53 protein-coding genes (2 of these 53 only partly in view) are annotated in these 57,395 nt (G+C 71.0%); 34 read left to right on the forward strand and 19 right to left on the reverse strand.

Annotated features, from left to right (window positions below; genetic code table 11):
* On the forward strand, positions 1-14 hold the 3' portion of the coding sequence (locus OG753_RS24795) for a demethylmenaquinone methyltransferase (RefSeq protein ID WP_327263885.1). 679 nt of this gene lie to the left of the window's left edge; only the last 14 of its 693 coding nucleotides appear in the window; the start codon falls outside the window, past its left edge; the stop codon is at positions 12-14.
* 5 nt (positions 15-19) lie between these two features.
* On the forward strand, positions 20-949 hold the full coding sequence (locus tag OG753_RS24800) for a glutaminase (RefSeq protein ID WP_327263886.1): 930 nt from the start codon (positions 20-22) through the stop codon (positions 947-949).
* A gap of 24 nt (positions 950-973) precedes the next feature.
* On the opposite strand, the gene OG753_RS24805 is transcribed toward OG753_RS24800, so the two are convergent.
* On the reverse strand, positions 974-1,501 hold the full coding sequence (locus OG753_RS24805) for a GNAT family N-acetyltransferase (protein WP_383202888.1): 528 nt from the start codon (positions 1,499-1,501) through the stop codon (positions 974-976).
* A 97-nt stretch (positions 1,502-1,598) separates the two neighbouring features.
* Between OG753_RS24805 and OG753_RS24810 the strand changes: the two genes are divergently transcribed.
* Positions 1,599-2,882, forward strand: a complete 1,284-nt coding sequence (locus tag OG753_RS24810) for a geranylgeranyl reductase family protein (protein WP_327263888.1) — start codon at positions 1,599-1,601, stop codon at positions 2,880-2,882.
* 78 nt (positions 2,883-2,960) lie between these two features.
* Here the strand turns inward: OG753_RS24810 and OG753_RS24815 are convergent, their stop codons facing one another.
* From OG753_RS24815 to OG753_RS24840, 6 genes are all read right to left on the reverse strand, one after another.
* Positions 2,961-3,452, reverse strand: coding sequence for a DUF4265 domain-containing protein (locus tag OG753_RS24815; RefSeq protein ID WP_327263889.1), 492 nt, complete (start codon positions 3,450-3,452; stop codon positions 2,961-2,963).
* Between the two features lie 15 nt (positions 3,453-3,467).
* The gene (locus tag OG753_RS24820) at positions 3,468-3,743 is read right to left on the reverse strand and encodes a hypothetical protein (RefSeq protein ID WP_327263890.1); all 276 of its coding nucleotides are present in this window, start codon (positions 3,741-3,743) and stop codon (positions 3,468-3,470) included.
* Between the two features lie 59 nt (positions 3,744-3,802).
* Complete coding sequence (locus OG753_RS24825; RefSeq protein WP_327263891.1) at positions 3,803-5,056, reverse strand: ABC transporter permease; 1,254 nt, start codon at positions 5,054-5,056, stop codon at positions 3,803-3,805.
* Complete coding sequence (locus OG753_RS24830) at positions 5,053-5,712, reverse strand: ABC transporter ATP-binding protein (protein ID WP_405790187.1); 660 nt, start codon at positions 5,710-5,712, stop codon at positions 5,053-5,055. Before OG753_RS24830 ends, OG753_RS24825 begins: the two co-directional genes overlap by 4 nt.
* Before the next feature lie 101 nt (positions 5,713-5,813).
* The gene (locus OG753_RS24835; protein WP_405790189.1) at positions 5,814-7,382 is read right to left on the reverse strand and encodes a peptidoglycan-binding protein; all 1,569 of its coding nucleotides are present in this window, start codon (positions 7,380-7,382) and stop codon (positions 5,814-5,816) included.
* Positions 7,379-7,753: a hypothetical protein gene (locus OG753_RS24840; protein ID WP_327263894.1), complete on the reverse strand. Its 375-nt coding sequence runs from the start codon at positions 7,751-7,753 to the stop codon at positions 7,379-7,381. The genes OG753_RS24835 and OG753_RS24840 overlap by 4 nt, the downstream gene beginning before the upstream one ends.
* A 334-nt stretch (positions 7,754-8,087) precedes the next feature.
* Between OG753_RS24840 and OG753_RS24845 the strand changes: the two genes are divergently transcribed.
* Both OG753_RS24845 and OG753_RS24850 read left to right on the forward strand, forming a co-directional pair.
* Positions 8,088-8,498 carry a hypothetical protein gene (locus tag OG753_RS24845; RefSeq protein WP_327263895.1) on the forward strand — a complete coding sequence of 137 codons (411 nt, stop codon included), beginning with the start codon at positions 8,088-8,090 and terminating at the stop codon, positions 8,496-8,498.
* A 29-nt stretch (positions 8,499-8,527) separates the two neighbouring features.
* A complete protein-coding gene (locus OG753_RS24850; protein ID WP_327263896.1) occupies positions 8,528-9,490 on the forward strand; it encodes a hypothetical protein in 963 nt (320 codons plus the stop codon).
* 117 nt (positions 9,491-9,607) lie between these two features.
* On the opposite strand, the gene OG753_RS24855 is transcribed toward OG753_RS24850, so the two are convergent.
* Positions 9,608-10,444, reverse strand: coding sequence for an NlpC/P60 family protein (locus OG753_RS24855; RefSeq protein ID WP_327263897.1), 837 nt, complete (start codon positions 10,442-10,444; stop codon positions 9,608-9,610).
* 848 nt (positions 10,445-11,292) lie between these two features.
* Between OG753_RS24855 and OG753_RS24860 the strand changes: the two genes are divergently transcribed.
* Genes OG753_RS24860 through nuoN form a run of 14 tightly spaced genes read left to right on the forward strand, consistent with a single transcriptional unit; the run spans position 11,293 to position 27,133 of the window.
* Positions 11,293-11,652 (forward strand): NADH-quinone oxidoreductase subunit A, encoded by a 360-nt coding sequence (locus OG753_RS24860; RefSeq protein ID WP_030653431.1) that lies wholly within the window; start codon positions 11,293-11,295, stop codon positions 11,650-11,652.
* 15 nt (positions 11,653-11,667) lie between these two features.
* Positions 11,668-12,222: an NADH-quinone oxidoreductase subunit B family protein gene (locus tag OG753_RS24865; RefSeq protein WP_030162005.1), complete on the forward strand. Its 555-nt coding sequence runs from the start codon at positions 11,668-11,670 to the stop codon at positions 12,220-12,222.
* Positions 12,219-12,938, forward strand: coding sequence for an NADH-quinone oxidoreductase subunit C (locus tag OG753_RS24870; RefSeq protein WP_327263898.1), 720 nt, complete (start codon positions 12,219-12,221; stop codon positions 12,936-12,938). Before OG753_RS24865 ends, OG753_RS24870 begins: the two co-directional genes overlap by 4 nt.
* Positions 12,938-14,278: an NADH-quinone oxidoreductase subunit D gene (locus tag OG753_RS24875; protein ID WP_327263899.1), complete on the forward strand. Its 1,341-nt coding sequence runs from the start codon at positions 12,938-12,940 to the stop codon at positions 14,276-14,278. The genes OG753_RS24870 and OG753_RS24875 overlap by 1 nt, the downstream gene beginning before the upstream one ends.
* Positions 14,275-15,030, forward strand: coding sequence for an NADH-quinone oxidoreductase subunit NuoE (nuoE, locus tag OG753_RS24880; RefSeq protein ID WP_327263900.1), 756 nt, complete (start codon positions 14,275-14,277; stop codon positions 15,028-15,030). Before OG753_RS24875 ends, nuoE begins: the two co-directional genes overlap by 4 nt.
* A complete protein-coding gene (gene nuoF, locus OG753_RS24885; RefSeq protein ID WP_405790193.1) occupies positions 15,030-16,406 on the forward strand; it encodes an NADH-quinone oxidoreductase subunit NuoF in 1,377 nt (458 codons plus the stop codon). The genes nuoE and nuoF overlap by 1 nt, the downstream gene beginning before the upstream one ends.
* Entirely contained in the window at positions 16,403-18,907 is a 2,505-nt protein-coding gene (locus tag OG753_RS24890) for an NADH-quinone oxidoreductase subunit G (protein WP_327263902.1), read from the forward strand. The genes nuoF and OG753_RS24890 overlap by 4 nt, the downstream gene beginning before the upstream one ends.
* Positions 18,904-20,256 carry an NADH-quinone oxidoreductase subunit NuoH gene (gene nuoH / locus OG753_RS24895; protein ID WP_327263903.1) on the forward strand — a complete coding sequence of 451 codons (1,353 nt, stop codon included), beginning with the start codon at positions 18,904-18,906 and terminating at the stop codon, positions 20,254-20,256. The genes OG753_RS24890 and nuoH overlap by 4 nt, the downstream gene beginning before the upstream one ends.
* A 3-nt stretch (positions 20,257-20,259) precedes the next feature.
* Entirely contained in the window at positions 20,260-20,883 is a 624-nt protein-coding gene (nuoI, locus tag OG753_RS24900) for an NADH-quinone oxidoreductase subunit NuoI (protein WP_327263904.1), read from the forward strand.
* Positions 20,880-21,686 carry an NADH-quinone oxidoreductase subunit J gene (locus OG753_RS24905; RefSeq protein WP_327263905.1) on the forward strand — a complete coding sequence of 269 codons (807 nt, stop codon included), beginning with the start codon at positions 20,880-20,882 and terminating at the stop codon, positions 21,684-21,686. The genes nuoI and OG753_RS24905 overlap by 4 nt, the downstream gene beginning before the upstream one ends.
* The gene (gene nuoK / locus OG753_RS24910) at positions 21,683-21,982 is read left to right on the forward strand and encodes an NADH-quinone oxidoreductase subunit NuoK (protein WP_030653455.1); all 300 of its coding nucleotides are present in this window, start codon (positions 21,683-21,685) and stop codon (positions 21,980-21,982) included. Before OG753_RS24905 ends, nuoK (OG753_RS24910) begins: the two co-directional genes overlap by 4 nt.
* 9 nt (positions 21,983-21,991) lie before the next feature.
* Positions 21,992-23,887 carry an NADH-quinone oxidoreductase subunit L gene (nuoL, locus tag OG753_RS24915; protein WP_383197874.1) on the forward strand — a complete coding sequence of 632 codons (1,896 nt, stop codon included), beginning with the start codon at positions 21,992-21,994 and terminating at the stop codon, positions 23,885-23,887.
* A gap of 1 nt (position 23,888) precedes the next feature.
* On the forward strand, positions 23,889-25,481 hold the full coding sequence (locus OG753_RS24920; protein WP_327263907.1) for an NADH-quinone oxidoreductase subunit M: 1,593 nt from the start codon (positions 23,889-23,891) through the stop codon (positions 25,479-25,481).
* Complete coding sequence (gene nuoN / locus OG753_RS24925) at positions 25,478-27,133, forward strand: NADH-quinone oxidoreductase subunit NuoN (protein WP_327263908.1); 1,656 nt, start codon at positions 25,478-25,480, stop codon at positions 27,131-27,133. Before OG753_RS24920 ends, nuoN begins: the two co-directional genes overlap by 4 nt.
* Before the next feature lie 159 nt (positions 27,134-27,292).
* Here the strand turns inward: nuoN and OG753_RS24930 are convergent, their stop codons facing one another.
* The gene (locus OG753_RS24930; RefSeq protein WP_405790198.1) at positions 27,293-27,910 is read right to left on the reverse strand and encodes a hypothetical protein; all 618 of its coding nucleotides are present in this window, start codon (positions 27,908-27,910) and stop codon (positions 27,293-27,295) included.
* Between the two features lie 181 nt (positions 27,911-28,091).
* Positions 28,092-29,315, reverse strand: coding sequence for a fumarylacetoacetase (fahA, locus tag OG753_RS24935; RefSeq protein ID WP_405790200.1), 1,224 nt, complete (start codon positions 29,313-29,315; stop codon positions 28,092-28,094).
* A 338-nt stretch (positions 29,316-29,653) separates the two neighbouring features.
* On the opposite strand from fahA, the gene OG753_RS24940 reads away from it, so the two are divergent.
* Positions 29,654-30,472: an HAD family hydrolase gene (locus tag OG753_RS24940; protein WP_327263911.1), complete on the forward strand. Its 819-nt coding sequence runs from the start codon at positions 29,654-29,656 to the stop codon at positions 30,470-30,472.
* Positions 30,473-30,548: 76 nt separating this feature from the next.
* Here OG753_RS24940 and OG753_RS24945 read toward each other — a convergent pair whose 3' ends face one another.
* Complete coding sequence (locus OG753_RS24945; protein ID WP_405790202.1) at positions 30,549-32,552, reverse strand: CocE/NonD family hydrolase; 2,004 nt, start codon at positions 32,550-32,552, stop codon at positions 30,549-30,551.
* A gap of 58 nt (positions 32,553-32,610) precedes the next feature.
* Positions 32,611-34,107 carry a peptide MFS transporter gene (locus OG753_RS24950; protein WP_327263913.1) on the reverse strand — a complete coding sequence of 499 codons (1,497 nt, stop codon included), beginning with the start codon at positions 34,105-34,107 and terminating at the stop codon, positions 32,611-32,613.
* Positions 34,108-34,318: 211 nt separating this feature from the next.
* On the opposite strand from OG753_RS24950, the gene OG753_RS24955 reads away from it, so the two are divergent.
* The 4 genes from OG753_RS24955 to OG753_RS24970 all read left to right on the forward strand — a co-directional run bounded on the left by OG753_RS24955 (position 34,319) and on the right by OG753_RS24970 (position 37,511).
* Positions 34,319-35,329 carry a polyprenyl synthetase family protein gene (locus OG753_RS24955; protein ID WP_327263914.1) on the forward strand — a complete coding sequence of 337 codons (1,011 nt, stop codon included), beginning with the start codon at positions 34,319-34,321 and terminating at the stop codon, positions 35,327-35,329.
* Between the two features lie 222 nt (positions 35,330-35,551).
* Entirely contained in the window at positions 35,552-36,766 is a 1,215-nt protein-coding gene (locus OG753_RS24960; protein ID WP_405790205.1) for a LolA family protein, read from the forward strand.
* 128 nt (positions 36,767-36,894) lie between these two features.
* Complete coding sequence (locus tag OG753_RS24965) at positions 36,895-37,098, forward strand: ribbon-helix-helix domain-containing protein (RefSeq protein ID WP_229337077.1); 204 nt, start codon at positions 36,895-36,897, stop codon at positions 37,096-37,098.
* A complete protein-coding gene (locus tag OG753_RS24970; protein ID WP_327263916.1) occupies positions 37,095-37,511 on the forward strand; it encodes a hypothetical protein in 417 nt (138 codons plus the stop codon). The genes OG753_RS24965 and OG753_RS24970 overlap by 4 nt, the downstream gene beginning before the upstream one ends.
* A 66-nt stretch (positions 37,512-37,577) precedes the next feature.
* Here the strand turns inward: OG753_RS24970 and OG753_RS24975 are convergent, their stop codons facing one another.
* The 7 genes from OG753_RS24975 to OG753_RS25005 all read right to left on the reverse strand — a co-directional run bounded on the left by OG753_RS24975 (position 37,578) and on the right by OG753_RS25005 (position 47,320).
* Positions 37,578-38,894 (reverse strand): M28 family metallopeptidase, encoded by a 1,317-nt coding sequence (locus OG753_RS24975; protein ID WP_327263917.1) that lies wholly within the window; start codon positions 38,892-38,894, stop codon positions 37,578-37,580.
* A gap of 228 nt (positions 38,895-39,122) precedes the next feature.
* Entirely contained in the window at positions 39,123-40,067 is a 945-nt protein-coding gene (gene rarD, locus OG753_RS24980; protein WP_327263918.1) for an EamA family transporter RarD, read from the reverse strand.
* Positions 40,068-40,324: 257 nt separating this feature from the next.
* A complete protein-coding gene (locus OG753_RS24985; protein WP_327263919.1) occupies positions 40,325-41,395 on the reverse strand; it encodes a 2-oxoacid:ferredoxin oxidoreductase subunit beta in 1,071 nt (356 codons plus the stop codon).
* Entirely contained in the window at positions 41,388-43,331 is a 1,944-nt protein-coding gene (locus OG753_RS24990) for a 2-oxoacid:acceptor oxidoreductase subunit alpha (protein ID WP_327263920.1), read from the reverse strand. The genes OG753_RS24985 and OG753_RS24990 overlap by 8 nt, the downstream gene beginning before the upstream one ends.
* A 151-nt stretch (positions 43,332-43,482) precedes the next feature.
* Positions 43,483-44,142 carry a response regulator transcription factor gene (locus tag OG753_RS24995; RefSeq protein ID WP_030026962.1) on the reverse strand — a complete coding sequence of 220 codons (660 nt, stop codon included), beginning with the start codon at positions 44,140-44,142 and terminating at the stop codon, positions 43,483-43,485.
* Between the two features lie 329 nt (positions 44,143-44,471).
* On the reverse strand, positions 44,472-45,764 hold the full coding sequence (locus OG753_RS25000) for a sensor histidine kinase (protein WP_405790208.1): 1,293 nt from the start codon (positions 45,762-45,764) through the stop codon (positions 44,472-44,474).
* Positions 45,765-46,141: 377 nt separating this feature from the next.
* Positions 46,142-47,320 carry a sensor domain-containing protein gene (locus OG753_RS25005; RefSeq protein WP_327263922.1) on the reverse strand — a complete coding sequence of 393 codons (1,179 nt, stop codon included), beginning with the start codon at positions 47,318-47,320 and terminating at the stop codon, positions 46,142-46,144.
* Between the two features lie 147 nt (positions 47,321-47,467).
* On the opposite strand from OG753_RS25005, the gene OG753_RS25010 reads away from it, so the two are divergent.
* The 10 genes in view from OG753_RS25010 to OG753_RS25055 are tightly spaced (at most 38 nt apart) and all read left to right on the forward strand, a layout consistent with a single transcriptional unit that may run on beyond the window.
* Complete coding sequence (locus OG753_RS25010) at positions 47,468-47,875, forward strand: NADH-quinone oxidoreductase subunit A (RefSeq protein ID WP_327263923.1); 408 nt, start codon at positions 47,468-47,470, stop codon at positions 47,873-47,875.
* Positions 47,866-48,474 carry an NADH-quinone oxidoreductase subunit B family protein gene (locus OG753_RS25015; protein ID WP_327263924.1) on the forward strand — a complete coding sequence of 203 codons (609 nt, stop codon included), beginning with the start codon at positions 47,866-47,868 and terminating at the stop codon, positions 48,472-48,474. The genes OG753_RS25010 and OG753_RS25015 overlap by 10 nt, the downstream gene beginning before the upstream one ends.
* Complete coding sequence (locus OG753_RS25020; RefSeq protein WP_405790210.1) at positions 48,471-49,775, forward strand: NADH-quinone oxidoreductase subunit C; 1,305 nt, start codon at positions 48,471-48,473, stop codon at positions 49,773-49,775. Before OG753_RS25015 ends, OG753_RS25020 begins: the two co-directional genes overlap by 4 nt.
* Positions 49,772-50,740 carry an NADH-quinone oxidoreductase subunit H gene (locus OG753_RS25025; protein WP_405790212.1) on the forward strand — a complete coding sequence of 323 codons (969 nt, stop codon included), beginning with the start codon at positions 49,772-49,774 and terminating at the stop codon, positions 50,738-50,740. The genes OG753_RS25020 and OG753_RS25025 overlap by 4 nt, the downstream gene beginning before the upstream one ends.
* Complete coding sequence (locus OG753_RS25030; RefSeq protein WP_327263927.1) at positions 50,740-51,351, forward strand: NADH-quinone oxidoreductase subunit I; 612 nt, start codon at positions 50,740-50,742, stop codon at positions 51,349-51,351. The genes OG753_RS25025 and OG753_RS25030 overlap by 1 nt, the downstream gene beginning before the upstream one ends.
* A complete protein-coding gene (locus OG753_RS25035) occupies positions 51,348-51,968 on the forward strand; it encodes an NADH-quinone oxidoreductase subunit J (RefSeq protein ID WP_405790213.1) in 621 nt (206 codons plus the stop codon). Before OG753_RS25030 ends, OG753_RS25035 begins: the two co-directional genes overlap by 4 nt.
* Positions 51,968-52,315 (forward strand): NADH-quinone oxidoreductase subunit NuoK, encoded by a 348-nt coding sequence (nuoK, locus tag OG753_RS25040; RefSeq protein ID WP_383198806.1) that lies wholly within the window; start codon positions 51,968-51,970, stop codon positions 52,313-52,315. The genes OG753_RS25035 and nuoK (OG753_RS25040) overlap by 1 nt, the downstream gene beginning before the upstream one ends.
* The gene (locus OG753_RS25045) at positions 52,312-54,357 is read left to right on the forward strand and encodes an NADH-quinone oxidoreductase subunit L (RefSeq protein WP_405790214.1); all 2,046 of its coding nucleotides are present in this window, start codon (positions 52,312-52,314) and stop codon (positions 54,355-54,357) included. Before nuoK (OG753_RS25040) ends, OG753_RS25045 begins: the two co-directional genes overlap by 4 nt.
* Positions 54,358-54,395: 38 nt before the next feature.
* Positions 54,396-55,949: an NADH-quinone oxidoreductase subunit M gene (locus OG753_RS25050; RefSeq protein WP_327263931.1), complete on the forward strand. Its 1,554-nt coding sequence runs from the start codon at positions 54,396-54,398 to the stop codon at positions 55,947-55,949.
* On the forward strand, positions 55,946-57,395 hold the 5' portion of the coding sequence (locus OG753_RS25055; protein WP_405790216.1) for an NADH-quinone oxidoreductase subunit N. Its footprint extends 83 nt past the window's final position; only the first 1,450 of its 1,533 coding nucleotides appear in the window; its start codon is at positions 55,946-55,948; its stop codon lies beyond the right edge, outside the window. The genes OG753_RS25050 and OG753_RS25055 overlap by 4 nt, the downstream gene beginning before the upstream one ends.

Consider the following 57,395-nt stretch of genomic DNA (forward strand, 5'->3'; position numbering starts at 1 on the left):
GCATCAAGGACTGACCGCGGTGCCTGACGTCGCGCGCACGGACTACGGGCCGCTGCTGGAGCGGATCGCGGCCGACATCGCCCCGCTGGTCGGCAGCGGCACTCCCGCCGAATACATCCCGGCACTGGCCTCCGTGGACCGGCGGCAGTTCGGGATGGCCATCGCCGACCTCGACGGCAACGTCTTCGGGGTGGGCGACTGGCGGGTGCCCTTCTCCGCCCAGTCCATCACCAAGGTGTTCGCGCTCGCCCTGGCCCTGGCCGAGGGCGGCGACAGCCTGTGGGAGCGGGTCGGCCGGGAACCCTCCGGCAACCCGTTCAACTCGCTCGTACAGCTGGAGTACGAGAACGGCATCCCGCGCAATCCGTTCATCAATGCGGGTGCCCTCGTGGTCACCGACCGGCTCCAGACCCTGACGGGTGACGCGAGCAGCGAACTGCTGGAGTTCCTGCGGCAGGAGAGCCGGAACCCGGACATCGGCTTCGACGCCGAGGTCGCGGCCTCCGAGCAGGAGCACGGCGACCGCAACGCGGCCGTGGCCCACTTCATGGCCTCGTACGGGAACATCGACAACCCGGTGCCCGCACTGCTGGAGCACTACTTCTGGCAGTGCTCCATCGAGATGAGCTGCGCCGACCTGGCCCGTGCCGGGCGCTTCCTGGCCCGGCACGGGCTCCGCGCGGACGGCACGCGGCTGCTGACGCGCAGCGAGGCCAAGCAGATCAACGCGGTGATGATGACCTGCGGGACCTATGACGCGGCGGGCGAGTTCGCCTACCGGGTCGGGCTGCCCGGCAAGAGCGGGGTGGGCGGCGGAATCGTCGCCGTCGTCCCGGGCCAGTGCACGCTGGCGGTGTGGAGCCCCGGCCTGGACGCCCGGGGCAACTCGGTGGCGGGCGTGGCGGCGCTGGACCGCTTCACGACGCTGACGGGCCTGTCCGTCTTCTGAGGCGCGGTCCGGGCCGGAGCCCGCTCACTCGCCCCGAAGGGAAAGGGCGTAGCGCCGCCTGGGGTTGCCGCCCGGTGTGGTGAATTTCCCGGCCAGGTCCATCCCGAGCCGTTCCGCCACCGCGATCGAACGGGCATTGGCGCCGTCGATCACGGCCACGACGTGCGGTACCCCGGCCTCACGGACCCGCTCCAGCGTGGCCAGCGCCGCGGCGAACGCATAGCCGCGGCCCCACGCCGTGCGCGCCAGCCGCCAGCCGATCTCGATCTCGCCGACCGGGCCCCACTCCTTCTCACGGGGCCACGGCTGGGCCCCGGTGAAGCCGATCACCTCGCCCTCCGCGTCCAGCAGGGTCCACAGGCAGTAGCCCAGCTGGGCATCGTGCATCCGCTGGCGCGCGGACAGCTCCTCGTACGCGGACAGCTCCGCGGGACCTCCCAGGAACTCCATGACGTCGGGGTCGGCGAAGAGCGAGTGCCAGGCGTGCGCGTCCTCGTCCGTGGGAACGCGGAGCTGTACGGCGGGAAGCGGCCGGGTCGGCGAGGTGGTCATCGGAGGCACCCTTCGGATCGCGATCTCTCTCGCTGCATAGACTGCACATGTCCGGTGCCGTCTGGCACCCTTTATCGAGCCTTCGGGAGACCCCGCAGTGACCGAGCTCCTCTCCGAACACTCCGCGGACGTGATCGTCGTCGGGGCCGGGCCCGCCGGCTCGACCACCGCCTACTACCTCGCCAAGGCCGGATTGGACGTCCTGCTGCTGGAGAAGACGGCGTTCCCGCGGGAGAAGGTCTGCGGCGACGGCCTGACCCCGCGCGCCACCAAGCAGCTGGTGGCCATGGGCATCGACATCTCCGAAGAGGCCGGCTGGCTGCGGAACAAGGGTCTGCGGATCATCGGCGGCGGGCAGCGGCTCCAGCTGGACTGGCCGGAACTCGCCTCCTACCCGGACTACGGACTCGTCCGCAAGCGTGACGACTTCGACGAGACCCTGGCCCGCCAGGCGCAGAAGGCCGGCGCCCGGCTGTACGAGCGCTGCACCGTCGGCGAGCCCGTGCGCGACGCGCGCACCGGCCACATCACCGGCGTGCAGGCGAAGCTGGGCGAGGAGAAGACCCCGGTCACCTTCCACGCCCCGCTGGTCGTCGCGGCCGACGGCAACTCCTCCCGGCTGTCCCTGGCGATGGGCCTGCACCGGCGCGAGGACCGCCCGATGGGCGTGGCCGTGCGGACGTACTTCACCTCGCCGCGGCACGACGACGACTACCTGGAGTCCTGGCTGGAGCTGTGGGACCGGCGCGGCGCGCAGGACCGGCTGCTGCCCGGCTACGGCTGGATCTTCGGCATGGGCGACGGCACCTCCAACGTCGGCCTCGGCATCCTCAACTCCTCCTCCGCCTTCAAGGAGCTGGACTGGCGAGAGGTCCTCAAGGCCTGGTGCGCCTCCATGCCGGAGGACTGGGGCTACACGCCCGAGAACATGACGCAGCCGATCCGCGGCGCGGCCCTGCCGATGGCCTTCAACCGGCAGCCGCACTACACCAAGGGCCTGCTGCTGGTCGGCGACGCGGGCGGGCTCGTCAACCCGTTTAACGGCGAGGGCATCGCGTACGCCATGGAGTCGGGCCAGATCGCGGCCGACGTCATCGTCCAGGCCCAGGCCCGCGCCACCCCGGCGCAGCGCGAACTGGCCCTGCACAACTACCCGAAGGTGCTCAAGGAGACCTACGGCGGCTACTACACGCTGGGCCGCGCCTTCGTGAAGCTGATCGGCAACCCGAAGGTCATGAAGATCGCGGCGCAGCGCGGCCTGACCCACCCGGTGCTGATGAGGTTCACCCTGAAGATGCTGGCCAACCTGACCGACCCGACGGGCGGCGACGCGATGGACCGCATCATCAACGGCCTCTCGAAGGTGGCCCCGAAGGCCTGACGGTCCACCCCGTGCAATGGATGCAGCCGGCCCGCCCGACGCAGACCCGCGGCGGGCGGGCCGGCTACGTCCACGACGTCAGGCGTTCCACCAGGCGTCGGTGCCGCAGCCGACCTCGAAGTGCCACCAGTCCTCCGCCTCGCCGCGCGCCAGGAGGGCCTTGATCCCCACGTGGTCGGCGTCGGCCGGCACGTTGAAGGCCACCATCGGGAAGTCCTCGCTGAACACCTCGCCGCCGAGCCCGAAGGGCGAGAGGCGCTCGTGCACCGCCCGGGCACTGCGGCCCAGCGGCCCGGAAGGGACGGGCAGGACCCGGATCGTGCAGTTGCCGGACGCGCTGACCCGGCCCACGGCCCAGTGCACGCCCTCGGCATCGGTCCGGAACCGCACCACGTCGTCCTCGGCGACGCCGTCCTGCAGAAAGGCGACGTTGCGGATCCGGGCCGTGTCGACGCCGAGCCGGTCGGCCCACAGACCCTCGGTGTCCTGGGGGAGCCAGCCCTCCCGGGGCACGAATCTGAACCAGACCTTGACCTGTTGCCCGGCCGTGCCTTCCTCGACCGACATCATGCGCGGCCCATCCGTTCAGTCGTCCGTCGCGGCCGTCGGGCCCGGCGGTGTGGAGGCGTCCGGGTCGCCGTGGACGGTACGGACGCACCTTGCCAGCAGGTACAGCCCGCACACCAGCAGCGCGCCCGAAGCGGTCCAGCCGAGGCCCAGCGTCAGGGGGTGGCCGGGCTTCTGCCAGGGGCGGGTGGTCGTCAGCAGCCAGCCGCCGACGGCGAGCAGGCCGAGGCCGAGCGCGGCCCGGACCGCGGTGGGGTCGCCGGCGCCGTGGTGTTCGTACGACTTCGGACTCACGCGGACCACCACCTCCAGGGCGGGTCGGGGCGGCTCTGACGGTCAGACGCGCCCTGTCGCTATCTTCGCAGGGCCTCGGCCGGTTCCACACGGGCCGCCCGCCAGGCGGGATGGAGCCCGGCCAGCAGACCGGTGACCAGGCCGGTGAGCGGTGCCGCGACGACGGTGAGCGGATGGATCACCGGGGTCCAGTCCCGGGCCAGGGAGACGACGACCACCGTCAGCTCGCCCAGCGAGGTACCGACCAGGCCGCCCAGGGCACCGAGGGCGGCGGACTCGGTGAGGAACTGGGCCGCTACGTGCCGGCCGCGGGCGCCGAGCGCGCGGCGCAGCCCGATCTCCCCGGTCCGTTCCAGGACGGCGACCAGGGTGGTGTTGGCGATCCCGACCGCGCCGATGACCAGGCAGATCCCGGCGAGCAGCAGGAACAGCGCGCTCAGGTCGGCGGTGACCCCGGAGCGCAGCATCCGCGGGTCGGGCGGCGGGACGGCCTTCAAGTACTCGGGGTGATCGGGGCGCAGCGCGAGCGGGGCGAGGCCCGCGACCTGCCGGGCGGCGCCGAGCTCGGTGGCGATCAGCATGCTCGCGGCCCCGGGCGCGGGCGGCCCCCAGAGCTGTTCGGCGGTGGCGCGCGGGACGAGGACGGACATCAGGTGCTCGGGGCGGCGTTGCAGGTCGGCGACGATGCCTGCGACGGTGAAGGGCTCCTGGCCGATGTAGAGGGCGGGCCGGGTGGCGAGCGTGGTGATGCCGAGGCGGGCGGCGAGCCCGCTGCCGATGACGACGACGCGCTCGCGGCCACGCTCGGCGAAGTCGTCGTAGAGCCGTCCCTGCTGGAGGGTCGGTACGAGGGCGGCGACGGCCCCGGGGGAGGCCGCGACGACGGCCGCGCCGGTGGTGGGGTCGCCGCCCCCGGAGGGCAGCGGGCCGACCGTGGTGCGCGGGTCGAGCCGGACGGTCCACAGCACCCCGGCGTGCTCGATGCCGGCGACGGCGCGCAGCCGCTGCTCGGCGTCGGCGGGGAAGCCGGGCCCGGCGAACTCGTTCTGCCGGGCGGCGACGTCCTCGACGGCGACCTCGGTGGCCGTCAGGACGTTGAACCTGCCGTCGATCTGCGAGGAGATGGTGGCGGTGAGGCCCAGTACGGCCACGAAGCTGCCGACACCGAGGACGGTGCCGAGGGCGGTGAGCACGGCCCGGCCGGGGCGGCGGAGCATGCCGGCGACGGCCTCGGCGAGGGCGTCGCGCACGGACAGCCGGGTCGGTGCGACGGCGCCGCGCTCGGGGGAGACCGGGTTGCCCGGGGCGCTCACGGGTGGAGCCGCCCGTCGCGGATGGTGAGCGTCCGGTGTCCGCGCCGGGCCACCTGCGGATCGTGCGTGATGACGAGGACGGTCATCCCGGCCCCGTGCAGTTCGTCCAGCAGCGTGAGGACGGACGCGGCGTTGACCGAGTCGAGATTGCCGGTCGGCTCGTCGCACAGCAGCAGCGAGGGCCGCCCGACCAGAGCGCGGGCGATGGCGACGCGCTGGCGCTCGCCGCCCGACAGCCGCCCCGGCACGGCGCCGGCCCGGTGCCCGAGACCGACCTGGTCCAGGGCCTCGCGGGCGCGTACGAGGCGCTGGGCGCGCGGGGTTCCGGTGTAGAGCATGGCGAGGGTGACGTTCTCCAGGGCGGACCGGTGCGGCAGCAGATGGAAGGACTGGAAGACGAAGCCGATCCGGCGGCCGCGCAGGGCGGTGCGCTCCCGGTCGGGGAGCGCACCGGTGTCGATCCCGTCGAGGAGGTACCGGCCGCTGGTGGGGGAGTCGAGCAGCCCGGCGACGTTGAGGAAGGTGGACTTCCCGGAGCCGGAGGGGCCGACGACGGTGATGAACTCCCCGCGCCGCACGGTCAGGTCGCAGGGGCGCAGGGCCTCGACGGGCGGCGGTCCGGGGTAGGTGAGGCCGGCCCCGCGGAGCTCGATCACAGGGCTGTCGCCGTCACCGCCGTCACCGCCGTCAGGGCCGGCACGGCCGTCAGGGCCGGAGGCGGACTGCGGGCGTCGCCGGAACCGTTGTGCCAGGAGCCTCATCCGGTCTTCCCCCGGGCCTCCCGCGGCGCGGTTCCGATCACCACTCTGGTCCCGGCGGCGAGGGCACCGGCCCGGGCCGGGGTGACGGCCACGTAGCCGTCGCCGCTGGTGCCGGTGCGTACCTCGATGCGCCGCTGGGTGCCTTCGGCGGAGACGGCGGTGACGACCGTACGCCCGTCCGCGCCGGCCGAAACGGCGGTGACGGGGACGACGAGGGCCTCGCCGTCGGTGGCGGCGGACTCGACGGTCAGCCGGACGTCCTGCCCGGCGAAGCCGACGGGCAGCGGCTGGTCGGGGCGGACCACCATCCGGTATCCGAGGTCGGCGCCTGTGCCGCCTCCGCCCGAGACGCCGCCCTTGGAGTCCTGTCCGCCCTGGTTCTGCTGCGGGAGCGGTCCGGCGGGCTGCGCCGTGGAGCGTTCGGTGGCGACCAGCGCCACCTTGCCGCGGACATCGGTGCCGGAGACCTCGGAGGAGACCACCACGGTCATCCCCGCGCGCAGCAGCTGCCTCTTGTCGTCCTTGAGGTAGGCCTCGACGACGAGTTCCCCGGCGGAGAGCGTGAGCACCGGCCCGGACACGGGTGATCCCGCCCGGGCGCCGAGGGAGCTGACGCGGGCCGGGAAGGCGCCCAGGAACACGGTCTCGGAGGCGGGCAGCATCGGGCCGTCGGCGGCCTCGGCGGCCAGCAGCGCGGCCCGCGCCTCACCGAGCACCTGCCGCGCCCGCGCAAGCTCGCGGCCGGAGCCCGAGCCCGCGGTGGGGCCCGGGCCCGAGCCCGCGGCGGGGCCCGGCGGGGCCGCCGCCCCGCCCTTGCCGGATCCGGTCTCCGCGGGCGCGCCCGTGGGCGCCGCAGCCGCCGGGCGGGCGGAGTCGCTCGCGTCCTCCACGGCCCAGGTCGCGGACCGTACGGCCTCCCGCGCCGACTTGAGCGCCGCGCCCCCGTCGGCGACCGCGGGCAGCGGCTCGTACCCGATGGCCCGGTAGCGGGCGGTGAGCGCGGCCTTCGTACCCGCCCCGAAGACGCCCCTCGCGTCGGCGCCGGTGCCGTGCCCGAGTTCGCGCAGCGCCTGCTGCAGCTGCGCGACGTCGTCGCCGGTGGCCCCGGGCCCCAGGTCGCGGTACATCGGCAGCGCGCCGTGCAGGGTGAAGACGGGCCGCCCGGACACCTCGGCGATCAGCTGGCCCGCCGTGACCGGGTCACCGGCCTGCAGCGGCAGCCTGGTCACGAGGGCGGCCCCCGCTCCCGCCCCGGAGCGCACGCCCTGCGGGGACACGGCGACGCTCTGGTCGGCGACGACGGTCCCCCGCATCACCACGGTCTGCGCGAGCACCCGCCGTTCGACCTCCGCGGTCAGCGCCCCCTGCGCGGGCGGGCCGGTCTCCGCGGCCACCTGCGCCGGGGATTTCACCAGCGTGGTGGCCAGCAGTCCGCCGACCGCCATCAACGCGGCCCCGCCGACGACCGCGAGCACCAAGCGCCGGCCGCGCGCGAGCCCGACGCGGTCGTCCTCGGGGTCCGCCGGGGCCTCGCGGCGGACCAGTACCTGCTCCGGCCCGCTCATTTCTCCGGCCGGCACTTCTTCAACGCGTCGAGGTGGTCACGCTTGAGCGCGCTCCACTGCTCGGGAGTGCCCTTGCGGTCGTCGATCTGGCCGGTGACCGGGTCCGGGTCCGGGTACCAGGAGACGCCTTCGGCCCGCAGGCACGCCGACTCCTTCTGCGCGGCGGCGACCCGGGCGGGCTCCGCCGGCTGGGGCTTCGGCGGGGGCGGCAGCATCGGCGCGCAGACCCTGTGGGCCTCGTCGTTCCAGGGCTTCGACTTGTCCACGCGCGGAGCACCGTAGTCCGTATAGACAATCGCCACGCCCTGCTTCTTCAGGCAGTCGTGGTAGGCGATTTCCTCCGCAGTGGGAGGCGGACTGTCGCTTTCCACAGGTTCTTTGTCGCCTCCGCCGCATCCCGTCAGTGAAATACACAGAAGGAGCAGCGGGGCCAAATGCCTTGCGTGCACGACGGGGTTCCCTTGCGGCGGTAGGAGTGGATTATGCGCATCCGTTCAAGGGTGGGGGAGGGCGCGCGCCAGATAGTAGGTACCGGTGCCCGGCTGCGACAAGTTGCGTATCGGACAACAGAAGTGACTGTCCATCAGCCGAGAATGAGCTTGAACCGGCCCGGGGTTCGCTGTTGAATCCCCGCCGGGCCGAAATGAGTGCACCCCGGTCCGTCCCGAACACCCCGATTTTCACCCGAAGAGTGAGGTAAGCGTGATGGACAACGCAATGCGCAAGCTGACCGCCGGCTGCGTCGCGGCCGTTTCGGCCGGTGCCATTCTGCTGGGAACCGCGGGTCCGGCGGCCGCCTGGGGGCGCGACGGAAATCTGGAGAACCAGGAGTTCGGGCTTTACTACTGGCAGAACCAGTCCGGGTGCGTCTTCGACCTGGTGACGAATGACGTGAACTTCAGCGACGACAAGTACCAGGGCTCCTGCTCGGCCAGCGGGAACTGGATCAACGACACCACCGAGTCCTACCGGAACCGGGACGTCTACGCCTGGAAGGTCGGCACCGACAAGGACCTGGGCGGCAGCGTCGGTGAGATCCCGTCGAACTACGCGGGCAACGCCTCGACCAGCTTCAAGAACAAGATCAGCTCGGCCAAGTACACCCTCCACCCGTAATCCGGATCCGGCAGAAGGAGTTCCACGCGATGCACACATCCCGTCGCCGCCGGCCCGCCGCCCCGGCCGCCGTCCTGCTGGCGGCCGTCCTCCTGGCCGGCTGCGCCGGGACCGGGGACTCCGCGGGCGGTGAACCGGAGCTCGGTCCCGTCGAGGTGAACCCGGCGACGGCCGCCCTGTCCCTGCCGATGGACGCGTACACGGACACCGAGGCCGAACGGATCCGGATGGGCCAGGTCCAGCAGGCCCTGGTCTCCCGGTGCATGGCCCGGTACGGGTTCACCTACGAGGGCGTGCGATCCGCCGAGGCGACCGGCGCCGGGGCCGGCGACCGGCACGCGTACCTCTTCGGCCTGGCCGATCCGGCGTACGCGGCGGCCCACGGTTACGACAAGTCCGCGGGGAGGGGGAGCCCGGCGAAGCCCGCCGCACCGCAGCTGAGCGACAGCGCGAACGTCGTGATGACCGGCGAGCAGCAGGGAGCCCGGGGCGGCGCGGCTCCCGACGCGAACACCGAGGAGGAGGCCGCGCAGGTGGACAGCGGCCTGACGGCGGCCGGGCAGAAGGTGCCGGCCGGCGGATGCGGGCGCGAGGGGTACCGCAAGCTGTACGCCCCGACCAGGGACAGCGTGGACCTGCTCTTCGCGTTCGGGCTGGCCTCGGAGGCGCACGACCGCTCCCGGCAGGACTCCCGGGTCGTCGACGTCCTCGCGAAGTGGTCGTCATGCATGGACAAGTCCGGATACGCCGGGATCGAATCACCGTACGACGTCGTGGAGAAGCTGGGCCTGGAGAGCGACATGGGCGGTCCGAAGGCCGTCACGGCGGCCAAGGCCGACGTCGCGTGCAAGCGCGAGGTGAACCTCGTCGGGATCTGGGGCGCGGTCGAGAAGGCCTATCAGGAGCGCCTCGTCGAGGAGCACGCCGAGACGCTCGCGCTCTACAAGCGGCAGCGGGAGGCCCGCTTCAAGCTGGCGGCCTCCCTGGGCTGAGCGTCGCGCTCAGCGCCGCGAGAACGCGGACAACGGCCCCGGGGCCGGTACTCCACCCCCGAGCGGGGGAGTACCGGCCCTGGGGCCGTGCCGGGTGTGCCGCGAACCGAGCCGTGCTCAGAGGACGCGGACGGCGCCCGTCGGCTTGTCGTAGCTCAGGTTGCGCTCGACGATGCCCGTGCTGGGGTTCTGCGCGCCGACGAACTTGCCGCCGCCGACGTAGATGGCGACGTGGTAGGCGCTGCCCCTGGAGCCCCAGTACAGGATGTCGCCCGGCTGCAGGGCGTTCAGCGACACGGACGTGCCGGCCGAGGACTGCGCCTGGGACATGCGCGGCAGGGAGATGCCGGCCTGGCGGTAGGCGGCCTGGACGAGACCGGAGCAGTCGAACGAGGACGGGCCGGTGCCGCCCATGACGTACGCCTTGCCGACCTGCGCGCGGGCGAAGTTGACGATGGCCGCGGCGGAGCCGGTGGCCGGAGCGGAAACGGTTCCGGTGCCCTGCGGGGCGGCGGAGGCGGAGGCGCTCTTCAGCGTGTTGCGGTCCGTGCTGCGGCTGGAGCGCTCGGCCTCGGCCTTGCGCTCGGCCTCGGCCTTCGCCTTCTTCTCGGCGTCGGCCTTCTTCTGGGCCTCTTCCTTGGCCTTCTTGGCCTCGGCGGCGGCGCCGGTGCGGGCGCTCTCCTCCTGGGCCGTCAGTTCGCCTTCGACGGCCGCGAGACGGGTGTTCTCGGCGGCCGCGGTGACGGCGGAGGAGACGTCGGCGCCCAGGTCCAGGTTGAGGACCGGCATTTCGAGCGTCGTCTCGGCCACGGGCTCGGCGGACGGGGACGCGCTCGCGGTGCCGGCCATGGCCAGGGTGCTGAGGACGCCACCGGCAACTCCGGCGCGGACCGCGAGCTTCGAGGCGCTGCGGCGGGGCTTCCGGTGGCTGGGTATGTGAGCGGTGTGGGACATGAGGACAACCGCTATCAGGGTGCCCGGGTTCCCTTCAAGAAACGTGGGTTGCGCCACAGTTGCGCGCGAAGGGCGCTAACCGGACGCTTCTCGCTCCTTATTGACGCCGTAACGGGCGAAACGGACAGGCCTCCGCAAGGCTGTGATCATGGGGTTTCGGAATTAAGTCCTAATTGATCCCTGACCTACCATCACTCCGCACAGATGGCCAAGCCCCCTTTCGGAACCGCCGATTCAGAGTGGCGCAGGTCACAGTGAGGTCACGTGATGTGGACGCCGTGCCCCTCCCGTGACCTTCCTGTGAACGGGCCGAGAGGTTCGTGAACGGATGCACGCACTCACGTGACCCGGGCGTGATCATCGGCGCGGCCCCCCGCGCGGCGGCCGGCCCCTCTCCGGGACCCGTGCGCGACCCTCGTCCGTCCCGCGTCTGCCCCGCGTCCACCTCCGTACACACGGCGTCCCCCGACCGGGCGACGCCGATCCCCTTATCACCGCCGCACCCCTGTTGCCAATTTGCCTGCACCGAGCATCGTTTGATAGGGCAAGCCCCCTTCTACCTGCGGTAACGGGCTCGGATGTCACCTTTGGTGATCATGTGGATGCTTCGCGTATGAAGATCACCACTCATCGGACTTCATGATCGTTCGTCAGGTGGTGGAGATCACAAACTCGGTGTTGCAACCCGTGTCGCAGATCACAGACGAGCAGGCATAAGATGCGCACCAGTCCGGCTTGTGAACTGCCTCACATGCAAGCGCTTGATCGAAAGCGTGATCTTCGCGAGGCGGGTCACTCGGCGCCGGCAGCGGTCCAACGGTCAAGGACGACTGGAAGGAGCGAGGAGCGTGAATGCGTACGCGCCCATCCTCGTGCTCGGCGCCCTCGGCGCAGGGTTTGCGATCTTCTCCGTGGTCATGGCCACGCTGATCGGCCCAAAACGGTACAACCGGGCGAAGCTTGACGCCTACGAGTGCGGCATCGAACCGACGCCGATGCCGGCCGGCGGTGGCCGCTTCCCGATCAAGTACTACCTGACGGCGATGCTCTTCATCGTCTTCGACATCGAGGTTGTCTTCCTCTACCCCTGGGCCGTCACCTTCGACTCCCTGGGGATCTTCGGGCTCGTCGAGATGCTGCTCTTCGTGCTCACCGTCTTCGTCGCCTACGCCTACGTGTGGCGCCGCGGCGGCCTGGAATGGGACTGAGGGGCTGAATTTTCCATGGGACTGGAAGAGAAGCTGCCGAGCGGCTTCCTGCTGACCACCGTCGAACAGGCCGCGGGATGGGTGCGCAAGTCGTCCGTCTTCCCGGCGACCTTCGGTCTGGCCTGCTGCGCCATCGAGATGATGACCACCGGGGCGGGCCGGTACGACCTCGCCCGCTTCGGCATGGAGGTCTTCCGCGGCTCACCGCGCCAGGCCGATCTGATGATCGTGGCCGGCCGGGTCAGCCAGAAGATGGCGCCGGTGCTGCGGCAGGTGTACGACCAGATGCCCGCTCCCAAATGGGTCATCTCCATGGGGGTTTGTGCATCCTCGGGCGGAATGTTCAACAACTACGCGATTGTCCAGGGCGTCGATCACATCGTCCCCGTGGACATCTATCTCCCCGGCTGCCCGCCGCGCCCCGAGATGCTGATGGACGCGATCCTCAAGCTCCACCAGAAGATCCAGGGCGGAAAGCTCGGCGTGAACCGGGAAGAGGCGGCACGTGAGGCGGAGGAGGCGGCCCTCAAGGCCCTCCCCACCATCGAGATGAAGGGGCTGCTCCGGTGAGCGAGACCCAAGAGCCGGACAACGGCAGCAACGTCCCTGCGCCGCGCGCCCAGGGCCCCGAGGTCATCGGCGTCCGCAAGGGCATGTTCGGTGCCGCGGGCGGCGGGGACACCAGCGGCTACGGCGGCCTGGTACGGACCGTGGCCCTGCCCGGCGCGACGAGCAGGCCGTACGGCTCCTGGTTCGACGAGGTGGCCGACGAGCTCGAAGGCGCCCTGGAGGAGCAGGACCTGGTCCCCGGGAACGCCATCGAGAAGACGGTGGTCGACCGGGGCGAGCTCACCTTCCACATCGCCCGCGAGCACCTCGTCCGGGTCGCGCGCACCCTGCGCGACGACCCGGCCCTGCGCTTCGAGCTCTGCACCGGCGTCTCCGGCGTGCACTTCCCCGGGGACAAGGGCCGCGAGCTGCACGCCGTCTACCACCTGCGCTCGCTCACGCACGGCCGGATCCTGCGGCTTGAGGTGTCCGTCCCGGACAGCGACCCGCACGTCCCCTCGCTCGTCGCCGTCTACCCGACCAACGACTGGCACGAGCGCGAGACGTACGACTTCTTCGGCCTGATCTTCGACGGGCACCCGGCCCTCACCCGGATCATGATGCCGGACGACTGGCAGGGCTTCCCGCAGCGCAAGGACTACCCGCTCGGCGGCATTCCCGTCGAGTACAAGGGCGCCCAGATCCCGGCTCCCGACCAGCGGAGGTCGTACAGCTGATGTCCACGTCAAACCACGCCTCCGCCGATCCCGCCTCCGCGCGCGAGACGACCGAGGGCACCGTCTACACCGTCACCGGCGGCGACTGGGACGAGATCGTCCAGTCCGCGGCCAAGGCCGACGACGAGCGGATCGTCGTCAACATGGGTCCGCAGCACCCGTCCACCCACGGCGTGCTGCGCCTGATCCTGGAGATCGACGGCGAGACGGTCACCGAGGCCCGCTGCGGCATCGGGTACCTGCACACCGGCATCGAGAAGAACCTCGAATTCCGGAACTGGACGCAGGGCACCACCTTCGTGACGCGCATGGACTACCTGACGCCGTTCTTCAACGAGACGGCGTACTGCCTGGGCGTCGAGAAGCTGCTCGGCATCACCGACCAGGTCCCGGACCGCGCCACGGTCATCCGCGTCCTGCTCATGGAGCTCAACCGGCTCTCCTCCCACCTGGTGTGCATCGCCACCGGCGGCATGGAGCTGGGCGCGACCACGATCATGATCTACGGCTTCCGCGACCGCGAGCTGATCCTCGACATCTTCGAGCTGATCACCGGACTGCGCATGAACCACGCGTTCGTCCGCCCCGGCGGCCTCGCCCAGGACCTGCCCCCAGGCACCGTCGACCAGCTGCGCGAGTTCCTCAAGATCATGAAGAAGAACCTGCCGGAGTACGACAAGCTCGCCACCGGCAACCCCATCTTCAAGGCGCGCATGCAGGACGTCGGCTACCTCGACCTCACCGGCTGCATGGCACTCGGCGCCACCGGCCCGATCCTGCGCTCCGCCGGCCTGCCGCACGACCTGCGCAAGTCGGACCCGTACTGCGGCTACGAGAACTACGAGTTCGACGTGCCGACCACCGAGAGCTGCGACTCCTACGGGCGGTTCCTGATCCGCCTGGAGGAGATGCGCCAGTCGCTGCGGATCGTCGAGCAGTGCCTGGAGCGCCTGGAGCCGGGCCCGGTGATGGTCGCCGACAAGAAGATCGCCTGGCCGGCGCAGCTGGCGATGGGCCCGGACGGCCTCGGCAACTCGCTCGACCACATCAGGAACATCATGGGCACCTCCATGGAGGCCCTCATCCACCACTTCAAGCTGGTGACCGAGGGCTTCCGGGTACCGGCGGGCCAGGCGTACGCGGCCGTCGAGTCACCCAAGGGCGAGCTCGGCGTCCACCTGGTCTCCGACGGCGGAACCCGCCCCTACCGGGTCCACTTCCGCGACCCGTCCTTCACCAACCTGCAGGCCATGGCCGCGATGTGCGAGGGCGGCCAGGTCGCCGACGTCATCGTCGCCGTCGCATCCATCGACCCCGTGATGGGAGGCGTCGACCGATGACCGCCAGTCCTTCGAACCAAGGGGTCTCGCTGGGCATGCCCCAGCTGCCGGCCCCCGACTTCCCGGCGGAGGTACGGACACGCCTCGAAGCCGACGCCAAGGAAGTCATCGCCCGCTACCCCGACAGCCGCTCCGCGCTGCTGCCGCTGCTGCACCTGACCCAGTCCGTCGAGGGCCACGTCTCGCGCACCGGCATCCGCTTCTGTGCCGAGGTACTGGGCCTGACCACCGCCGAGGTCACGGCAGTGGCGACCTTCTACACGATGTACCGGCGCAGGCCCTCCGGGGACTACCAGGTCGGTGTCTGCACGAACACCCTGTGCGCGGTGATGGGCGGCGACGCCATCTTCGACGAGCTCAAGGAGCACCTCGGGGTGGGCAACAACGAGACCACCCCCGACGGCAAGGTCACCCTCGAACACATCGAGTGCAACGCGGCCTGCGACTACGCCCCCGTGGTGATGGTCAACTGGGAGTTCTTCGACAACCAGACCCCCGAATCCGCCAAGGCCATGGTCGACGACCTGCTGGCCGGGCGCGAGGTCTCGCCGACCCGGGGCGCGCCGCTGTGCACGTACAAGGAGACCGCCCGGATCCTGGCCGGCTTTCCCGACGAGCGGGAGGGCGCTGTCGAGGCGACCGGCGGCGCCGGTCCCGCCTCCCTGATCGGGCTGCGCATCGCCCGCGGCGAGTCCGCGCACACCTCGATCGTCCACCCGCGTGGCGAGGCCACCACCGAGGGAGGGGAGTGATGTCCGTGTCTTCCGAACTGAGCAATGGAGGCACCTCCCATCCGGAGGCCGGGGGAGGGACCAGCCCGGAGAAGCTCCTCGCACCGGTGCTGTCCTCCTTCTGGGACGAGCCGCGGTCGTGGACGCTGGAGACCTACCGGCGCCACGAGGGGTACGAGGGCCTGCGCAAGGCGCTCGCGATGACCCCGGACGACCTCATCGCGTACGTGAAGGACTCGGGTCTGCGCGGACGCGGCGGCGCCGGCTTCCCCACCGGAATGAAGTGGCAGTTCATCCCGCAGGGCGACGGAAAGCCGCACTACCTCGTCGTGAACGCGGACGAGTCGGAGCCGGGAACCTGCAAGGACATCCCCCTCCTCTTCGCCAACCCGCACTCCCTCATCGAGGGAATGATCATCGCCTGCTACGCGATCCGCTCGGAGCACGCCTTCATCTACCTGCGCGGGGAGACGGTGCCCGTACTGCGGCGCCTGCACGAGGCCGTGCGCGAGGCGTTCGCGGCCGGATACCTCGGCAAGGACATCGACGGCACCGGTCGCAACCTCGACATCACCGTGCACGCGGGCGCGGGCGCCTACATCTGCGGCGAGGAAACGGCGCTGCTCGACTCCCTCGAAGGCCGGCGCGGCCAGCCCCGGCTGCGTCCCCCCTTCCCTGCCGTCGAGGGGCTCTACGCGTGCCCCACTGTCGTCAACAACGTGGAGTCCATCGCCTCGGTTCCCGCGATCCTGAACAGGGGCAAGGACTGGTTCAAGTCGATGGGGACCGAGAAGTCCCCCGGCTTCACGCTGTACTCGCTCTCCGGGCACGTCGTGGGACCCGGCCAGTACGAGGCCCCGCTCGGCATCACCCTGCGCCAGCTCCTCGACATGAGCGGCGGCATGCGCCCCGGGCACCGGCTGAAGTTCTGGACCCCGGGCGGCTCCTCCACCCCGATGTTCACCGACGAGCACCTCGACGTCCCGCTGGACTACGAGGGCGTGGGCGCCGCCGGCTCGATGCTCGGCACCAAGGCCCTCCAGTGCTTCGACGAGACCACCTGCGTGGTGCGGGCCGTGACCCGGTGGACCGAGTTCTACGCCCACGAGTCCTGCGGCAAGTGCACGCCGTGCCGCGAAGGCACCTACTGGCTGGTCCAGCTGCTCCGCGACATCGAGGCCGGCAAGGGCGTCATGTCCGACCTCGACAAGCTGAACGACATCGCCGACAACATCAACGGCAAGTCGTTCTGCGCGCTCGGCGACGGCGCGGCCAGCCCGATCTTCTCCTCGCTCAAGTACTTCCGCGAGGAGTACGAGCAGCACATCACGGGCAAGGGCTGCCCCTTCGACCCCAGGAAGTCGACCCTCTGGGCCGACACGGAGGTGAACGCATGACCGTCACCACTCCAGCGGCCTCCGGTGGCGGAGCGGCGGTTCCACCCGAGAACACCGTCTCGCTGACCATCGACGGGGTCGAGCTGTCGGTGCCCAAGGGCACCCTCGTCATCCGGGCCGCCGAACAGCTCGGCATCGAGATCCCCCGGTTCTGCGACCACCCCCTCCTCTCCCCGGCCGGCGCCTGCCGCCAGTGCATCGTCGAGGTCGAGGGCCAGCGCAAGCCGATGGCCTCCTGCACCATCACCTGCACCGACGGCATGGTCGTCAAGACCCAGCTGACCTCCGAGGTCGCCGACAAGGCCCAGCGCGGTGTGATGGAGCTGCTGCTCATCAACCACCCGCTGGACTGCCCGGTCTGCGACAAGGGCGGCGAGTGCCCGCTGCAGAACCAGGCGATGTCGCACGGCAACGCCGAATCCCGGTTCGAGGGCAAGAAGCGCACCTACGAGAAGCCGGTCCCCATCTCCACCCAGGTGCTGCTGGACCGCGAGCGGTGCGTGCTGTGCGCGCGCTGCACCCGCTTCTCCAACGAGATCGCCGGCGACCCGATGATCGAGCTGCTGGAACGCGGCGCGCTCCAGCAGGTCGGCACCGGCGAGGGCGACCCCTTCGAGTCGTACTTCTCCGGCAACACCATCCAGATCTGCCCGGTCGGCGCCCTCACCTCGGCCGCCTACCGGTTCCGCTCCCGCCCCTTCGACCTCGTCTCCTCCCCGAGCGTGTGCGAGCACTGCGCGGGCGGCTGCGCGACCCGCACCGACCACCGCCGGGGCAAGGTGCTGCGCCGCCTCGCCGCCGAGGACCCCGAGGTCAACGAGGAGTGGATCTGCGACAAGGGCCGCTTCGGGTTCCGCTACGCGCAGCGCCCGGACCGGCTGACGACCCCGCTGGTGCGCAGCGCCGCCGGGGTCCTGGAGCCGGCGAGCTGGCCCGAGGCCCTGGAGGCCGCGGCGAACGGACTCGCCGCCGCGCGCGGCCGGGCCGGAGTGCTCACCGGCGGCAGGCTCACCGTCGAGGACGCCTACGCGTACGCCAAGTTCGCGCGGGTCGTGCTCGACACCAACGACATCGACTTCCGGGCCCGCGTGCACAGCGCCGAGGAGGCCGAGTTCCTGGCCTCGGAGGTCGCCGGATACGGGGTCGACCTCGGAGGGCCGTGGCTCTCGTACACCGCCCTGGAGGCGGCGCCGGCGGTACTGCTCCTCGGCATCGAGGCGGAGGAGGAGGCCCCCGGCGTCTTCCTGCGGCTGCGCAAGGCCCACCGCAAGCACAAGCAGCGGACCTTCTCCGTCGCCCCCTTCGCCACCCGCGGCCTGGCCAAGGCCGGCGGCACCCTGCTCGCCGCCGCCCCCGGCACCGAGCCCGAGTGGCTCGACGCGCTGGCGTCCCGGACCGGCCTGGAGACCGGGGGCGCCGAAGCCGCCGACGCGCTGCGCCTGCCCGGCGCGGTCATCCTCGTCGGGGAGCGCCTCGCCGGGGTGCCGGGCGCGCTGACCGCCGCCGTACGGGCCGCGGGCGTCACCGGGGCCACCCTGGTGTGGATCCCGCGCCGGGCCGGAGAGCGGGCCGCCATCGAGGCGGGAGCGCTGCCGTCCCTGCTGCCGGGCGGCCGTCCGGCCACCGACCCGCGGGCCCGCGACGAGGTCGCCACCGCCTGGGGCCTGGACGAACTCCCGCACCGTTACGGCCGCGACACCGGCCAGATCGTCGAGGCCGCGGCGACCCGGGAGCTCTCGGCCCTGCTGGTCGCGGGCGTCGAGGTCACCGACCTGCCGGACCCGGCCCGCGCGCGGACCGCCCTCCAGGAGGCCTTCGTGGTCTCCCTGGAACTGCGGCCCAGCGAGGTCACCGACCACGCGGACGTGGTCCTCCCGGTCGCCGCGGTGGCCGAGAAGGCGGGCGCGTTCATCAACTGGGAGGGCAGGGTCCGGCCGTTCGAGGCCGCGCTCAAGCCCGACCAGATGACCCGCCGGCTCGCCCCGGCCGACGCCCGCGTGCTGCACATGCTGGCCGACGCCGCCGACCGGCCGATCGCGCTGCCCGACGTACACGCCGTACGCCGGGAGATCGACCGGCTCGGCCCGTGGGCCGGGGAGCGGGCCGCCGCGCAGAGCGCGGACACCGCGGTGCTGCCCCGGCCGGGCACCGGTGAGGCGGTCCTCGCGGGCCACCGGCTCCTCCTGGACCTCGGCCGGCTGCAGGAGGGCGACGACGCGCTGGCCGGCACCCGCCACGAGGCGAGCGCCCGGCTGTCGGCCGCCACGGCCGCCGAGACCGGCGTCAAGGACGGCGACGTCCTCGCGGTCACCGGCCCGGCCGGCTCCGTGGAACTCCCGCTCCGGATCACCGAGATGCCCGACCGCGTGGTCTGGCTCCCGCTGAACTCCACCGGCTCCGGCGTCCTCGCCGACGCCGGCGCCCGCCCGGGCACCCTCGTACGCATCGGCCCGGCGACCCCGGCCGGCGCAGGCGACACCACTGCGGAGGTGGGCGCGTGAACACCGTTCAACTCGCTGCCGAGGACCTGTCACTGTTCGGCAAGGACGTCTGGTGGCTCGTCCTCCTCAAGGCGGTGTTCTGCTTCGCGTTCCTGATGGTGACGGTGCTCTTCTCCATCGTGTGGGAGCGCAAGGTCGTCGCCTGGATGCAGCTGCGCATCGGCCCGAACCGGCACGGCCCCTGGGGCATGCTCCAGTCGCTCGCCGACGGCGTGAAGCTGATGCTCAAGGAAGACCTGATCGTCAAGCGGGCCGACAAGGTGGTCTACGTCCTGGCCCCGATCATCGCGGCGATCCCGGCCTTCATGGCCATCGCGGTGATCCCGTTCGGGCCGGCCGGCAACGAGGTCTCCATCTTCGGCCAGCGCACCACGATGCAGCTGACCGACCTGCCCATCGCGATGCTCTACATCCTCGCGGTGGCCTCGGTCGGCATCTACGGCATCGTGCTGGCGGGCTGGTCCTCCGGCTCCACCTATCCGCTCCTCGGCGGCCTGCGCTCCTGCGCGCAGATGATCTCCTACGAGATCGCGATGGGCGCGGCCTTCGCCTCGGTCTTCCTCTACTCCGGGTCGATGTCGACCTCGGCGATCGTCGAGGCCCAGGCGGACCGCTGGTTCATCGTCCTGCTGCCGGTGTCCTTCATCATCTACGTCATCACGATGGTCGGCGAGACGAACCGCGCCCCCTTCGACATGCCGGAGTCCGAGGGCGACCTGGTCGGCGGCTTCAACACCGAGTACTCGTCCATCAAGTTCGCGCTGTTCATGCTGGCGGAGTACGTCAACATGGTCACCGTCTCGGCGGTCTCGGTCACCCTCTTCCTCGGCGGCTGGCGGGCCCCGTACCCGATCAGCACCTTCTGGGAGGGCGCGAACCACGGCTGGTGGCCGATGCTCTGGTTCGTCCTCAAGGTGCAGCTGCTGCTGTTCTTCTTCATCTGGCTGCGCGGCACGCTGCCACGCGTGCGCTACGACCAGCTGATGAAGCTCGGCTGGAAGGTCCTGATCCCGGTCTCGGTGGTCTGGCTGATGCTGGTGGCCACCGTCCGGGCGCTGCGCAACGAGGCGTACGACTTCAGCGAGATCGTCCTGTACGTCGGCGGCGCCGTCGTGGCGATCCTGCTCCTCTCCTTCGTCGCGGACGTCTTCCGCGACAAGCGGGAGAAGGCGGCGGCCGCGGAGGCCGTGCACGATGCCGAGCCCTTCGACCCGCTGGCGGGCGGATTCCCCGTACCGCCCAAGCCCGGCCAGCACCTGGCACCCGTACCGCGCAGGCGGTCCCGCAGCGAGCGGGAGCTGATTGTCAGTGGCGGGACGAATACTGACAGTGACCGAGAGGAGGCTTGAGAGATGTCCGACGAGAAGTGGCAGAACCCGGTGGCGGGCTTCGGCGTGACCTTCAAGGCCATGTTCAAGAAGCGCCTCACCGAGCAGTACCCGGAGCAGCAGAAGACGACCGCACCGCGCTTCCACGGACGGCATCAGCTCAACCGGCACCCCGACGGTCTGGAGAAGTGCATCGGGTGCGAGCTGTGTGCCTGGGCCTGTCCCGCCGACGCGATCTACGTGGAGGGCGCGGACAACACCGAGGAGGAGCGCTACTCCCCGGGTGAGCGGTACGGCCGCGTCTACCAGATCAACTACGCCCGCTGCATCCTGTGCGGGCTGTGCGTCGAGGCGTGCCCGACGAGGGCGCTGACCATGACGAACGAGTTCGAACTGGCCGACTCCAGCCGCGAATCGCTCATCTACACCAAGGAGCAGCTGCTGTCCGGCCTGACCGAGGGCATGGTCGAGGCACCGCACTCGATCTTCCCCGGCATGGACGACACCGACTACTACCGCGGACTGGTGACCGGGGCCGCCCCGGGCACGGTCCGGCAAGTGGCCGTCTCGAAGGGCGAAGTCGCCCCGGAGAAGGCCGCGGAGGAAGCCGCCCCCGAGAACGGGCAGTCCGAGGAGGTGGACGCATGAGCGTCGTCGCCGCCTCCATGACCTCCACGGGCGAGGCCGTCCAGTTCTGGATCCTCGGCTCGGTCGCCGTCATCGGCGCCCTGGCCACGATCCTGATGAAGAAGGCCGTGCACAGCGCCCTCAGCCTGGCCGGGACCATGATCATCCTGGCCGTCTTCTACCTCGCCAACGGGGCGTACTTCCTGGGCGTCGTCCAGGTCATCGTCTACACCGGCGCGATCATGATGCTCTTCCTCTTCGTGGTCATGCTCGTCGGCGTCACCGCCGCCGACTCCCTGAAGGAGACCATCAAGGGACAGCGCTGGATGGCCCTCCTGTGCGGGCTCGGCTTCGGCACCCTGCTGATCGCCGGCATCGCCAACGCCGGGCTCACCCACTTCAACGGGCTCGGCCGGGTCAATTCCGGCGGGCACGTCGAGGGCCTGGCGCAGCTGATCTTCACCAAGTATGTCTTCGCCTTCGAGATCACCGGCGCGCTGCTGATCACCGCGGCCGTCGGCGCGATGGTGCTCACCCACCGCGAGCGCACCGAACGGGCCGCCACCCAGCGCGAGCTCGCCGAGAAGCGGGTCCGCGAGGGCGTCCAGCTCCCGCCGCTCCCCGCGCCCGGCGTCTACGCCCGGCACAACGCGGTGGACGTCGCCGGTCTGCTGCCGGACGGCACCCCGTCCGAGCTGACCGTCAACAGGACGCTGCGCGCCCGGGGCCAGATCCGGGACGTCTCCAGCGAGGCGCTCGACGACCTCAAGGCGCTGGAGCAGGCCTCCTCGGAGCGCCTCGGCCGTGAGGAGGCCTCGAAGTGAATCCGGTCAACTACCTGTACCTGGCGGCCCTGCTGTTCACCATCGGGGCCACCGGGGTCCTGATCCGCAAGAACGCGATCGTGCTGTTCATGTGCGTCGAGCTGATGCTCAACGCCTGCAACCTCGCCTTCGTCGCGTTCTCCCGGATGCACGGCAACCTCGACGGCCAGATCATCGCGTTCTTCACGATGGTCGTCGCCGCCGCGGAGGTCGTGGTGGGCCTGGCGATCATCGTGTCGCTGTTCCGTACCCGCCACTCGGCCTCGGTCGACGACGCCAGCCTGATGAAGCTGTAAGGGGTCGCTGTGGAGAACCTGATTGCGCTGCTGGTGGCAGCGCCCCTGCTCGGAGCGGTGGTGCTGCTGTGCGGCGGCCGGCGCCTCGACAAAGCCGGTCACTGGATCGGCACCCTGCTCGCGGCCGTCTCCTTCGGGATCGGCGTCGCACTGTTCGCCGACATGCTGGGGCGCACGGCCGACGACCGGACCCTGACCCAGAACCTGTACACCTGGATCCCCGTCGAGGGCTTCCAGGCGGACATGGCCTTCCAGCTGGACCAGCTGTCGATGACCTTCGTCCTGCTGATCTCCGGGGTGGGCACGCTCATCCACGTGTACTCGATCGGGTACATGGAGCACGACGAGCGCCGCCGCCGCTTCTTCGGCTACCTGAACCTGTTCGTCGCGGCGATGCTGCTGCTGGTCATCGCCGACAACTACCTGCTGCTCTACTTCGGCTGGGAGGGCGTCGGCCTCGCCTCGTACCTCCTGATCGGCTTCTGGCAGCACAAGCCCAGCGCGGCCACGGCCGCGAAGAAGGCCTTCCTGGTCAACCGCGTCGGCGACATCGGCCTGTCGATCGCGATCATGCTGATGTTCACGACCTTCGGGACCTTCGCCTTCGAGCCGGTGCTGGCCTCCGTCGGCGAGACCTCGGAGGGCACGCTGACGGCGATCGGCCTGATGCTGCTGCTGGCCGCCTGCGGCAAGTCGGCGCAGGTCCCGCTGCAGTCCTGGCTCGGGGACGCGATGGAGGGCCCGACCCCGGTCTCGGCCCTGATCCACGCGGCCACCATGGTGACCGCCGGTGTGTATCTGATCGTCCGCTCGGCCGCCATCTTCAACGGGGCGCCGGACGCACAACTGGTGGTCACTGTCGTGGGCGCGGTCACGCTCCTCTTCGGTGCGATCGTCGGTTGCGCGAAGGACGACATCAAGAAGGCCCTGGCGGGCTCGACGATGTCGCAGATCGGCTACATGATCCTCGCCGCGGGCCTCGGCCCCATCGGCTACGTCTTCGCGATCATGCACCTGGTGACGCACGGTTTCTTCAAGGCAGGCCTCTTCCTCGGCGCGGGTTCCGTGATGCACGGGATGAACGACGAGGTCGACATGCGCAAGTACGGCGCCCTGCGGAAGTACATGCCGGTCACCTTCGTCACCTTCGGCCTCGGGTACCTGGCCATCATCGGCTTCCCGGGCCTGTCGGGCTTCTTCTCCAAGGACATGATCATCGAGGCGGCCTTCGCGAAGGGCGGCACCGAGGGCTGGATCCTCGGCGGGGTGACCCTGCTGGGCGCCGGCATCACCGCCTTCTACATGACCCGCGTCATGCTCCTCACCTTCTTCGGCGAGAAGCGCTGGCAGCCGGACGCGGAGGGCCACCCGCCGCACCCGCACGAGTCCCCGAAGTCCATGACCATCCCGATGGTCATCCTGGCCTTCGGCTCGGTCTTCGCCGGCGGCTTCTTCGAGATCGGCGACCGCTTCCTGAAGTGGCTGGAGCCCGTCACCGGTTACGAACACGGCCACCCGCCGGTCAGCGCCATGACGATCACCGCGGCCACCATGGTCGTCCTCCTCATCGGCGTCGCCATCGCCTGGGCGATGTACGGCAGGAAGCCCGTCCCGGTCGTCGCCCCGCGCGGCTCGATCCTCACCCGGGCGGCCCGCAAGGACCTCTACCAGGACGACTTCAACCACGTCGTGCTGGTGCGCGGCGGGGAGCACCTGACCCGCTCGCTCGTGTACCTCGACCACAGCGTGGTCGACGGGGTGGTCAACGGGACGGCCGCCTCGGTCGGCGGACTCTCGGGCCGCCTGCGCAAGCTGCAGAACGGCTACGCCCGCAGCTACGCGGTCTCGATGTTCGGGGGCACGGTGGTCCTGATCGCCGCGACCCTGCTGATGAGGGCGGTGTGAGATGAATTTCCCGCTTCTGACGGTGACGGCCGCGGTCCCCGCGGTCGGTGCGATCCTGACGGCGGCCGTCCCGGCCGCCCGCAGGACCGCCGCCAAGTGGCTCGCGCTGCTGTTCTCGCTGGCGACACTGGCCCTGGCCGTGCTCGTCGCGGTCCGCTTCGACCCTAGCGGCGACCGCTACCAGCTCACCGAATCCCGCTCCTGGATCGCCGACTTCGGCGTCCGCTACGAGCTGGGCGTCGACGGGATCGGGGTGGTGCTCATCGGGCTCACCGCGCTGCTGATCCCCTTCGTCATCGCGGCCGGCTGGCACGACGCGGACCCGCTGGAGACCAAGAGCTCCCGGTGGCGGCCGACGCAGGGCTTCTTCGCCCTGATCCTGATGGTCGAGGCGATGGTGATCATCTCCTTCGAGGCCACCGACGTCTTCCTCTTCTACATCTTCTTCGAAGCCATGCTCATCCCGATGTACTTCCTCATCGGCGGCTTCGGGGACCGGGCCCACGGCGGCTCCGACGAGAACGCGGCCACGCAGCGCTCCTACGCGGCGGTCAAGTTCCTCCTCTACAACCTGGTCGGCGGCCTGATCATGCTGGCGGCCGTCATCGGTCTCTACGTGGTCGCCGGGAACTTCTCGCTCCAGGAGATCACCGCCGCTCGGGCCGCGGGCACGCTCGACATGTCGACCAACACCGAGCGGCTGCTGTTCCTCGGCTTCTTCTTCGCCTTCGCGGTGAAGGCCCCGCTGTGGCCGCTGCACACCTGGCTGCCGAACGCGATGGGCGAGTCCACCGCCCCGGTCGCCGTACTGATCACCGCGGTCGTCGACAAGGTCGGCACCTTCGCGATGCTCCGCTTCTGCCTCGGGCTCTTCCCCGACGCCAGCAAGTGGGCCACGCCCGTGATCCTGGTCCTGGCCCTGATCAGCATCATCTACGGCGCGCTGGTCGCGGTCGGCCAGCGGGACATCAAGCGGCTGGTCGCCTACGCCTCGATCTCGCACTTCGGCTTCATCATCCTTGGCATCTTCGCGATGACCTCCCAGGGCCAGTCCGGCGCCACCCTCTACATGGTCAACCACGGCCTGTCGACGGCGGCGCTGATGCTGGTGGCCGGCTTCCTGATCTCGCGGCGCGGCTCGCGGCTCATCGCCGACTACGGAGGCGTCCAGAAGGTGGCCCCGGTCCTCGCCGGCACCTTCCTGATCGGCGGCCTCGCCACCCTCTCGCTGCCGGGCCTCGCGCCCTTCGTCAGTGAATTCCTGGTCCTGGTCGGCACGTTCGCCCGGTACCCGGTCGTCGGCATCATCGCCACCGTCGGCATCGTGCTGGCCGCGCTCTACACGCTGGTGCTCTACCAGCGCACGATGACCGGCCCCGTGAAGGAGGAGGTCCGCACCATGCCGGACCTGCGCCTGCGGGAGGTGCTGGTGGTCGCCCCGCTGATCGCGCTGCTGATCGGGCTGGGCGTATACCCGAAGGTGCTCACCGACATCGTCAATCCGGCGGTGGAGCACACCATGTCGGACGTGAAGCAGACCGACCCGAAGCCCGAGGTCGACGTCGAAGCCAAGAACGGGGAGGCGGCGAAGTGAGCACACTGACTTCCGCCCACAGCCTGTGGACACTGGCGGCCGAGGTACCGGCCGACCGGATCCCGGCACCGACCATCGAGTACGCACAGCTCGCGCCCACGCTGATCGTGGTGGGCGCGGCGGTCCTCGGGATCCTGGTCGAGGCCTTCGTGCCCCGCAAGTCCCGTTACTACGTGCAGATCTTCCTCACCGTCGCCGCGCTGGCCTCGGCCTTCGCCGCGGTCGTCGGCCTCGCGGCCGGCGGGTACGGGTCCACCAAGGCCCACATCGCCGCGATGGGCGCCATCGCGGTGGACGGGCCGGCGCTTTTCCTGCAGGGCACCATCCTGCTGGCCTCGGTCGTGGCGGTCTTCACCTTCGCCGAGCGGCGCCTGGACCCCGCGGCGCACGGCAACCGGGTGGACTCCTTCGCCGCCCAGGCGGCGTCCGTACCGGGCAGCGACAGCGAGAAGGCCGCCGTCAAGGCGGGCTTCACCACCACCGAGGTCTTCCCGCTGGCCCTGTTCGCGATCGCCGGCATGCTGATCTTCCCGGCGGCCAACGACCTGCTGACGCTGTTCATCGCCCTCGAGGTGTTCTCCCTCCCGCTGTACCTGCTCTGCGCCCTCGCCCGCCGCCAGCGGCTGATGTCGCAGGAGGCCGCGGTGAAGTACTTCCTGCTGGGCGCCTTCTCCTCCGCCTTCCTCCTCTTCGGCATCGCGCTGCTCTACGGGTACGCGGGCTCGGTCTCGTACGCGACGATCGCCGACGTGGTCGACGGCACGGTCGGGAAGATCGACCCGGCGCTGGCCTCCACCATGGGCAACGACGCACTGCTGCTGATCGGCGGAGCGCTGATCCTGATGGGCCTGCTCTTCAAGGTCGGCGCGGTCCCCTTCCACATGTGGACCCCGGACGTCTACCAGGGCGCCCCGACCCCGATCACCGGATTCATGGCGGCGGCGACGAAGGTGGCCGCCTTCGGCGCCCTCCTGCGGCTCCTCTACGTGGTCCTGCCGGGACTGCGCTGGGACTGGCGTCCGGTGATGTGGGCGGTGGCCATCGTCACGATGCTGGCGGGCGCGGTGATCGCCGTGACCCAGACGGACGTCAAGCGACTGCTGGCGTACTCCTCCATCGCGCACGCGGGCTTCATCCTGGCCGGTGTGATCGCGACCTCGGCGGAAGGGGTCCAGTCGGTCCTCTTCTACCTGGGCGCCTACTCCTTCGTGACGATCGGTGCCTTCGCGGTGGTCACGCTGGTGCGGGACGCGGGCGGCGAGGCGACGCACCTGTCCAAGTGGGCGGGTCTCGGCCGGCGTTCACCGCTGACGGCGGCCGTCTTCGCGGTGTTCCTGCTCGCTTTCGCGGGCATCCCGCTGACCTCGGGCTTCACCGGCAAGTTCGCCGTGTTCAAGGCGGCGGCGGAGAGCGGCGCCGGGGTGCTGGTCGTGATCGGTGTCATCTCGTCCGCGATCGCCGCGTTCTTCTACATCCGGGTGATCGTCCTGATGTTCTTCAGCGAGCCGAAGGCCGACGGCCCGACGGTGGCCGTCCCCTCGCCGCTGACGATGACCACCATCGCGGTGGGCGTCGCGGTCACCCTGGTGCTGGGCCTGGCGCCGCAGTACTTCCTGGACCTGGCGGGGCAGGCGAGCACCTTCGTCCGCTGACCGGTTCGTGCGACGGCCAAGGGCCCGGCCCCCTTCGGGGGACCCGGGCCCTTGGCCGTGTGCGGGTCTACTCCGGTAGCCCCTTCGGTTTGATCGCGGTGATCGTCCTTATGGGTGAGTCATATGCGCGAGGCACTTGACTGCACAGGGTGGGGCGGACTAGTGGCCGTGCCCGTGGTCGGCGGCGGGCTTGCCCGGGGTGGGGGCCTTCTTCGGGCAGGTCAGGGCCGGGTTCCAGTTGTGGAAGCGGCCGGCCGGGTTCTTCTTGTACGCCCACATGTGCAGGTCGTAGTGCTTGGGCATGCCCGCCCAGTGGCCCGGCATGGGGCCGTCGAAGGGCAGGCCGAACATGCTCGGCCGGTCGTCGGACGTCTTCAGGTCCTGGTCCCGGTCGGTGGACATCCACTCCACGGTCTCCAGCCTGCGGCGGCCGTTGCGGTCCTTGTCCTTGCTGTAGAGGAGCGCGGTGGGCCTCGCGGGGTCCTTCGAACCCCAGTTGGCCTGCTTGACGTAGTGGTAGTTCATGGCGCCCACCCCGAACGGGTTGGTCATGCACTCCTCACCGTGCGGGACGTACCCGTCCTTGATGGCCTCCCGCTCGTCCGCGTACTTGGCCGTCGCCGCGATCGCCGTCGCCATGTCCCGCATGGCCTGCTTGTTCCGTGGGTCGGGCGCAGGTCCCTCCACCCCTTGTGCCGGCGCCACGGCGGTCAGGCCCAGCGACACGGCGGCGGTGAAAACGAGTGCGGCCTTGCGGACACGGACACGGGGGGACATGGGGACTCCTGCCGTCGACGGGCTTTCGTCCACCATCCCGGCGCCCCGCGAGCCCTGCACGCCGCGGACCCCCAAACGGGGTGCCGACACCACCGCCTGACATCGCGTGAGGGCCAGAAGGCTCGGCGGGGTGGCGGAAAGGTCCGCCACCCCGCCGACTGTGTTTGCCGCCGGCGCCGGACTAGCGCGATCCCACGATGCGGCCGATGACCTCGCCGAGGCCGACGCGCGTGCCGTCCGGGCCGGGGGCCCAGGCGGTGAGGGTGACGGTGTCCCCGTCCTCCAGGAAGGTGCGCTTGCCGTCGGTGAGTTCGATGGCGTCGCGGCCGTTCCAGGTGAGCTCCAGCAGCGAGCCGCGCTGGCCGACCTCGGGACCGCTGACGGTTCCGGAGCCGTAGACGTCGCCGGTGCGCAGGGAGGCGCCGTTGACGGTCATGTGGGCGAGCTGCTGGGCGGCCGTCCAGTACATGGAGGCGAAGGGCGGCTGCGCCACCTCCTGCCCGTTGATGGAGACGGTGATGTGCAGGTCGAAGCCGCCGGGGCGGTCGAGCGCGGCGTCGTCCAGGTAGGGCAGGAGCGGGAAGTCCCGGGCGGGCGGGGTGACGCGGGCAGCGTCCAGGGCCTCCAGCGGGGTGACCCAGGCGGAGACGGAGGTGGCGAAGGACTTGCCGAGGAACGGGCCGAGCGGCACGTACTCCCAGGCCTGGATGTCCCGGGCCGACCAGTCGTTGAGCAGGAACAGCCCGAAGACGTGGTCCTCGAACGCGCCCAGCGGCACCGGGGTGCCCAGCTCGGAGGGGGCGCCGACGACGAAGCCGACCTCGGCCTCGATGTCGAGCTTGACGGACGGGCCGAAGACGGGCGCCGGGTCGGTGGGCGCCTTGCGCTGCCCGGAGGGGCGGACGACGTCGGTGCCGGAGACGACGATGGTGCCCGAGCGGCCGTGGTAGCCGATGGGGAGGTGCTTCCAGTTGGGCGTCAGCGCGTCGCCGTCGGGGCGGAACATCTTGCCGACGTTGGTGGCGTGGTGCTCGCTCGCGTAGAAGTCGACGTAGTCGGCGACCTCGTACGGCAGGTGCAGGGTGACCTCGTCGAGCGGCAGCAGGTGCGGCTCGACCGTGGGGCGGTGGCCGGGGTCGGTGACCCAGGCGGTCAGCGCGCGGCGGACATCGCGCCAGGCGGTGCGGCCGGCGGCCAGCAGCGGGTTGAGGGAGGGCTGCCCGAGCAGCCCGGCGTACGGGGAACCGAGCGCGACCGCAGCCGCCCCCGCGTCGAGGACGTACCCGCCGATGCGCACGCCGATCCGGCGGCGGCCTTCCGCGGCGGTCGAGAAGACGCCGTAGGGGAGGTTGTGCGGCCCGAACGGGTCGCCCTCGGGGACATCGAGGGGGCTCTGCTGGGGCATGGGGTACTGCCTCGCTTTCGACGCGGTCCGGGGGTGTCCCGGTAGACACGGTGCGGGACACGCTACTCAGGATCGCGCGGGAAAGCGCGACTGCCCTGGCGGATATGAAACACACCGCGGAACGACGTCCGTGGTCAGGTATCCACAGTTCCGGTCATATCTGATCTTTTGGTACGTGCTGTTGATCGAGGGCCCTACGGTCGGGGTTGTGCACTTCCCTGCCCCGTCCCTGTCCCGCTCGACGCGGGAGCGCGTCAAGTGACGGATGGGGCGTGCGTGAGGCCAGATCCGGGTTCTATTTGTAGGACTTGTCCAAAGGGGTCCGTATCCTTGGCGCCGTGACTTCCGCCCCGCCTCCGGCCCTTCCCTATGCCTTGATCGCCACCGACCTGGACGGGACTCTGCTGCAAGCCGGGGACACCATCTCCATGCGCTCGTACGCGGCACTCGCCACGGCGCGCGCGGCCGGCGCCCAGCACATCGTCGTCACCGGCCGCCCGGTCCCGCAGGTCCGGCACGTCCTGGACGGGCTCGGCTACACGGGTCTCGCGGTGTGCGGGCAGGGCGCGCAGGTGTACGACGCGGCGCGCGGGCTCCTGCTGCACTCCGTGTCCATGGACCGGGAGCTCGCCGACGTGGCCCTGGGCAAGATCGAGGCGGAGATCGGCGAGGTCTACGCGGCGGTCAACCAGGAGGGGCTGGACGCGGAGATGCTGATAGGGCCCGGCTACCGGATGTGGCACCCGCACCTGCCCACGGTCCGCGTCCCGCGCCGGTCGGACCTGTGGTCGGCGCCGATCAACAAGGTGCTGCTGCAGCACCCGGAACTGGACGACGACGAGCTGACGCGGGTCGCGCGGTCGGTGGTCGGGCACCTGGTGAACGTCACGATGGCGGGCGAGCACACGGTGGAACTCCAGCCGCCGGGCATCGACAAGGCCAGCGGGCTGGCGAGGGCGGCGGACGTGCTGGGCGTGTCCGCCGCCGAGACGATCGCCTTCGGCGACATGCCGAACGACATCCCGATGTTCGCGTGGTCGGCGCACGGGGTGGCCATGGCCAACTCCCACCGCGAGCTGGTGGCCGTCGCCGACGAGATCACCCTTTCGAACGAGGACGACGGCATCGCGGTGGTACTGGAACGACTCTTCGGCTGACCGGCGGTCAGGGGGGGGGGCTCCGCCCGCGGGATCCGGGGCGGAGCCCCGGGGCCGCCCGCCAGGGCGGTTCCGCTCAGCCCGCCGCCCGCGGCAGCCGCCGCTCCCACGTGCGGTGGAAGACCACCTCGTCCCCGTCCCGGCACACCACCTCGTTCGACGTCAGGAAACCGCCCTCGTCGCACCGGATCTCCGACCGCGTCTCCACGCGCGCGTCCCAGCCGCGTTCCGGCCGGTGGAGCCGGATCCGCCACCGCGACACCGCCCGCGCCGAGAGCGCGTCCGCGTCCTGGATCTCGTACACCTCCTCCGCGTCCTCGCTGAACTCCAGGCCGTCCGGGTACACCCGGGTGCCCCCGTAGCGCGGGTCCACCTCCAGCCGCCACGTGCCGCGCGCGACGTCCCGTACGACCAGCCGCTCCGGGCGCGGTTCGTCCAGCGTCGCCGGGAAGACGACCCCCAGCGGGGCCGACTGCTCGGGGGGATCGAAGACGATCCCCCCGTCCGCCGCCGACCCCGCCCGCACCGGGAGCGTCAGCGCACTGCCGGCCGGGTCCAGCGTCCAGCCGGCCTCCGACCCGGCCCGCGGCCAGATCCACGGCCAGTACGCGGACGACACGGCGAGGCGGATCCGGTGCCCCGGCGCGAAGGCGTGCCCGATGCCGTTCAGCTCGAAGGTGACGTCCTCGTACGAGCCGACCGGCCAGGGCAGCGCCCGGTCCCGGCCGCGGCGGGCGGAGAGGTTCAGCGCGCCCCGCGTGACCAGCGTCGAGGAGCCGTCCGGGGCGACGTCGCACAGCCGGGCCACGACCTGCCCGTACGGCACGTCGAGCCGCAGCCGCAGGGTCACCGACGGCCGTCCCAGGATCTCCACCGGCTCCTTGGGCCCCACCGGGAACTCGAAGCAGGCCGATTTCGCGTCCTCCTCCCGCTGGTCCGGCGGCAGGTCGGCGTCGTTGCCGAAGGGGAAGAAGCGGCCCGCGTCCAGCCCCGTGTGCTGCGGGGAGGCGACGTCCACCGGCGCGCCCTGGAACACGTACGGGACGGGGATGACGGACGCCGAGGGCCAGGCCCTCTCGCCGACCCAGCGCCCCGGGAGCTCGTCGTAGACCGTCGCGGGCGGGTGCGAGTCACTGATCCAGGTGCGCAGCAGCGGCTCCTCCATCACCCCGTTGTCCGCTCCCTTCAGCCAGTGGTCCCACCAGCGCAGGGTCTCCTGCAGGAAGCCGATGGCCGGCCCGGGCGGCAGCCCGCGGTCCGGGTACTGGTGGGACCAGGGCCCGATCAGGCCCCGTACCCGGGCCGACGGCAGGTGTTCGACCAGCCGCAGCACCGTGTCGCGGTAGGGGTCGTGCCAGCCGCCGACCGCGAGCACAGCCGCGCCGATGGCCGAGTAGTCCTCGCAGACGCTCCCGTGGCGCCAGTAGTCGTCGCGGGTCTGGTGCGAGAGCCAGGTGTGGATGAGCGGCTCCACCGCCTCCAGCCGCTCCAGCCACTGGCGGCGCCAGCCGTCCCCGACGAACTGCGGGTCCGGCGGCCGGGAGGCGAAGGCCAGCATGGTCGCCGCCCACGCGTGCATGTCCACGGCGAGCACCGAGCCGCCCATGTAGTGCACGTCGTTGTCGAAGCGGTCGTCCGTGGAGCAGACGGTGACGACGGCCTTCAGGGGTTCGGGGGCCAGCGCCGCGATCTGCAGGGAGTTGAAGCCGCCCCAGGAGATCCCGAACATCCCCACCGCCCCCGTGCACCACTCCTGGGCCGCCAGCCACTGGACCACCGCGACCCCGTCGGCCAGCTCGCGGGCGTCGTACTCGTCCCCGGGCCGGCCGCCGCTGCAGCCGTGGCCGCGCACGTCCACCCGTACGGAGGCGTAGCCGTGCCCCGCGTACCAGGGGTGGCGCTGCCAGTCGCGCGGCGCGGTCCAGTCGGTGAGCCGGTACGGGAGGTACTCCAGCAGGGCCGGAACCGGCTCGTCCGTCACGGGGCGCCAGATCCGGGCGTACAGCTCGACGCCGTCGGGAAGCGGGATCCGGACATCCTCGTGGGTGGTCCCGTACGGGAAGTCGGTACGGATGATCATCTGGTCTCAGCCGCCAATCGCCTCGGACGTTCGCCTGACGTTCGCCTCGGACCCGGCCTCAGTGGACGGGGTGCATCGTGCGCCGCAGCCACGGCGCCATCGCCATCACGATCAGGCCCACCGCCACCGCCACGGCGCCGTTGAGGCCGAAGTACACGGGGTTCGACACCTGGCCGTAGGCCTTGACCACCTGCGCCTGGATGCCGTTGGCCAGAGCCAGCGAGAGGAACCAGAGCGCCATCGTCTGGCTGCCGAAGGCCTTCGGCGCGAGCTTGCTGGTGGCCGACATGCCCGAGGTCTCCAGCAGGACGTCGCCGAGGCCGAGCAGCAGGTACGAGCCGACGATCCACCAGGCGGCCATCCTGTACGTGTCCCCGCTGTGCCCCGAGGTCGGGATCACCATCAGCAGGAAGGACAGGCCGCCCAGGATCACGCCGATGGCGATCTTGTTGGAGGCGTGCGGCTGGCGGTGGCCCATCCGGGCCCACACCGCCGCGACGACCGGGGCCAGCGCCACCTCGAACGCGCCGAGCGCGGAGGCGTACCAGCTCGACGGGAAGTCGAAGCCCAGGATCGTGCTCTCGGCGTTGGTGGAGGCCAGCAGCATCATCGTCGAGTAGGCCTGGAAGAGGATGAAGTTGAAGGCGACCGAGGCCAGGAAGAGGACCACGTACGGGCGAAGCCGCCCGCGCTCCTCGCGCGTCACCCTCGGGCTGCGGAACATCACCGCGAAGTAGACGACCGGGGCGATCACCGAGACCAGGGTGAGCAGGTCGACGAAGCGGTCCATGGTCAACAGGCCGGTGCCCGCCAGAAGGGTGGCCAGCGCGGCGAGGGCGAGGCAGCCGCCGGTGATCCGCCACACGGCGCGGCGCATCGCGTCCGGGGCGAGGGCGTACTCGGCGGAGTGCTTTCGTCCGGCCAGATGGCGGCGCCCCAGGACGTACTGGACCAGGCCCGCGGTCATGCCGATGGCGGCGGCGGAGAAGCCCCAGTGCCAGCCCTCGTGCTCGCCGAGCCAGCCGGTGATCAGCGGTCCGGCGAACGCGCCGATGTTGATGGCCATGTAGTAGAGGGCGAAGCCCGCGTCGCGCCGGTCGTCGTCCGTCCGGTAGAGCTTGCCGACCATGCTGGCCACGTTCGGCTTGAGCAGCCCGGTGCCCGCGCTGATCAGGCCGAGACCGGCCCAGGTCATGGCGGCCGTCGGCACGGCCATGGCGTAGTGGCCGCAGGCGATCAGGATGCCGCCCCAGAGCACGGCCCGGTACGAACCGAGGATGCGGTCGGCGAGCCACCCGCCGGCGACGGAGACGAGGTAGACCATGGTCCCGTAGGCCGCCGAGACGGAGGCGGCGGTGCCCGGGTCCATGCCCAGGCCGCCGTTCGCCACCGTGTCCGCGAAATAGAGGACGAGAATGGCCTGCATGCCCAGGAACGAGAAGCGCTCCCAGACCTCCAGTCCGGAGAGCGTGGCCAGTCCCCGGGGGTGGCCCAGGAAGGCACGGTCGTCACCGGGTGGCGGCCGGTCGGCCTCCGGATCCGCGGGCTCGTCCATATCGGTCGCAGTTCTGGGCAAAACGCATTCTCCGGTCGCTTCGTCTCCTTCAGAACATACCGGTGTACATCGGGCAGTGCGCGGGTGGTGGCCGGGAAGGCGCTCTCGGTGATCGAAAACAGACCCGATACGCTGGCTTGAGTGATGGCAGCGACACATCGACAATCCATGTGATCGTCAGCGTGATCGTCAGCAGACAGGAGTACCCCTCGTGACCGTCGTCGGGCCGTTCGGACTGAGCGTGCGGGACCAGGCTCTTGAGACCGATGTCCAGGCCGGACTGGCCGCCGTCGAGGCGGGTCTGCTGGAAGCCACCAAGAGCGAAGTCCCCTTCATCACCGAGGCCGCACAGCACCTGGTCCGGGCCGGAGGCAAGCGGTTCCGGCCGCTGCTGGTGATGCTCGCCTCCCGGTTCGGTGACCCGTACGCGCCCGGCATCGTGCCGTCCGCCGTCGTGGTCGAGCTCACGCACCTCGCGACGCTCTACCACGACGACGTCATGGACGAGGCGGACGTGCGCCGCGGGGTGGAGAGCGCCAACGCCCGCTGGGGCAACTCGGTGGCCGTCCTCACGGGTGACTTCCTGTTCGCCCGTGCCTCGCACATCCTGGCCGACCTCGGGCCGGAGGCCGTACGCATCCAGGCCGAAGCCTTCGAAAGGCTGGTGACGGGCCAGATCCTGGAGACGGCCGGCCCGCGCGACGGCCGCGACCCCGTCGCCCACTACCTCGACGTCATCGCCGGCAAGACCGGCTCGCTGATCGCGGTCTCCGGCCGCTTCGGCGCGCTGATGTCCGGCGCCGACGAGTCGGTCGTCGACATCCTCACCCAGTACGGCGAGCGGCTCGGCACCGCCTTCCAGCTCGCCGACGACGTCCTCGACATCTCCTCCGACGCCCACGAGTCCGGCAAGACCCCGGGCACCGACCTGCGCGAGGGCATCCCGACGCTGCCCGTACTGCGGCTGCGCGAGATGGCGGCCCAGGGCGGCGACCCGGCCGACCTGGAGCTCGTGGAGCTCCTGGACGGGGACCTGACGGACGACGCCCGACACGCCGAGGTGCTCACCCGGCTGCGGGCGCACCCCGCCCTGGAGCGGGCCCGCCGCGACACCATCCAGTACGCCGAGGACGCGCGCGCCATGCTCGCCCCGTTGCCGGAGTGCTTCGCCAAGTCGGCGCTCGAAGAGCTCTGCGACGCCGTGGTCCACCGCGCCGGATAGCGGCCGCTGTATCGGAACGGGCCCTTCCGCCCCGGCGACCCCTACGGGTCGGGGGAGGGGGGCCCTTTTCATGTCATCCCACGGGCGTACACCGAGTTGCGTCCGGGGACTGACGCCCCGGGGCCGCCGATTTGGTCAGATGGAGTCATCAAACCCCACCAGATCGGGTGAGCGCGGCGACACGGTGGTCACCGCAGTCGACACAGAGGGCAGGGCACTGACATGGCACCGAACACCAAGACTTCTCGCAAGGCCGCCCGGTACGCCGTACCGGTAGCGGTGGCGGGTGTGGCCGCGGCGACCGTTGCGATGGTCCCGGCCTTCGCCAACGCCGGCGGGCCCGACCTGCCGAAGGTGACGGCGCAGCAGCTCATCGAGAAGGTCGCCGCATCGGACGTTCAGCAGCTGTCCGGTACCGCCCGGATCACCACCGACCTCGGTCTGCCGAAGATCGCCAGCGGGCTGCTCGGCGGCGGTGGCGTGGCGGGCGGCTCCGCCAACCCGGAGGACAAGGTCGCGCAGCTGGCGAACGGCAGCCACACCCTGCGCGTCGCGGCCGACGGCCCGGACCGTCAGCGGCTGACCTTCCTCGACGGCAAGGACGAGTACAGCCTCATCCACAACGGCGACGACGTGTGGGGCTACGACTCCAAGTCGAACGAGGTCTTCCACGAGAAGAACGCCGAGGCGGGCAAGGGCAAGGACGGCGGCAAGGACCACAAGACCGGCGACCGCCTCGCCGCCTCGCCGCAGAAGCTGGCCGAGGAGATCCTGGCGGCCGCCGGCCCCACCACGGACGTCAGTGTGGGCGGGACCGCGCAGGTGGCCGGGCGCGACGCCTACCAGCTGGTGCTCAAGCCCAAGCAGAGCGGCTCCACCGTCGGCTCGGTCCAGATCGCGGTGGACGCCAAGAACGGCGTGCCGCTGCGCGTGCAGCTGCTCTCCGCGCAGGGCGGCAAGCCGATCGTGGACGCCGGCTTCACCAAGGTGGACTTCGCCAAGCCGGCCGCGGACACCTTCGCCTTCACCGTGCCCAAGGGCGCCAAGGTGACCGAGGGCGTGGACGGGGCGGACAAGGGCAAGGGCGGCGCGGACGAGCACTGGAAGGCGCTGGAGTCCTTCCCGGGCCTCGGTGACCTGGCCGGCGGCGCGGGCGGCAAGGGCGACGTGAAGGTGCTCGGCGAGGGCTGGTCGACCATCGCGCGCATCGACTCGGGCGAGGGCCGCAGCCTGAAGGACCTGGAGAACGACAAGAACGCCCCGAAGGAGGCCAAGCAGTTCCTCGACTCCCTCGGGGACAAGGTCAACGGGAAGTTCGGCGAAGGCCGTGTCCTGTCGACCCGCCTGGTCAACGCCCTGATCACGGACGACGGCAAGGTCTACGTCGGTGCGGTCACCAAGGACGCGCTGGTGAAGGCGGCCGACGCCAACAAGTAGCCGCCCGGGCGGTCGTACGGGGGGCGCACGACGCGCAGGCGCCGCAAGGGTGGGCCGGGACTGTGTCCCTGCCCACCCTTGCGGCATTCCCGCACCCCGTACAGCACACCCGCTGTACGGTGTTGGACATGTCGAGACACGTCACCATCCGCCTGGACGAAGAGTTCCACGAACGCCTGAAGGCACGTGCGGCGGCGCTGGGGACGACGGTCACCGCGCTGATCACCGAGGTCACCGAACGAGAACTCGACGAGGACCGGAAGAACTTCCTCTCCGGCATAGAGGAGTTCGCCGACCACTGGAGTTACTTCCAGGAGCGGTTCGGCAATTGAAGATCACCATGGAGTGGGCCTGGACCGCTCTGGCCCACCATCTCCCGTCCGATCCCGCCGTGTGGGATCCCTCCGGGGTGGCCGCCGCCGTCGCCCGGCACCAGAACGACCTCGTTCTGGTGCCCGAACAGCCCGCCCCGGACACCGCGTGGCGGGCCGCCGCGTTTTTGCACACCCTCGCGGTGTGCCCCGCCCTGGAATCCCCGATGAACGAGTTCTACGCGGCCGCCGCGACCCGCTCGTACCTGCGCGTGGCCGGGGCCAGGCAGCTCCCCTCGCCGGAGGAGCTGGGGGATCTGGTGGAGGCGGCGAAGCTGGGCCGCGCGGACATCGCGGCCGTGGCCGAGGAGCTGCGCGCCCGGATCCAGGAGCCGCTCCGGGCGTCGTCACGGGCCCGCGCCGAGGACGCCTGAGCTCCGGCACGGTCCGGTGGGATCGTGCCGGAGCTCCTGGAGGTCCGGGCAGTCGGCGGGGTACCGCTAGAAGGTGATCTTCCAGCTGTTGATGTAGCCGACGTCCTGCGCCGCCCCGTCCTTGACCCGGAGCTTCCAGACCCCGTTGGCCACCTCGCTGGAGGCGTTGACGGTGTACGTCTGGACGAGGTTGTCGGCGCTGCCGCCGCTGCGGTTGTGCAGGTTGTAGACGGTGCCGTCGGGGGCGAGCAGGTCGACCACCAGGTCACCGCGGTAGGTGTGGACGATGTTCACGTCGACCTTGGTGGTCGCGGGCGCGTTGCCCGTCACACCGGAGGCCGTGATCGACGAGGTCACCGCGGCCGCGGGGGAGTCCGGGATGCTCACGTCCGCCGTGTTCTCGAAGGACGGGCCGGGCGGGACCGGGGTGGCCGCCCCGAGCGTCCAGATCGCGTAGGCGACGGCGTCGGAGTTGCGGTCCAGGGCGGTGTCGTTGATGTTCGTCGTGCTGTCGCAGGAGGAGTGGTAGCAGCGGTCGAAGGCCTGACCGGAGGTGCCGCCCCACTTCTGCGCCTGGGCGGCGGACTTGGTGTTGCTGGCGCCGGTGAACAGGCCGCCGACGGGGATGCCCACGTTCTTGAAGGAGGCGTGGTCGGAGCGGCCGTCGCCCTCGGTCTCGATCTCGGTCGGGACGCCGAGGCCCGCGTAGTAGTTCTTGAAGGTCTGCTCGATCGTCGGGTCGTCGTCGTAGACGAAGTAGCCCGGGTTCGGCGAACCGATCATGTCGAAGTTCAGGTACCCGGCGAACTTGGCCCGCTCGGCGGTCGGCAGGTTGTTGACGTAGTACTTCGAGCCGACCAGGCCCAGCTCCTCCGCCCCCCACCAGCCGAAGCGCAGGTGCTTGGTGGGCTGCAGGCCGGCCCGGGACACGGCGAGGGCCGTCTCCAGGACGGCGGCGCTGCCGGAGCCGTTGTCGTTGATGCCCGCGCCCGAGGTCACCGAGTCCAGGTGTGCGCCGGCCATCAGGACCGAGTTCGGGTCGCCGCCCGGCCAGTCGGCGATCAGGTTGTAGCCGGTGGCGCCGCTGGAGGTGAAGGTCTGCAGGGTGGTGGTGAAGCCGGCCGCGTCGAGCTTGGCCTTCACGTAGTCGATCGAGGCCTTGTAGCCGGCCCGGCCGTGGGCGCGGTTCCCGCCGTTGTTGGCGGCGATCGTCGAGAGCTGCGACAGGTGGGCCTTGACGTTGGCCAGCGGTATGTCGGGCGGAGTCGGCGCCGCGTTGACCGCCGTGGGGGCGGCGAGTGCGGCGGGGGCGGTGGAGGCGAACAGGCCGGCGACCGCGAACGCGGTCACGGCAGCAAGGCGCCGGGAGACGGACAGGCTCATGTGGGGGCTCCGGGATTCCGCGGGGACATGACGGAACGAGTGGGGATAGAGCAAGTGAGCGTTAGTGCGTCAGTGCGAGCCTGATGTTCAGCGAGAGTATGACTGTCCGTCAAGACTGCAATCCGGTCATGGTCGTTCGGAAAACGGACGATCCCCGGTACGGGTGGCCCGTACCGGGGATCGAGGGTGCGAAGGGTTTGCTGGTGCGTGCCCGCCGGCACGCACCCGTTACGCGGGTTCGCGGGCCGGTGCCGCCACGACGGACGGCGCCGCCTCCAGCCTGATCCGGGAGCGCCGCGCCGTACGCAGCGCGTCCCAGGTGAGGATCGCGAGCGCGGCCCACACCAGGGAGAAGCCCGCCCAGCGCTCGGGCGGCATGGCCTCGTGGAAGTACAGGACGCCGAGCCCGAACTGGAACACCGGAGCCATGTACTGCAGCAGCCCCAGCGTGGACAGCGGGACCCGGATCGCGGCCATCCCGAAGAACACCAGCGGGACGGCCGTGACCAGCCCCGTCGCGGCCAGCAGCAGCGAGTGGCCGACGCCGTGCGAGGCGAAGGTGGACTGGCCCTGCACGCCGAGCCACAGGACGTATCCGAGGGCGGGCAGGAACAGGACGGCGGTCTCGGCGGCCAGCGACTCCAGGCCGCCCATGTTGAGCTTCTTCTTGATCAGCCCGTACGTGGCGAAGGAGAAGGCCAGGATCAGCGAGATCCACGGAGGCCGCCCGTAGCCGATGGCGAGCACCAGTACGGCGGCGAAGCTCAGGCCGACCGCCACCCACTGCGCGCGGCGCAGCCGCTCACCGAGCACCAGGACGCCGATCGCGATGCTGACCAGCGGATTGATGAAGTAGCCCAGGCTGGCCTCGACCACGTGCCCGTTGTTCACGGCCCAGATGTACAGGCCCCAGTTCACGGTGATGACCGAAGCGGCCAGGGTGGTCAGGCCGAGCTTGCGGGGCTGGCGCAGCAGCTCCCGTATCCAGCCCCAGCGGCGCAGCGCGAGCAGCGCCAGACCGACCACGGCCAGGGACCACACCATGCGGTGGGCGAGGATCTCGACGGCGCCGGAGGGCTTCAGGAGCGGCCAGAAGAGGGGCACCAGCCCCCACATCCCGTACGCGCCGAATCCGTAGAGCAAACCCGTGCGCTGCTCGTTCTCTGCCTTCACGGGGGGCCTCCTGTGCGCTTTCCAGCCAACTTTCACGAAGGTAACGCCGTACGGCCCAGATGTCATGCCCGTAACCGGGAGATACTCATGACATCTTTCTGGGCGGGCGGGCCGGAGGGGCGCTGCGGGGGTATGCGGGTGCCATCCATCCGGGGGCCGTGCGGGGGCCGGGCCCGTGTCCCGCACCTCGCCGAAAACGAGACGGAGCCCGGATCCCTGGGCGGGATCCGGGCTCCGTGGTGTGCGGGAGGTGCGTCCTAGCCGACGACCGTCCAGGTGTCGTTGCCGGTCAGCAGAGCCCCGAGGTCGCCCTTGCCGCTGCGGTCGATCGCCGCGTCGAGCTGGTCGGCCATGAGGGTGTCGTAGACGGGCCGCTCGGCGCTGCGGAACACCCCGATCGGGGTGTGGTGCAGCGTGTCCGGGTCGGCCAGGCGGGAGAGCGCGAACGCGGTGGTGGCGCTGGCGTTCTTCGCGTCGTGGACCAGGATCTGCGCCTCATTGGCCGCGGTCACCTCGACGACCCGCAGGTCGCCGGTGGCGGGGTCGCGTACGACGCCCTTCGAGTCGTCCGCGCCGAAGCGGATCGGCCGGCCGTGCTCCAGCCGGATCACGGCCTCCAGGGCCTGGTCCCTGTCCTTGAGCACCTCGAAGGCGCCGTCGTTGAAGATGTTGCAGTTCTGGTAGATCTCCACCAGCGCCGTGCCCTGGTGGTCGGCGGCCTGGCGCAGGACCTCGGTGAGGTGCTTGCGGTCGGAGTCGACGGTGCGGGCGATGAAGGAGGCCTCGGCGCCGATCGCCAGCGACACCGGGTTGAAGGGCGCGTCCAGCGAGCCCATCGGCGTCGACTTGGTGATCTTGCCGATCTCGGACGTGGGGGAGTACTGGCCCTTGGTCAGCCCGTAGATCCGGTTGTTGAAGAGGAGGATCTTGAGGTTGACGTTGCGGCGCAGCGCGTGGATGAGGTGGTTGCCGCCGATGGACAGCGCGTCGCCGTCGCCCGTGACGACCCAGACGGACAGGTCGCGGCGGGAGGTGGCGAGGCCGGTGGCGATGGACGGGGCACGGCCGTGGATGGAGTGCATCCCGTACGTGTTCATGTAGTACGGGAAGCGGGAGGAGCAGCCGATGCCCGAGACGAAGACGATGTTCTCCTTCGCGAGGCCCAGTTCGGGCATGAAGCCCTGAACGGCGGCCAGCACCGCGTAGTCACCGCAACCGGGGCACCAGCGGACCTCCTGGTCCGACTTGAAGTCCTTCATCGACTGCTTGCTCTCGGCCTTCGGTACCAGCGAGAGCAGGGTCCGCTCCCCTTCGGTCACCTCAGTCATCGATGGCCTCCTTGAGAACCGTGGCGAGCTGCTCGGCCTTGAACGGCATTCCGTTGACCTGGTTGTACGACTGGGCGTCGACCAGGTATTTCGCCCGGATCAGGGTGGCGAGCTGCCCGAGGTTCATTTCCGGCACCACTACCTTCTCGTAACGCTCCAGGACCTCGCCGAGATTCCTGGGGAAGGGGTTGAGATGGCGCAGGTGGGCCTGGGCGATGGGGAGTCCGCCGTTGCGCAGCCGGCGGACCGCCGCGGTGATGGGGCCGTAGGTGGACCCCCAGCCCAGGACCAGGGTGGTGGCCCCGTCCGGGTCGTCGACGTCGAGGTCGGGCACCCGGATGCCGTCCACCTTGGCCTGGCGGGTGCGGACCATGAGGTCGTGGTTGGCGGGGTCGTAGGAGATGTTGCCGCTGCCGTCCTGCTTCTCGATGCCGCCGATGCGGTGTTCGAGGCCGGGGGTGCCCGGGATGGCCCAGGGCCGGGCGAGGGTTTCCGGGTCCCGCTTGTAGGGCCAGAACACCTCGGTGCCGTCGGCGAGGGTGTGGTTCGCGCCGGTGGCGAACTTGACCTTCAGGTCGGGCAGGTCGGCGACCTCCGGGATCCGCCAGGGCTCGGAGCCGTTGGCGAGGTATCCGTCGGACAGCAGGAAGACCGGGGTCCGGTAGGTGAGTGCGATCCGGGCCGCGTCGAGGGCGGCGTCGAAGCAGTCCGCGGGGGTCCGGGGGGCCACGATCGGGACGGGGGCCTCGCCGTTGCGACCGTACATGGCCTGGAGGAGGTCGGCCTGCTCCGTCTTGGTCGGCAGTCCGGTGGAGGGGCCGCCGCGCTGGATGTCCACGATCAGCAGCGGAAGCTCCAGCGACACCGCGAGGCCGATCGCCTCCGACTTCAGCGCCACACCGGGTCCGGAGGTGGTGGTCACCCCGAGGGCACCGCCGAAGGCGGCGCCGAGCGCGGCGCCGATGCCGGCGATCTCGTCCTCGGCCTGGAAGGTCCGCACGCCGAAGTTCTTGTGCTTCGACAGCTCGTGCAGGATGTCCGAGGCCGGGGTGATCGGGTAGGAGCCCAGGTAGAGGGGCAGATCGGCCTGCTGGCTCGCGGCCACGAGACCGTAGGAGAGCGCCAGGTTCCCGGAGATGTTGCGGTAGGTGCCCGTGGGGAACGCGCGGGTGGCGGGGGCGACCTCGTAGGAGACCGCGAAGTCCTCGGTGGTCTCCCCGAAGTTCCAGCCGGCCCGGAAGGCGACGATGTTCGCCTCGGCGATCTCGGGCTTCTTCGCGAACTTCTGCCGCAGGAACTTCTCGGTGCCCTCGGTGGGCCGGTGGTACATCCACGACAGCAGGCCCAGCGCGAACATGTTCTTGCTGCGCTCCGCCTCCTTGCGGGAGAGGCCGAAGTCCTTCAGCGCCTCGACCGTCAGGGTGGTCAGCGGTACCGGGTGCAGGTTGTAGGCGTCGAGGGAGCCGTCCTCGAGCGGCGAGGTCGCGTAGCCGACCTTGGCCATCGGGCGCTTGGTGAATTCATCCGTGTTGATGATGATCTCGGCGCCGCGCGGTACGTCCGCGATGTTGGCCTTGAGGGCCGCCGGATTCATCGCGACCAGCACGTTCGGGGCGTCGCCCGGGGTGAGGATGTCGTGGTCGGCGAAGTGGAGCTGGAAGGAGGAGACGCCCGGCAGGGTTCCGGCGGGGGCGCGGATCTCGGCGGGGAAGTTCGGCAGCGTCGACAGGTCGTTCCCGAACGACGCGGTCTCCGAGGTGAACCGGTCACCGGTGAGCTGCATACCGTCACCGGAGTCACCCGCGAATCGGATGATCACACGATCGAGGCGGCGTACTTCCTTGCCGCCCGGGCTCTCCGGGGTGCGTTGTCCACCGACGACCGCACCCCCGGCCCCGTCGGCCTGTTCGGCTGGGCTGCTGACCTGGCTGGTCACTGAACTGGACCTCCTTCGAGGCGTGAGCACCCCCGGAACCAACCCTACGTCGGTAGGGATCGGTCCCCCAGGGGCGACCACATTCTGGACCGTAGGACCGCCCCTTGAGACGGCCCTGCCGGTATGCCGTATCTGACAGAGTGTCAGTCGATCAAGATTTCAGGTAGGTGAGAACGGCCAGAACTCGCCGGTGATCCCCGTCACTCGGCGAGAGGCCCAGCTTCATGAAGATGTTGCTGACGTGCTTCTCCACCGCTCCGTCGCTCACCACCAGCTGTTTCGCCACGGCGGAGTTCGTCCGGCCCTCGGCCATCAGCCCGAGCACCTCGCGCTCGCGCGGCGTCAGGCCCGCCAGCACGTCCTGCTTCCGGCTCCGGCCGAGCAGCTGGGCGACGACCTCGGGGTCCAGGGCCGTACCGCCCCGGGCCACCCGCACCACCGCGTCCAGGAACTCCCGCACCTCGGCCACCCGGTCCTTGAGCAGGTACCCCACTCCGGTACTGGATCCGGCCAGCAGCTCGGTGGCGTACTGCTCCTCCACGTACTGCGACAGCACCAGCACGCCTATCCCGGGGTGATCGCGGCGCAGCCGTACGGCGGCCCGCACGCCCTCGTCGGTATGGGTCGGCGGCATCCGCACGTCCGCCACCACCACGTCCGGCAGCGCGTCCTCGGCCGCCAGCTCCGCCACCGTCTTGATCAGGGCTTCCGCGTCCCCGACGCCCGCCACGACGTCATGCCCCCGGTCGGTCAGCAACCGGGTCAGGCCCTCGCGCAGCAGCACTGAATCCTCGGCGATGACCACCCGCACCCTGTCTTCCACGATTCTGCAGCTCCCGCGTCCACTCGTCCCGCACTACCCGACTCAGCCAAGCATCCCAGCCTGAGGTCCTGGTGAAGGCAGAGCCGGGACAACACGTCGTCGTACGGGGGGAGTTTTCGCGTACTGGACGGTCGCATACCGCAAAAACGGAGGCCACGAGCGCCGGGAGTTGCGAAGGGCGGGGAGGGCAGGGAGGGCAGGGAGGGCGCAAGGCCGGGTACGCGAAGGGCCGGGCCACCCGGCCCGGCCCTTCCGTCGGCAGCGGCTCGCTGCCCGTGCTGCTGCGCTGCCTGTGCTGCTGTGCTGCCTGCGGGTCCCTACGGGCGCCAGGGCAGCTCGGCCGTGACCGTCGTCCCGCCACCGGCGGGGGAGTCGACGACCAGTACCCCGTCCACGGCGTCCAGCCGCTCGGTCAGCCCCGCCAGCCCCGTCCCCTCCCGCGGTCCGGCCCCGCCCCGGCCGTCATCGGCGACCTGGATCAGCAGCCGCTCCCCGGACTTCCACACGTCCACCGAGGCCGACCGGGCGCGTGCGTGCTTGCTGACGTTCTGCAGCAGCTCCGAGACCGTGAAGTACGCGATCCCCTCGATCGCCGCCGCGGGCCGGGCCGGCAGGTCCACGGCCACCCGCACCGGCACCGCGCACCGCGAGGCCACCGAGGACAGCGCCGCGTCCAGCCCGCGGTCGGTCAGCACGGCCGGGTGGATCCCGCGGGCCAGGTCCCGCAGCTCCTGGAGGGCGATCTTCACCTCGCCGTGCGCCTCGTCCACCATGCGGGCGGCGGCCTGCGGGTTCTCGGTCAGCTTCTCCTTCGCCAGCCCCAGGTCCATCGCCAGGACCACCAGCCGGGCCTGCGCCCCGTCGTGCAGGTCCCGCTCGATGCGCCGCAGGTCGGCGGCGGCGGTGTCCACGACCACCCCGCGGTCGGACTCCAGCTCGCTGACGCGGGTGGCCAGGCTGGACGGCCCGAGCAGCCCGCCGACCATGACCCGGTCGACGGTCGTCAGCGCCCGGATCACCCAGGGGGTGGCGAGGGTGACGGCCAGCCCGATGAGGCAGGTGAGGGCGATCTCCACGGGTGAGTCGAGGTAGAAGGAGTAGTCGTCGTTCTGGAAGAGCTGCAGACCGGGCTGGTCGGTGTAGGCCGGGAAGACCCAGAACCAGAGCGGGTACAGCAGGTACCCCCATCCTGCCGCCCACAGCGTCAGCGCCAGGCAGAACGAGAACACCGCCCACGGAAAGTGGATCACCGAGTAGAACGCGTGCCGCCAGGCGCTCCCGCTCTTGAGCAGCGCGCCCATGGCGGCCAGCGGTCCGGCCTTCCGGGCCCGGATCGGCGCGGGCTCGGCGATGTCCGCCCCGAGCAGCGCGCGCACCCGGGCCCGCTCCAGCCGGCCGAACCCGCGGCACATGGCGAGCATCCCGGCGAGCACCGGAACCCCGAGGAAGGTGACGAGCAGTCCGGCGCCCAGGCTCACTCCGGTGATGGCGAGCGAGAAGTACAGCGTGCTCAGCGGCAGCCCGATCAGCAGGTAACCGAACTCCCGCCAGGTCCGCCCCGACACCGGAGCCCGCAGCGCCGCGCCGACCCCGCCCTTGCCGTTGTCCATGATCCCGACCCGCCCTTCCGGTCCTCCGTTACCCCTCCCACCCTGCCGCCCCCCACCCCGCCGAACCATGCGGCGGGTCGGCCTCTCCACCGGGGGGTTATCCCCACCCCGAGCCCGCCGCCGAATCCAGCCCGGCCGGCTCCCGCGGCAGGGGCCGTGCCGAATCCGGCCCGGCCGGCGTTCGAGGCGCCCATTCACCCCCATCCCGAAGGCAGGGGCCGCGCCAAAGCCAGCCCCGCCGGCATTTGAGGCGCGGGGTCCGGGGCGGAGCCCTGGGAGGCGGCGGCGCGCCGGACACGCGGACGGGACCCCCGCCCACCCCGGACGGGAGTCCCGCTCACCCACACAACACGGGCCCGGGGCCGGGGCCCGGGGGCCTACCCCCGGTCACGCCACGGCAGCTCGGCCGTGACCACGGTCCCCGCACCCACCGGCGAGTCCACCACCAGCACCCCGTCCACCGCGCCCAGCCGCTCCGCGAGCCCCGCCAGCCCACTCCCCCCGGAGGGACTCGCTCCGCCCCGGCCGTCGTCCGACACCCGGATCATCAGCCTGGCCCCCGACCGCCACACCTCCACCGTCGCGCCCCGCGCCTCCACCCCCGCGTGCTTGCTCACGTTCTGCAGCAGCTCGGACACCACGAAGTACGCGATCCCCTCGATCGCCTCCGCCGGCCGCTCCGGCGGAAGATCCACCGCCACCTTCACCGGCACCACGCACCGCGCCGCCACCGACGACAGCGCCGCGTCCAGGCCCCGGTCCGTCAGCACCGCCGGATGGATCCCCCGCGCGAGGTCCCGCAGCTCCTGGAGGGCCAGCTTCACCTCCCCGTGCGCCTCGTCGACCATCGCCGCCGCGCCCTCCGGGTCCTCCAGCAGCTTCTCCTTCGCCAGGCCGAGCCCCATCGCCAGCGCCACCAGCCGGGCCTGCGCCCCGTCGTGCAGGTCCCGCTCGATGCGCCGCAGGTCGGCCGCCGCGGTGTCGACCACCACGCCCCGGTCCGATTCCAGCTCGGCGATCCGCCGCTCCAGGTCGTCGGAGGGCGACAGCAGCCCCCGTACCATCGCGCGGTCCACGTTCGCCATCAGCCGCACCAGGTACGGCAGCACCGGCCACAGCACGAACAGGCCGGTCAGCGCTACCGTGAAGGTGAGTACTCCCCACGGCAGCCGGATCAGCTGGTACAGCACCGTCCGCCATCCGACGGGGTCCTTGATGCTCGTCCACAGCCAGGGGAAGAATCCGCCGGACCGCTTCGGCCCGGGGATCGGGGTCGGCTCGTCCACCCGTACGCCCAGCAGTCCGCGTGCGCGTGCCCGGTCCAGCCGTCCCAATTGCCGAGACAGATACAGACCGCACGCCAGCAGCGGAATTCCGACCGCGGTCACGGAAAGACCGCCCGCGGTGGAAACCATGACAACCGCGTAAACAAATCCGACGATCGCCAGCGGCAGGTTGCTCAGCAGATAGGCGATCTCCTTCCACGTCACGGCGCTGAAGACGGCGCGTACCGGGGGAGGGCGATCGTTGTCGGGAATGGCATGGCTCGTGGTCATGCGCCACAGCCTGTCAAGTGCGACCCGCTGATGCCATGGGGTGGCCGGGGTGCTGTGAACGGGGGATAACCCCACCCTGTGTGAGGCAGGCCCTAGACTCCCGTCCGTACCAGATCGTCGACAGTGACCGAGGAGCGAGGAACGGACGTGCCCGAACCAACGGTAGCGACCGTAACCGTGCTCGCGGCGGACTACTTCCGGAGTTATTCGGTCGTCGGTCTCCTGGCCGCCCTCGGTGTGCTCTTCGTGGCCGTCGCCTTCGGCGCGGGCCGCCTGCTGCGGCCCGTCGTCCCGACCCCTGAGAAGCTGCTGACCTACGAATGCGGCGTGGACCCGGTCGGCGAGGGCTGGGCGCACACCCAGGTCCGCTACTACGTCTACGCCTTCCTCTACGTCATCTTCGCCGTCGACTCGATCTTCCTGTTCCCGTGGGCGACGGTGTTCGCCGCCGCCGGTTACGGCGCCACGACGCTGGTGGAGATGTTCATCTTCCTGGGCTTCCTGGCCGTCGGCCTGCTCTATGCGTACAAGAAGGGCGTCCTCGAATGGACGTGACACCGGCTGTGACGCCGACCGAGGGCGTGCTGCTCCCGGAGCCCAAGCGCCTCGGAGTTCTCTCCCGCCTGGCCCCGGAACCGATGAAGGTGGTCCTGAACTGGGGCCGCCGGTACAGCCTGTGGGTCTTCAACTTCGGCCTGGCCTGCTGCGCGATCGAGTTCATCGCAGCGTCCATGGCCCGGCACGACTTCATCCGGCTCGGCGTGATCCCGTTCGCGCCCGGCCCCCGCCAGGCGGACCTCATGATCGTCTCGGGCACCGTCACGGACAAGATGGCCCCGGCGGTGAAGCGGCTCTACGAGCAGATGCCGGAGCCGAAGTACGTCATCTCCTTCGGCGCCTGTTCCAACTGCGGCGGCCCCTACTGGGACTCGTACTCGGTGACGAAGGGCGTCGACCAGATCATCCCGGTCGACGTCTACGTACCGGGGTGCCCGCCGCGTCCCGAAGCCCTCCTGCAGGGCATCCTCAAGCTCCAGGAGAAGATCGCCCGCGAGTCGCTGGCCGAGCGTTACGCGGCCGGGCCGTCGGTCTCCCAGCTGACGAGCGGCCTGGTCACGCCGCCGCCCGCACCCGCGCAGGGGGACGGCGCATGAACCTCTACGATTCCCTCCCCGACGCGGCGCCGACGGTCTTCGGAGCCGAGGCCGTCGGCGAGTTCTCGTACGACGTCCTCACGGTGGACGTGCCCGTCGGCAGCTGGATCTCCGCCCTCGAAATCGCCCGGGACAAGCTGGGCTGCACGTACTTCGACTGGCTGAGCGCGGTGGACGAGCCCGGCACCGGCTTCCGGATCTGCGCGCACGTCGCGTCGCTGGAGAACCACCGGGTGCGCCGGCTGCTGCTGCGCACGACGGTCCCGCACAGCGCGGCCTCCCTGCCGTCCGCCGTCGCCGTCTACGCGGGGGCGGAATGGCACGAGCGCGAGACGTTCGAGATGTTCGGGGTGACCTTCACCGACCACCCGAACCTCGTTCCGCTCCTCCTCCCGGAGAACTTCGAGGGACACCCGCTGCGCAAGGACTTCGTCCTCGCCGCGCGCGTCGCCAAGGCCTGGCCCGGAGCAAAGGAGCCGGGTGAGGCGCACGACCCGGACGCGCCCAAGCGCCGCCAGATGCTTCCGCCGGGCGTCCCGGACCCCAATGACTGGGGCCCGCTGAAGGGGCAGCTCCCGCCGGCCCCCGCCCGTCCGGCCCGCACCCCGCGCGCCGCCGGAGCCGCCGGCGCCGCCGCGCGCACTCCCCGCGAGGGCGCCCCGGTCCGCCGTACCCGCTCGGTCGCCGAAGGCTCGGCCACCCAGCCCCCGGCCGACGCGACCACCGACGCGACCACGGAAACCGCGCCGCGCCCGCCGCGCCGCACCCGCTCGGTGTCGGAGGGCTCGGCCAGCCAGGCCGCCGATCCCGCGACCCCGGACGCACCGGCCGCCGAAGCCGCGCCGCGCCCCCCGCGCCGTACCCGCTCGGTGTCGGAGGGCTCGGCCAGCCAGGCCGCGGCAGCCGCCGCCCCGGACGCGGAGCCCACTGCCACCCCGGAGGCACCCGCTCCGGAAACCGCGGGGCGCCCGCCGCGTCGTATGCGCTCGGTCGCCGACGGCTCGGCGAGCCAGACCCCGGCCCCGGATGCCCCGGCCGACGCGGAGGCTCCGGCTGCTCCGCCGCGCCGCCCCGCGCCCCGCAGCTCGGACGCCCCCTGGCACGACCCGAAGCCCGCCTTCGAGGAGCCGGCTGCTCGGCCCGCGCCGACGGCCGGGCCCGACGGGCCTCCCGCGGCCGCGCCGAAGGCCGACCCGGCAGCCGGACCCGAGCCGGAAGCCGAACACGAAGCCGAAGCCGAGCCCGGGCGCCCGGCCACCCCCAAGACCGACCCCACCCCCGACAACGGAGGCGACGCGTGAACGACGTCCTCGACGTCGCCCTGCGGCTGATCGTCGTCTTCGCCGTCTTCCTCGTGCTCCCGCTCGTCGTCGGGCAGACCGAGCACAAGGTGATGGCCCACATGCAGGGCCGCCTCGGCCCCATGTACGCCGGCGGCTACCACGGCTGGGCCCAGCTCGTCGCCGACGGCGTGAAGTTCGCGCAGAAGGAAGACATCGTCCCGGCGAACGCCGACCGCCGGATCTTCCAGCTCGCGCCCGCCGTCGCCCTGCTGCCGTACCTCCTCGTCCTCCTCGCCATCCCGATCGGCCCGGGCGAGGGCGCCGTCGGCCAGGTCATCGACGCGGGCCTGTTCTTCGTGCTCGCCGTCATGGGCGTAGGAGTCCTCGGCTCGCTGATGGCCGGCTGGGCCTCCGCGAACAAGTTCTCCCTGCTCGGCGGCCTGCGCACGGCCGCCCAGCTGCTCGCCTACGAACTCCCGATGCTGCTCACCGCCGCCTCCGTCGCCATGGCCGCCGGTACGGTCTCCCTCCCCGGCATCGTCGAGGCCTTCGAGTGGTGGTGGCTGCCCTGGCAGATCGTCGGCGCACTCGTCTTCTTCACCGCCGGCCTCGCCGAACTGCAGCGCCCCCCCTTCGACATGCCCGTCGCCGACTCCGAGATCATCTTCGGCGCGTACACCGAGTACACCGGCCTGCGCTTCGCGCTGTTCCTGCTCGCCGAGTACGCCGGCATCGTCGTCCTCTGCTTCCTCACCACCGTCCTCTTCCTCGGCGGCTGGCACGGCCCCTTCGGCGGCGACGACCTCGGCTGGGTCTGGACCCTGCTCAAGACCGCGGTCCTCGCCTTCGTCGTGATCTGGCTCCGCGTGAGCTACCCGCGTCTGCGCGAGGACCAGCTCCAGAAGCTCGCCTGGACCACACTCATCCCGCTCGCGCTCGCTCAGATCGCGCTCACCGGCATCGTGAAGGTGGCGATCCAGTAATGCCCATCCCCGGATCCGGCCTGGCCAAGGGCCTGGCCGTCACGCTGCGCACGATGACGAAGCGCTCGCACACGGCCCAGTACCCCGAGGTCCAGCCCGAACTCCCGCCCCGCTCCCGCGGGGTCATCGGCCTGTTCGAGGAGAACTGCACGGTCTGCATGCTCTGCGCCCGTGAATGCCCCGACTGGTGCATCTACATCGACTCCCACAAGGAGACGGTTCCGGCGTCCACCCCCGGTGGCCGCGAGCGCAGCCGCAACGTCCTCGACCGCTTCGCCATCGACTTCTCCCTCTGCATGTACTGCGGTATCTGCATCGAGGTCTGTCCCTTCGACGCCCTCTTCTGGTCGCCGGAGTTCGAGTACGCGGAGACCGACATCCACGAGCTGACCCACGAGCGCGACAAGCTGCGCGAGTGGATGTGGACCGTCCCGGCGCCGCCCGCGCTGGACCCGGCCGCCGAGGAGCCCAAGGAGATCGCCGCCGCCCGCAAGGCGGTGGAGAAGTCCGAAGCCGCAGCGGCGGCGGCAGCCGCCGCCGAAGCCGCAGCCGCGGCCCAGGCGGCCGAGAACGAACCGCCGACCACCCCCACCCCGGAGACTGACGCGTGAGCCCCGCCGCCACCCTGGCCGCAGCCGCCGGCACCACCGGGCCCGGCTTCCTCTCCCCGACCGGCGTCGAGATCGCCTTCGTCCTCGTCGGACTCGCCACCCTCGGCGCGGCCCTCGTCACGGTCACCACCAAGCAGCTGGTGCACGCCGCCCTGTGGCTGGTCGTCGCGCTCGGCGGCATCGCCGTCGAGTACCTGCTGCTGACCGCCGAGTTCATCGCCTGGGTCCAGGTCCTCATCTACCTCGGTTCCGTGGTCGTCCTCCTCCTCTTCGGGCTGATGCTCACCAAGGCCCCCATCGGCCGCTCCCCGGACGCGGACTCCGGGAACCGCTGGATCGCGCTCGGCGTCGCCGTCGTCGCGGCCGTGTCGCTGGTCTGGGTGGTCGTCGACGCCTTCCGCACCACCTGGATCGACCTCGACGGACCGGTCCAGGGCTCCACGAAGGTCTCCGGCGAGATCCTCTTCCAGCACTGGGTGCTGCCCTTCGAGGCGCTCTCCGTCCTCCTCCTCGCCGCCCTGATCGGGGCCATCGTGCTGTCCCGCAGGAACGACCCCGCCGAAGAAGCCGACGCCGCCACCCCGGCCGGCCCCGGCGACAAGAAGGGCCGGCGCTGATGCACCTCGCCTACCCCGCCGTGCTCGCGGCGCTCCTCTTCTGCACGGGCCTGTACGGAGTACTGGCCCGCCGCAACGCCATCCTGGTCCTGATGTCCGTCGAGCTGATGCTCAACGCCGTCAACCTCAACCTGGTGGCCTTCGACGTCTGGCTGCGCGACACCCTGCACGCCGGCCAGGCCCTCACCCTCTTCACCATCGCGATCGCCGCCGCCGAGATCGGCATCGGCCTCGCGATCGTGCTGATGGTGTACCGCAACCGGGGCACCTCCGACGTCGACCGGCTGCGCGACACCGCCGAGGGCCACGAGCCCGCCCAGAACGACCAGAGCGAGGTCACCGCGTGAGCACCACGACCCTCGCCGTCCTCGTCCCGCTGCTGCCCTTCCTGGGCGCGGTGGCGGGACTGCTCCTCGGCCGCCGCGCCCCCGGATTCGTCCGGCCGCTCGCGATCCTGCCGACGCTCGGCGCCGCCGTACTGGCCGTACTCGTCGCCGTCCGCCAGGGCGGCGGCAAGACGATCGACACCGCGACCGAGCTGACCCCGACCGGCTCGGTGCCGATCGACCTGTCGCTCTACATCGACGGCTTCGCCGCACTCGTCGCAGTCCTGGTCGGGGTCGTCGCCACCTGCGTACAGATCTACTCGACGGCGTACCTCCGTGAGGACCCGCGCTACCCGTCGTATGCCGCTCTCGTCTCACTGTTCACCTCCGCCATGCTGCTCGTCGTCTACTCCGGCGACCTGATGGTGCTGCTGGTCGGCTGGGAAGTCATGGGCATCTGCTCCTACTTCCTGGTCGGCCACTACTGGGAGACCGAAGCGGCCCGCTCCGCCTCCCTGAAGGCCTTCCTCGTCACCAAGCTCGGCGACGTCCCCTTCCTGATCGGCCTGTTCGCGCTCGCCACCGACGCCGGCTCCTTCCGGATCCCGAAGATCCTGGACACCGTCGCCGAGGGCGGACTCGACCACCCGACCCTGATCGCGCTGCTCCTGCTCGCCGGGGTCGCGGGCAAGTCCGCGCAGTTCCCGCTGCACACCTGGCTCCCCGACGCCATGGCCGGCCCGACGCCGGTCTCGGCGCTGATCCACGCGGCGACGATGGTCGCCGCCGGCATCTACTTCGTCGCCCGCCTCCTGCCCGTCTTCGCGGCCTCCGGCGCCGCACTGGTGGTCATGGCCGTGATGGCGGCCGTGACGATGGTCGGCTCCGGCCTGGCCGCCCTCGCCCAGGACGACATCAAGCGGGTGCTCGCCTACTCCACGATCGGCCAGCTCGGTTACATGACCGGCGCCCTGGCCGTCGGCGACCGCGGCGCCGCCGTCTTCCACCTCCTGTCCCATGGCGCCTTCAAGGCGCTCCTCTTCCTCGGCGCCGGCGTGATCATCCACGCCGCCGGTACGAACTCCCTGGGCGTCATGTCCCGGATGGACGGCCTGGCCAAGCGCATCCCCGACGCCTTCTGGACGATGACGATCGCGCTGCTCGCGCTCGCCGCGATCCCGCCCTTCGCCGGCTTCTTCTCCAAGGAAGCCGTCCTCGTCGCCGCCGAGCACACCGCGACCGGCCACTCCGCGTTCGCCCCCAGCGCCGCCGGCTGGCTGGTGCTGACCGCCGGTCTGCTGACCGCCCTGCTCACCGCCGCCTACGCCACCCGGCTGTGGCTGATGGCCTTCCGCGGCCGGGGCGCTGCCGCCCCCGACCACGGCAAGGAGCCCCTCGCCATGACCGGCGTGCTGTGGCTGCTGGCGATCCCGTCGGTCGGCTTCGGCCTCGCGGCGGGCCCCATCGCCGACTGGTTCGACGACGGGGAGCTCACCCCGACCCTGGTCACCTCCGTCCTCGGCACGGGCGCCGCGGCCCTCGGCGCGATGCTCACCTACGCCCTCTGGCAGCGCGCCTCCGCGAAGGCCGCCCTCGCGACGGCGAACGGCATCGGAGCCGGATCGGGAGCCGGTGCCGGCGCCGGGGCCGGTGCCGAAGTGCCCGCCTCCGTCGCCGCCGCCGAATCCGCCGCGGAAACCCCCGAGGTGGCCGAGGTCACCCACGATCACCCCGCCGTCCCGGCCGGCCCCGCCGCCGACCCCGGCAAGGCGCTCCTCGGCCCCCTGCACCGCCACGCGGCCGACGGCTTCCACCTCGACGCCGTCTACGACCGGCTCTTCGTGCGGCCCGTCCGGGCCGCGGCGAGCCTCGTCCGCTTCCTCGACCGCGAGGTCGTGGACACGTACGTCCGCGGGGCGGGCACCGGCACCCGGCTGCTCGGCAGCCTCGTACGCCGCGCCCAGACCGGCAACGTGCAGAGCTACCTGAGCGCCCTGCTCGCCGGCGCCGTGGTCCTGGCGATTGCCACCGCCGTCCTCGCCAACGTCAACGCCGGATCGTGAGCCGTGAGTCAGCCGTGATTGATATCAGCCCGTCCGTGATGCAGTTCCTTCTGGCGTTCGTCGTGGCCGCACCGCTCCTCGGCTCCGCCGCGGCGCTCCTGCCCGCCCCGCCCGGCCTCAAGGGCAAGAGCCCCGAACAGGCCGTGCTCCGCCACGGCGTCACCGTGACCGGAGTGATCCTCGCCGCGGCCATCGCCCTCGCCCTGGGCTTCGACCACGACGCCCCGTCCCGCTTCCAGGCGACGACGGACATCAGCTGGATCCAGGCGCTGAACGTCCGGATCCACCTCGGCATCGACGGCATCTCGCTCCCCCTCCTCCTGATGACCGCGCTGCTGTTCTTCCTCTGCGCGCTCTACAGCTACTTCAAGCTCCCCGAAGGACCCTCCCCGAAGGCCTTCGTCGCCCTGCTCCTGGTCCTGGAGTCCGGCACCCTCGCGACCTTCGCCGTACTCGACCTGCTGCTCTTCTTCCTCGCCTTCGAGATGGTCCTCATCCCGATGTACTTCCTCATCGCCCGCTGGGGCGGTGCTCAGCGGCAGGCCGCCGCCTGGAAGTTCATCCTCTACACGCTCCTCGGCTCCGTCGTCATGCTGCTCGGACTCCTCCTCATCGGTGTGACGGCGGGCACATTCGACATGGTGGCACTCGCCTCTGACAACGGCCGCGAACTGTCCAGCACCACCCAGCTCCTGGCCGTGGCCTCCATCGGAATCGGCCTCGCCGTGAAGACCCCGATGTGGCCCCTGCACAGCTGGCTGCCGGACGCCCACACCGCCGCGCCCACCGTCGGATCCGTCCTGCTGGCCGGCGTCCTGCTCAAGATGGGCACGTACGGGTTCGTCCGCATCCTGCTCCCCGTCACCCCCGACGGCATGGCCACCTTCGCCCCCTACCTGGGCGCCTTCGCCGTCGTCGGCATCGTCTACGGATCGCTCGCCTGCCTCGCGCTGGCCCGCAAGGGGAACAAGGGCGACCTCAAGCGCCTCATCGCCTACTCCTCCGTCGGCCACATGGGCTTCGTGCTCCTCGGCATCGCGAGCATGACCCCCACCGGCGTCAACGGCGCGCTCTTCGCGAACATCGCCCACGGCCTGATCACCGGCCTCCTCTTCTTCCTGGTCGGCGCCCTCAAGGACCGCTACGGCACCGCCGACCTCGACACCCTCGCCGGAGCCACCGGCGCAGCCCTCTACGGCCGCGCCCCCCGCCTCGGCGCGTTCCTCGCCTTCGCCGCCGTCGCCTCCCTGGGCCTCCCGGGCCTGGCCGGCTTCTGGGGCGAGATGCTGGCCCTCTTCGGCGCCTTCGACCCCGCCGAGGGCCTCTCCCGCCCCGCGTTCCTCACCTACACGGCCATCGGCGCGTTCGGCACCCTGCTCACCGCGGCCTACCTGCTGATCGTCGTACGGCGCGTCTGCATGGGAGACCCCAAAGCCGGTCCCGAGCTCGCCGTCGCGGACATCCAGCACTACGAGTTCGCCGCCTGGACCCCGCTCGTCGCCCTCACCGTCCTCGCCGGCCTGTGGCCCGCGGTCCTCCTCGGCCTCACCGATCCGGCCGTCCAGAAGCTCCTCGCAGGAGGCAACTCATGACGGCCATGACGGCCCTGACGGTCCTCTCCGCCGAGGCCCCGAGCCTGGTCCAGTCCGTCGACTGGCTCGCCATCGCACCCGTGGTGATCACCGCCGCCGTCGGCCTGCTCGTCCTCGTCGCCGACCTCTTCATCCCCGAGCGCCACAAGCCGGTCCTCGGCTGGATCTCGGTGGCCGGCCTGGCGGCCGCGACGGCCTCGCTGCTGCCCCTGCGCGCCGGTGACCGCACCACCTTCTGCCTCACCGGCGACCCGGAGGCCTGCAGCTACGTCGCCGACCACTTCACGCTCGTCGTGCAGTTCCTCGTGCTGGCCGGCGCCCTGGTCACCGCCCTGGTATCGGTCACCGCCGTCCGAGACACCCGCATGCCGGCCGGCGAGTACTGGTTCCTGCTGCTGTCCTCGGCCGCCGGCGCCGCCCTGCTGCCCGCCTCTCGCGACCTCGCCACCCTGATCGTCGCGCTCGAAGTCGCCTCGCTGCCCGCCTTCGCCCTCGTCGGCATGCGCCGCGGCGACCGGCTCTCCTCCGAGGCCGCCCTGAAGTTCTTCCTGTCCTCCGTCACCGCCACCGCCGTGTCGCTGATGGGTGTCAGCTTCGTCTACGCCGTCACCGGATCCCTGCACCTCACCCAGGTCGCCGACCGCCTCGAAGACGTCCCCGGGCAGCTCGGCACCCTCGCCATGGCCGGTGTCGCGCTCACCCTCGTCGGCTTCGCCTTCAAGACCGCGGCCGTCCCCTTCCACTTCTGGGTCCCCGACACCTACGTCGGCGCCCCGCTGCCCATCGCCGGCTACCTCTCGGTGATCGGCAAGGCCGTCGGCTTCACCGGCCTCATCCTCGTCACGGTGATCGCCTTCCCGGCGTACTCCGACATCTGGGGCCCGGCCCTCGCCGTCCTCGCCGCGCTCACCATGACCCTGGGCAACGCCGCCGCGGTGCGCCAGTCCGCGGACCGCCCGAACAGTGCCGTCAGGCTCCTCGCCTGGTCCTCGGTCGGCCAGGCCGGTTACCTGCTGGTCCCGATCGCCGCCGCCGCGTACTCCGAGCGCGACCAGATCGGCTCCACCCTCGCCTACGCCCTCATGTACGCCGCCGTGAACCTCGGCGCCTTCGCCGTGGCCGCCCTGGTCGCCCGTACGAAGCCGCTCAACCGGCTCAGCGACTACCGCGGCCTGTACGCGGAGCGCCCGGCGGCCGCCCTCTCGCTGGCCTTCTTCCTGCTCTGCCTGGCCGGCCTGCCGCCGGGCATCATCGGGCTCTTCGCCAAGGTCACCGTCTTCCGGTCCGCGGTCGACGCAGGGCTCGGCTGGCTGGCCGTGGTCATGGCGATCAACGTCGTCATCGCCCTGTACTACTACCTGCGCTGGACGGCCCTGCTCTTCCGCACCCCCGAGGGCGCGCAGACCCGTACGCGGGCCCCCTGGCCGGTGACGGCGGCCATCGTCC

The sequence above is a fragment of the Streptomyces sp. NBC_00029 genome, from assembly GCF_045160505.1.
GTDB lineage: Bacteria > Actinomycetota > Actinomycetes > Streptomycetales > Streptomycetaceae > Streptomyces.

Bases quoted from the DNA above. Each gene is read 5' to 3' on its own strand.
- OG753_RS24805 (WP_383202888.1), bottom strand. From the start codon at position 1,501: ATGACCACCTCGCCGACCCGGCCGCTTCCCGCCGTACAGCTCCGCGTT.
- OG753_RS24815 (WP_327263889.1), bottom strand. From the start codon at position 3,452: ATGATGTCGGTCGAGGAAGGCACGGCCGGGCAACAGGTCAAGGTCTGG.
- OG753_RS24835 (WP_405790189.1), bottom strand. From the start codon at position 7,382: ATGAGCGGGCCGGAGCAGGTACTGGTCCGCCGCGAGGCCCCGGCGGAC.
- OG753_RS24845 (WP_327263895.1), top strand. From the start codon at position 8,088: ATGGACAACGCAATGCGCAAGCTGACCGCCGGCTGCGTCGCGGCCGTT.
- OG753_RS24850 (WP_327263896.1), top strand. From the start codon at position 8,528: ATGCACACATCCCGTCGCCGCCGGCCCGCCGCCCCGGCCGCCGTCCTG.
- OG753_RS24855 (WP_327263897.1), bottom strand. From the start codon at position 10,444: ATGTCCCACACCGCTCACATACCCAGCCACCGGAAGCCCCGCCGCAGC.
- OG753_RS24865 (WP_030162005.1), top strand. From the start codon at position 11,668: ATGGGACTGGAAGAGAAGCTGCCGAGCGGCTTCCTGCTGACCACCGTC.
- OG753_RS24875 (WP_327263899.1), top strand. From the start codon at position 12,938: ATGTCCACGTCAAACCACGCCTCCGCCGATCCCGCCTCCGCGCGCGAG.
- nuoE (WP_327263900.1), top strand. From the start codon at position 14,275: ATGACCGCCAGTCCTTCGAACCAAGGGGTCTCGCTGGGCATGCCCCAG.
- nuoF (WP_405790193.1), top strand. From the start codon at position 15,030: ATGTCCGTGTCTTCCGAACTGAGCAATGGAGGCACCTCCCATCCGGAG.
- OG753_RS24890 (WP_327263902.1), top strand. From the start codon at position 16,403: ATGACCGTCACCACTCCAGCGGCCTCCGGTGGCGGAGCGGCGGTTCCA.
- nuoI (WP_327263904.1), top strand. From the start codon at position 20,260: ATGTCCGACGAGAAGTGGCAGAACCCGGTGGCGGGCTTCGGCGTGACC.
- OG753_RS24905 (WP_327263905.1), top strand. From the start codon at position 20,880: ATGAGCGTCGTCGCCGCCTCCATGACCTCCACGGGCGAGGCCGTCCAG.
- OG753_RS24920 (WP_327263907.1), top strand. From the start codon at position 23,889: ATGAATTTCCCGCTTCTGACGGTGACGGCCGCGGTCCCCGCGGTCGGT.
- OG753_RS24930 (WP_405790198.1), bottom strand. From the start codon at position 27,910: ATGTCCCCCCGTGTCCGTGTCCGCAAGGCCGCACTCGTTTTCACCGCC.
- fahA (WP_405790200.1), bottom strand. From the start codon at position 29,315: ATGCCCCAGCAGAGCCCCCTCGATGTCCCCGAGGGCGACCCGTTCGGG.
- OG753_RS24945 (WP_405790202.1), bottom strand. From the start codon at position 32,552: ATGATCATCCGTACCGACTTCCCGTACGGGACCACCCACGAGGATGTC.
- OG753_RS24950 (WP_327263913.1), bottom strand. From the start codon at position 34,107: ATGGACGAGCCCGCGGATCCGGAGGCCGACCGGCCGCCACCCGGTGAC.
- OG753_RS24960 (WP_405790205.1), top strand. From the start codon at position 35,552: ATGGCACCGAACACCAAGACTTCTCGCAAGGCCGCCCGGTACGCCGTA.
- OG753_RS24965 (WP_229337077.1), top strand. From the start codon at position 36,895: ATGTCGAGACACGTCACCATCCGCCTGGACGAAGAGTTCCACGAACGC.
- OG753_RS24975 (WP_327263917.1), bottom strand. From the start codon at position 38,894: ATGAGCCTGTCCGTCTCCCGGCGCCTTGCTGCCGTGACCGCGTTCGCG.
- OG753_RS24985 (WP_327263919.1), bottom strand. From the start codon at position 41,395: ATGACTGAGGTGACCGAAGGGGAGCGGACCCTGCTCTCGCTGGTACCG.
- OG753_RS25000 (WP_405790208.1), bottom strand. From the start codon at position 45,764: ATGGACAACGGCAAGGGCGGGGTCGGCGCGGCGCTGCGGGCTCCGGTG.
- OG753_RS25005 (WP_327263922.1), bottom strand. From the start codon at position 47,320: ATGACCACGAGCCATGCCATTCCCGACAACGATCGCCCTCCCCCGGTA.
- OG753_RS25015 (WP_327263924.1), top strand. From the start codon at position 47,866: ATGGACGTGACACCGGCTGTGACGCCGACCGAGGGCGTGCTGCTCCCG.
- OG753_RS25020 (WP_405790210.1), top strand. From the start codon at position 48,471: ATGAACCTCTACGATTCCCTCCCCGACGCGGCGCCGACGGTCTTCGGA.
- OG753_RS25030 (WP_327263927.1), top strand. From the start codon at position 50,740: ATGCCCATCCCCGGATCCGGCCTGGCCAAGGGCCTGGCCGTCACGCTG.
- nuoK (WP_383198806.1), top strand. From the start codon at position 51,968: ATGCACCTCGCCTACCCCGCCGTGCTCGCGGCGCTCCTCTTCTGCACG.
- OG753_RS25050 (WP_327263931.1), top strand. From the start codon at position 54,396: ATGCAGTTCCTTCTGGCGTTCGTCGTGGCCGCACCGCTCCTCGGCTCC.